At 43.1% G+C, this 57,671-nt stretch carries 54 protein-coding genes (1 of these 54 running past the window's edge); 17 read left to right on the top strand and 37 right to left on the bottom strand.

What is annotated here, in order from left to right; translation table 11 throughout:
* Positions 1–411: 411 nt before the first annotated feature.
* Both FKX85_RS02510 and FKX85_RS02515 read left to right on the top strand, forming a co-directional pair.
* Positions 412–3,651, top strand: a complete 3,240-nt coding sequence (locus tag FKX85_RS02510; RefSeq protein WP_141613230.1) for a SusC/RagA family TonB-linked outer membrane protein — start codon at positions 412–414, stop codon at positions 3,649–3,651.
* 19 nt (positions 3,652–3,670) lie between these two features.
* Positions 3,671–5,455, top strand: coding sequence for a RagB/SusD family nutrient uptake outer membrane protein (locus tag FKX85_RS02515; RefSeq protein ID WP_141613231.1), 1,785 nt, complete (start codon positions 3,671–3,673; stop codon positions 5,453–5,455).
* A 623-nt stretch (positions 5,456–6,078) separates the two neighbouring features.
* On the opposite strand, the gene FKX85_RS02520 is transcribed toward FKX85_RS02515, so the two are convergent.
* The 5 genes from FKX85_RS02520 to rpmB form a co-directional block, all read right to left on the bottom strand.
* Positions 6,079–7,224 (bottom strand): hypothetical protein, encoded by a 1,146-nt coding sequence (locus tag FKX85_RS02520; protein WP_141613232.1) that lies wholly within the window; start codon positions 7,222–7,224, stop codon positions 6,079–6,081.
* A 1,149-nt stretch (positions 7,225–8,373) separates the two neighbouring features.
* On the bottom strand, positions 8,374–9,333 hold the full coding sequence (gene ftsY, locus FKX85_RS02525) for a signal recognition particle-docking protein FtsY (protein WP_112783670.1): 960 nt from the start codon (positions 9,331–9,333) through the stop codon (positions 8,374–8,376).
* Positions 9,334–9,431: 98 nt separating this feature from the next.
* Positions 9,432–9,584, bottom strand: a complete 153-nt coding sequence (locus tag FKX85_RS02530) for a DUF4295 domain-containing protein (RefSeq protein WP_141613233.1) — start codon at positions 9,582–9,584, stop codon at positions 9,432–9,434.
* A gap of 52 nt (positions 9,585–9,636) precedes the next feature.
* Complete coding sequence (gene rpmG, locus FKX85_RS02535) at positions 9,637–9,819, bottom strand: 50S ribosomal protein L33 (RefSeq protein ID WP_141613234.1); 183 nt, start codon at positions 9,817–9,819, stop codon at positions 9,637–9,639.
* 31 nt (positions 9,820–9,850) lie between these two features.
* A complete protein-coding gene (gene rpmB, locus FKX85_RS02540) occupies positions 9,851–10,093 on the bottom strand; it encodes a 50S ribosomal protein L28 (RefSeq protein ID WP_141613235.1) in 243 nt (80 codons plus the stop codon).
* 263 nt (positions 10,094–10,356) lie between these two features.
* On the opposite strand from rpmB, the gene rocD reads away from it, so the two are divergent.
* The 5 genes from rocD to FKX85_RS02565 all read left to right on the top strand — a co-directional run bounded on the left by rocD (position 10,357) and on the right by FKX85_RS02565 (position 16,557).
* The gene (gene rocD, locus FKX85_RS02545; RefSeq protein WP_141613236.1) at positions 10,357–11,598 is read left to right on the top strand and encodes an ornithine--oxo-acid transaminase; all 1,242 of its coding nucleotides are present in this window, start codon (positions 10,357–10,359) and stop codon (positions 11,596–11,598) included.
* Positions 11,599–11,852: 254 nt separating this feature from the next.
* Positions 11,853–12,821, top strand: coding sequence for a porphobilinogen synthase (hemB, locus tag FKX85_RS02550; protein WP_141613237.1), 969 nt, complete (start codon positions 11,853–11,855; stop codon positions 12,819–12,821).
* 515 nt (positions 12,822–13,336) lie between these two features.
* On the top strand, positions 13,337–14,647 hold the full coding sequence (locus FKX85_RS02555; protein ID WP_141613238.1) for an ammonium transporter: 1,311 nt from the start codon (positions 13,337–13,339) through the stop codon (positions 14,645–14,647).
* 129 nt (positions 14,648–14,776) lie between these two features.
* Entirely contained in the window at positions 14,777–15,931 is a 1,155-nt protein-coding gene (locus tag FKX85_RS02560) for a porin (protein WP_141613239.1), read from the top strand.
* A 314-nt stretch (positions 15,932–16,245) separates the two neighbouring features.
* Entirely contained in the window at positions 16,246–16,557 is a 312-nt protein-coding gene (locus tag FKX85_RS02565; protein ID WP_141613240.1) for a hypothetical protein, read from the top strand.
* Between the two features lie 372 nt (positions 16,558–16,929).
* Here the strand turns inward: FKX85_RS02565 and FKX85_RS02570 are convergent, their stop codons facing one another.
* The 3 genes from FKX85_RS02570 to FKX85_RS02580 all read right to left on the bottom strand — a co-directional run bounded on the left by FKX85_RS02570 (position 16,930) and on the right by FKX85_RS02580 (position 20,692).
* Positions 16,930–17,664: an RluA family pseudouridine synthase gene (locus FKX85_RS02570; protein ID WP_141613241.1), complete on the bottom strand. Its 735-nt coding sequence runs from the start codon at positions 17,662–17,664 to the stop codon at positions 16,930–16,932.
* A gap of 96 nt (positions 17,665–17,760) precedes the next feature.
* The gene (locus FKX85_RS02575) at positions 17,761–19,341 is read right to left on the bottom strand and encodes a peptide chain release factor 3 (RefSeq protein ID WP_141616678.1); all 1,581 of its coding nucleotides are present in this window, start codon (positions 19,339–19,341) and stop codon (positions 17,761–17,763) included.
* A gap of 112 nt (positions 19,342–19,453) precedes the next feature.
* Entirely contained in the window at positions 19,454–20,692 is a 1,239-nt protein-coding gene (locus FKX85_RS02580; protein ID WP_141613242.1) for a sensor histidine kinase, read from the bottom strand.
* 158 nt (positions 20,693–20,850) lie between these two features.
* Between FKX85_RS02580 and FKX85_RS02585 the strand changes: the two genes are divergently transcribed.
* Positions 20,851–21,321 (top strand): Dps family protein, encoded by a 471-nt coding sequence (locus FKX85_RS02585; RefSeq protein ID WP_141613243.1) that lies wholly within the window; start codon positions 20,851–20,853, stop codon positions 21,319–21,321.
* Positions 21,322–21,419: 98 nt separating this feature from the next.
* On the opposite strand, the gene FKX85_RS02590 is transcribed toward FKX85_RS02585, so the two are convergent.
* The 9 genes from FKX85_RS02590 to FKX85_RS02630 form a co-directional block, all read right to left on the bottom strand.
* Positions 21,420–22,730, bottom strand: coding sequence for an ABC transporter permease (locus tag FKX85_RS02590; RefSeq protein ID WP_141613244.1), 1,311 nt, complete (start codon positions 22,728–22,730; stop codon positions 21,420–21,422).
* Positions 22,727–23,626, bottom strand: coding sequence for an ABC transporter ATP-binding protein (locus tag FKX85_RS02595; protein WP_141613245.1), 900 nt, complete (start codon positions 23,624–23,626; stop codon positions 22,727–22,729). Before FKX85_RS02595 ends, FKX85_RS02590 begins: the two co-directional genes overlap by 4 nt.
* A 75-nt stretch (positions 23,627–23,701) precedes the next feature.
* Entirely contained in the window at positions 23,702–24,556 is an 855-nt protein-coding gene (locus tag FKX85_RS02600; RefSeq protein ID WP_229239742.1) for a hypothetical protein, read from the bottom strand.
* A 132-nt stretch (positions 24,557–24,688) separates the two neighbouring features.
* On the bottom strand, positions 24,689–25,801 hold the full coding sequence (dnaJ, locus tag FKX85_RS02605; RefSeq protein WP_141613246.1) for a molecular chaperone DnaJ: 1,113 nt from the start codon (positions 25,799–25,801) through the stop codon (positions 24,689–24,691).
* A 6-nt stretch (positions 25,802–25,807) separates the two neighbouring features.
* Entirely contained in the window at positions 25,808–26,428 is a 621-nt protein-coding gene (locus FKX85_RS02610; RefSeq protein ID WP_141613247.1) for a nucleotide exchange factor GrpE, read from the bottom strand.
* Between the two features lie 75 nt (positions 26,429–26,503).
* Entirely contained in the window at positions 26,504–27,496 is a 993-nt protein-coding gene (gene obgE, locus FKX85_RS02615) for a GTPase ObgE (RefSeq protein WP_141613248.1), read from the bottom strand.
* Between the two features lie 91 nt (positions 27,497–27,587).
* On the bottom strand, positions 27,588–28,160 hold the full coding sequence (locus tag FKX85_RS02620) for an adenylate kinase (RefSeq protein WP_141613249.1): 573 nt from the start codon (positions 28,158–28,160) through the stop codon (positions 27,588–27,590).
* A gap of 42 nt (positions 28,161–28,202) precedes the next feature.
* On the bottom strand, positions 28,203–28,730 hold the full coding sequence (gene hpt / locus FKX85_RS02625; RefSeq protein ID WP_141613250.1) for a hypoxanthine phosphoribosyltransferase: 528 nt from the start codon (positions 28,728–28,730) through the stop codon (positions 28,203–28,205).
* 87 nt (positions 28,731–28,817) lie between these two features.
* Positions 28,818–29,735 carry a M20/M25/M40 family metallo-hydrolase gene (locus tag FKX85_RS02630; protein WP_141613251.1) on the bottom strand — a complete coding sequence of 306 codons (918 nt, stop codon included), beginning with the start codon at positions 29,733–29,735 and terminating at the stop codon, positions 28,818–28,820.
* Between the two features lie 171 nt (positions 29,736–29,906).
* On the opposite strand from FKX85_RS02630, the gene FKX85_RS02635 reads away from it, so the two are divergent.
* The 4 genes from FKX85_RS02635 to FKX85_RS02650 all read left to right on the top strand — a co-directional run bounded on the left by FKX85_RS02635 (position 29,907) and on the right by FKX85_RS02650 (position 33,295).
* A complete protein-coding gene (locus FKX85_RS02635) occupies positions 29,907–31,178 on the top strand; it encodes an OmpA family protein (protein ID WP_141613252.1) in 1,272 nt (423 codons plus the stop codon).
* Positions 31,179–31,247: 69 nt separating this feature from the next.
* Positions 31,248–31,895: a uracil phosphoribosyltransferase gene (gene upp / locus FKX85_RS02640; RefSeq protein WP_141613253.1), complete on the top strand. Its 648-nt coding sequence runs from the start codon at positions 31,248–31,250 to the stop codon at positions 31,893–31,895.
* A gap of 6 nt (positions 31,896–31,901) precedes the next feature.
* Complete coding sequence (locus FKX85_RS02645; protein WP_141613254.1) at positions 31,902–32,831, top strand: calcium/sodium antiporter; 930 nt, start codon at positions 31,902–31,904, stop codon at positions 32,829–32,831.
* 5 nt (positions 32,832–32,836) lie between these two features.
* Complete coding sequence (locus FKX85_RS02650) at positions 32,837–33,295, top strand: hypothetical protein (protein ID WP_141613255.1); 459 nt, start codon at positions 32,837–32,839, stop codon at positions 33,293–33,295.
* On the opposite strand, the gene sdaAA is transcribed toward FKX85_RS02650, so the two are convergent.
* From sdaAA to FKX85_RS02675, 5 genes are all read right to left on the bottom strand, one after another.
* Positions 33,284–34,192, bottom strand: coding sequence for an L-serine ammonia-lyase, iron-sulfur-dependent, subunit alpha (gene sdaAA / locus FKX85_RS02655; protein WP_141613256.1), 909 nt, complete (start codon positions 34,190–34,192; stop codon positions 33,284–33,286). The two genes, FKX85_RS02650 and sdaAA, sit on opposite strands and share 12 nt — an antisense overlap.
* Positions 34,193–34,659: 467 nt before the next feature.
* Positions 34,660–35,619 (bottom strand): FKBP-type peptidyl-prolyl cis-trans isomerase, encoded by a 960-nt coding sequence (locus tag FKX85_RS02660; RefSeq protein WP_141613257.1) that lies wholly within the window; start codon positions 35,617–35,619, stop codon positions 34,660–34,662.
* Between the two features lie 19 nt (positions 35,620–35,638).
* Complete coding sequence (locus tag FKX85_RS02665) at positions 35,639–37,024, bottom strand: porin family protein (RefSeq protein ID WP_141613258.1); 1,386 nt, start codon at positions 37,022–37,024, stop codon at positions 35,639–35,641.
* Positions 37,002–37,550, bottom strand: a complete 549-nt coding sequence (locus tag FKX85_RS02670; protein ID WP_141613259.1) for an RNA polymerase sigma factor — start codon at positions 37,548–37,550, stop codon at positions 37,002–37,004. Before FKX85_RS02670 ends, FKX85_RS02665 begins: the two co-directional genes overlap by 23 nt.
* 153 nt (positions 37,551–37,703) lie before the next feature.
* Complete coding sequence (locus FKX85_RS02675) at positions 37,704–38,108, bottom strand: OsmC family protein (protein ID WP_141613260.1); 405 nt, start codon at positions 38,106–38,108, stop codon at positions 37,704–37,706.
* 68 nt (positions 38,109–38,176) lie between these two features.
* Here FKX85_RS02675 and FKX85_RS02680 point away from each other — a divergent pair, with 68 nt between their 5' ends.
* On the top strand, positions 38,177–38,908 hold the full coding sequence (locus tag FKX85_RS02680) for a hypothetical protein (protein WP_141613261.1): 732 nt from the start codon (positions 38,177–38,179) through the stop codon (positions 38,906–38,908).
* A 59-nt stretch (positions 38,909–38,967) separates the two neighbouring features.
* A complete protein-coding gene (gene lipA / locus FKX85_RS02685; protein WP_141613262.1) occupies positions 38,968–39,846 on the top strand; it encodes a lipoyl synthase in 879 nt (292 codons plus the stop codon).
* A 101-nt stretch (positions 39,847–39,947) separates the two neighbouring features.
* Here lipA and FKX85_RS02690 read toward each other — a convergent pair whose 3' ends face one another.
* The 5 genes from FKX85_RS02690 to FKX85_RS02710 all read right to left on the bottom strand — a co-directional run bounded on the left by FKX85_RS02690 (position 39,948) and on the right by FKX85_RS02710 (position 44,899).
* Positions 39,948–41,960, bottom strand: a complete 2,013-nt coding sequence (locus FKX85_RS02690) for a transglutaminase-like domain-containing protein (protein WP_141613263.1) — start codon at positions 41,958–41,960, stop codon at positions 39,948–39,950.
* Between the two features lie 19 nt (positions 41,961–41,979).
* Positions 41,980–42,315 carry an SdpI family protein gene (locus tag FKX85_RS02695; protein ID WP_141613264.1) on the bottom strand — a complete coding sequence of 112 codons (336 nt, stop codon included), beginning with the start codon at positions 42,313–42,315 and terminating at the stop codon, positions 41,980–41,982.
* A gap of 384 nt (positions 42,316–42,699) precedes the next feature.
* Positions 42,700–43,623 (bottom strand): sporulation-delaying protein SdpB family protein, encoded by a 924-nt coding sequence (locus FKX85_RS02700; protein WP_168196204.1) that lies wholly within the window; start codon positions 43,621–43,623, stop codon positions 42,700–42,702.
* Positions 43,607–44,092, bottom strand: a complete 486-nt coding sequence (locus tag FKX85_RS21845; RefSeq protein WP_394345007.1) for an SdpA family antimicrobial peptide system protein — start codon at positions 44,090–44,092, stop codon at positions 43,607–43,609. The genes FKX85_RS02700 and FKX85_RS21845 overlap by 17 nt, the downstream gene beginning before the upstream one ends.
* A gap of 81 nt (positions 44,093–44,173) precedes the next feature.
* A complete protein-coding gene (locus FKX85_RS02710; protein ID WP_141613267.1) occupies positions 44,174–44,899 on the bottom strand; it encodes a hypothetical protein in 726 nt (241 codons plus the stop codon).
* A 728-nt stretch (positions 44,900–45,627) separates the two neighbouring features.
* On the opposite strand from FKX85_RS02710, the gene FKX85_RS02715 reads away from it, so the two are divergent.
* On the top strand, positions 45,628–46,920 hold the full coding sequence (locus FKX85_RS02715) for an O-antigen ligase family protein (protein WP_141613268.1): 1,293 nt from the start codon (positions 45,628–45,630) through the stop codon (positions 46,918–46,920).
* 451 nt (positions 46,921–47,371) lie between these two features.
* On the opposite strand, the gene atpG is transcribed toward FKX85_RS02715, so the two are convergent.
* From atpG to FKX85_RS02765, 10 genes are all read right to left on the bottom strand, one after another.
* Entirely contained in the window at positions 47,372–48,247 is an 876-nt protein-coding gene (atpG, locus tag FKX85_RS02720; protein WP_141613269.1) for an ATP synthase F1 subunit gamma, read from the bottom strand.
* Between the two features lie 51 nt (positions 48,248–48,298).
* Positions 48,299–49,876, bottom strand: coding sequence for a F0F1 ATP synthase subunit alpha (gene atpA, locus FKX85_RS02725; protein ID WP_141613270.1), 1,578 nt, complete (start codon positions 49,874–49,876; stop codon positions 48,299–48,301).
* Between the two features lie 35 nt (positions 49,877–49,911).
* Positions 49,912–50,472, bottom strand: a complete 561-nt coding sequence (atpH, locus tag FKX85_RS02730) for an ATP synthase F1 subunit delta (protein ID WP_141613271.1) — start codon at positions 50,470–50,472, stop codon at positions 49,912–49,914.
* Between the two features lie 9 nt (positions 50,473–50,481).
* Positions 50,482–50,976 carry a F0F1 ATP synthase subunit B gene (locus tag FKX85_RS02735; RefSeq protein ID WP_141613272.1) on the bottom strand — a complete coding sequence of 165 codons (495 nt, stop codon included), beginning with the start codon at positions 50,974–50,976 and terminating at the stop codon, positions 50,482–50,484.
* Positions 50,977–51,055: 79 nt separating this feature from the next.
* Entirely contained in the window at positions 51,056–51,313 is a 258-nt protein-coding gene (gene atpE / locus FKX85_RS02740; RefSeq protein WP_015264455.1) for an ATP synthase F0 subunit C, read from the bottom strand.
* 34 nt (positions 51,314–51,347) lie between these two features.
* A complete protein-coding gene (gene atpB, locus FKX85_RS02745; protein WP_141613273.1) occupies positions 51,348–52,376 on the bottom strand; it encodes a F0F1 ATP synthase subunit A in 1,029 nt (342 codons plus the stop codon).
* A 19-nt stretch (positions 52,377–52,395) separates the two neighbouring features.
* A complete protein-coding gene (locus FKX85_RS02750) occupies positions 52,396–52,782 on the bottom strand; it encodes a hypothetical protein (RefSeq protein ID WP_141613274.1) in 387 nt (128 codons plus the stop codon).
* A gap of 261 nt (positions 52,783–53,043) precedes the next feature.
* Positions 53,044–53,271 (bottom strand): AtpZ/AtpI family protein, encoded by a 228-nt coding sequence (locus FKX85_RS02755; protein WP_141613275.1) that lies wholly within the window; start codon positions 53,269–53,271, stop codon positions 53,044–53,046.
* A complete protein-coding gene (locus tag FKX85_RS02760) occupies positions 53,231–53,677 on the bottom strand; it encodes a bactofilin family protein (RefSeq protein ID WP_168196205.1) in 447 nt (148 codons plus the stop codon). The genes FKX85_RS02755 and FKX85_RS02760 overlap by 41 nt, the downstream gene beginning before the upstream one ends.
* Before the next feature lie 5 nt (positions 53,678–53,682).
* Positions 53,683–54,561 carry a M23 family metallopeptidase gene (locus FKX85_RS02765; protein ID WP_141613276.1) on the bottom strand — a complete coding sequence of 293 codons (879 nt, stop codon included), beginning with the start codon at positions 54,559–54,561 and terminating at the stop codon, positions 53,683–53,685.
* A gap of 120 nt (positions 54,562–54,681) precedes the next feature.
* On the opposite strand from FKX85_RS02765, the gene porW reads away from it, so the two are divergent.
* Positions 54,682–57,312 (top strand): type IX secretion system periplasmic lipoprotein PorW/SprE, encoded by a 2,631-nt coding sequence (porW, locus tag FKX85_RS02770; protein ID WP_141613277.1) that lies wholly within the window; start codon positions 54,682–54,684, stop codon positions 57,310–57,312.
* A gap of 7 nt (positions 57,313–57,319) precedes the next feature.
* Positions 57,320–57,671, top strand: partial view of a penicillin-binding protein 1A gene (locus FKX85_RS02775; RefSeq protein ID WP_141613278.1) — the 5' end (the start) only. The gene runs 1,961 nt beyond the window's last position; the window shows 352 of its 2,313 coding nt (coding positions 1–352); the start codon lies at positions 57,320–57,322; its stop codon lies off the right edge, out of view.

Raw genomic sequence — 57,671 nt, forward strand, 5'->3', positions numbered from 1 at the left:
TTTTATCAATAATATTGTATAATTTACCAAAATATGATACAATTTTAACCCTTAAAACTAAACCTATGCAACCCCTAAATAACCTAATCAGACCACCATTATTTTTGCATTCATTACCTTATAATTATACTCGAGCCATTTTTTTTGACAGAGCATAACTCATCAAGGCCTATCTGCCCTGATTCAAAACCATAATCCACCAAAATTAACTCACGAAGAAACTATTAGCGCTACCTGCATTGGCAGGACGGTAACGTGTGCGCAAAAATGCAAACGTTCTCATTTTGAGTATTTCTAGAGTAAACCTAAAAACCTATGCAAAATCAACTTTTATGAACAACTATAATGATTCAGGTTAACTGACCTCCCCCTTTCCAATAATTTTATTTATTCATAATTAACATTAAACCTATGTCTAAATTATTATCCAATTTTAAATTGGGGGTGATACTGCTATGCATTTTTGTAAGTACCATCGCCCCTTTATCATTTGCCTTTGGGCAGTCAACTCCAGTATCCGGAAAGGTTACTGATGCAGAGAATGGAGAATCCATTCCTGGCGTAAGTATCTCCCAAAAAGGGACCACAAAAGGCACCATTACCGATCTGGACGGGAACTACACCCTAGAGGTCAGCGAAGACGCTACGCTGGTATTTTCATTTATCGGATATGCCACCCAAGAAATCCCCCTAAACGGGCGGTCAACGATCAATGTATCCATGGAAACAGACATTACAGGACTGGAAGAAGTGGTGGTCGTGGGATATGGCACGCAGAAAAAGCAAGACCTTACGGGCGCCGTCTCTGTGGTAAAAATGGAGGAAATGACCCAGCAGCCCAGCCCCCAACTTACCAGCCAACTCCAAGGGCGTGTTTCCGGGGTGACCATCACTGGCTCAGGCCAACCGGGACAAGCACCCGAGATCAAGATTCGCGGCGTCAACACCTTTGGCAATAACACCCCGCTATTTATCGTGGATGGTGTACCTAGCCCAAACATCAACGACATTAACCCCAACGATGTCGAAACCATGCAAGTTCTTAAAGATGCCGGCGCTGCCTCCATCTATGGATCGCGGGCGGCCAACGGGGTAATCATCGTGACCACTAAAAAAGGACGTGGAGACGTCAAGGTCAATTACAACATGTACATTGGCTCTCAGCAGGTACAAGGAGGCAATCCCTGGGACATCCTCTCTTCCCAAGAGATGGCGGATTTAAAATTCATGGCCTTGAGAAACACCAACCCGGGCGGAACCATCAATGACGATCAATACGGCAGTGGCCCTGATCCAGTCCTCCCGAACTACATTGCTCCTGTCGGGGCACAAACCGTAGATGAAGCACTTTATAATGTCAATCCCTACTATACAGACCCACAGGCACTCGACAATTTCTACCGGATCGTGGAAGCCAACAAAACCGGCACCAACTGGTTTCAGGAAATATTTGACCCCGCAAGGATCCAAAGTCACAACCTTTCTGTAAACGGCGGGAGTGACAAGGGAAGCTATTTCTTCTCCATGAGCTATTTTGATCAGCAAGGCACCCTGGACAACACCTACCTGAAGCGCTACACCATTAGATCAAACACATCCTTTAATGTCACGGACAATATTCGGATTGGAGAAAACCTGACCTATTCAATTTCTGAAAACCCAACAATCGACAACCTGACAGAAGGAAGTGCGATTGGCATGGCTTTCAGGCAGCAGCCAATCATCCCGGTGTATGATATCATGGGGAATTTTGCAGGCTCGTTTGGTTCCGGATTGGGTAATGCCAAAAATCCCGTAGCCATTCAGGAACGGACCAAAAACAACCGAGGGGTAGCTTCTAGACTCTTTGGAAACGTATTTGCTGAAGTAGATTTCTTGGAGCATTTTACCGCAAGGACGAGTTTTGGTGGACAATATTACAGCAACTCCTATAACAGCTTCCAATTCCCCGAATATGAAAACGCTGAAAACCTCAACGTAAACCAGTATACCGAAGGATCAAATTTTAACTTCAACTATACATGGACAAATACCCTTACCTATAAAAGGGAATTTAACGAGCGCCATGACCTGACCGTCTTGCTCGGCACCGAGGCCTACAAAAACAACGGCAGGGACATGGAAGCCTTTACGCAGGGATACTTTTCCTTTGACCCGGACTATGTCACCCTGACCAACGGATCTGGCACCCAGCAGCACTCCAGCTCGGTTTATAGAGATGCGCTATTCTCCCTATTTGGCAGAGTGGACTATACCTATGATGACAAATACATCCTCAGTGCCACTGTCAGAAGAGATGGCTCTTCGCGGTTTCTTAATGAACAATATGGTGTATTCCCTGCTGTAAGTGCAGGATGGAGGATTTCGGAAGAAAGCTTTATGCCGGAGAATGGCTGGGTCGACGACCTCAAAATCCGTGGTGGATACGGCATTATGGGCAACCAGCTCAATGTAGCACCAGGCAATGCTTATTCCACTTATGAAGGCAATAGGAATGCTTCCTATTATCCTATTGACGCAAGCAACTCAACTATTTCGGAAGGATTTCAGGAACAACGAATCGGTAACCCCGATGCCAAATGGGAGCAAAACATCAACTCCAACATCGGGATAGACGCCAGCCTGTGGCAGGGCAAAGTTCAGCTGACCCTGGATTACTATAACAAAACTGTGGATGATCTGCTCTACAATCCGGAAGTCATCGGAACCAAAGGTGCTGCAGAACCTCCTTATATCAACATCGCCAAAATGACCAATAGAGGTTTTGACATGGATGCCAGCACTTACTTTAACTTGGCTACGGACCTGACATTTACGACCACACTATCGTTCACGACCTACAGTAATGAAATCGTAAAAATCGCAGACGGCGTACCGTATTTTGACCAAGAGGGAAGAAGGTTTAACGGAAGCAATATCATCCGAAACCAAGTAGGCCATCCAGTGAGTGAATTCTACGGCTACCAAGTGGTTGGGTTCTGGAATTCCCAAGAGGAAGTAAACAATGCCAACGCCTCGGCGGCAGAGATCACAGGAGACCCTGAAGCCCTCTACCAAGATGGCATTGGCTTGGGAAGGTTTAAATACCAAGACACTGACGGTGACGGCATCATCACACCCGATGACAGAACTGCCTTGGGTGATCCTAATCCAAAATTCACCTACGGCATCAACCTTGGGCTGGAATACCGCAATTGGGATTTCAGCATGTTCCTGTATGGTGTAAGCGGTAATGACATCTGGAACAATGTAAAATGGTGGACGGACTTCTACAGCTCCTTCCAAGGAGCCAAAAGCCACGCAGCCCTTTACGATTCCTGGACGCCTGAAAACATGAATGCGACAGCCCCTATTCAGGAGACCACTGGCTCATTTAGTACGGCGGGTGTACCCAACTCCTATTTTGTCGAAAACGGCAGCTACCTGAGGGCTCGTCAGACACAGATCGGCTACACCTTTGACCAAGCCTTCCTTGACCGATACCATATCGGAGGATTACGGCTATATGCCCAGGCCGCCAACCTGTTTACGATCACCAATTATTCGGGATTGGATCCTGAGATATCCGGTGGTACGACCAGTTTTGGAATCGATGAGGGGCAATACCCTAATCAACGTCAATTCATCTTTGGTCTCAACTTAACGTTCTAAACTTGAAATTCTATAAGTTATGAAATACGCAACTATTAAATATTTTATACTGGGCATTATACTCATCAGTTTTATGCCATCATGTTCGGATGAATTCCTGGATCAACCGGCCTTGGGAGCGTTGGGAGACGATGTACTGGCCACCCGTGACGGAGTAAACAAGCTTCTGATCGGAGCTTACGCTGCACTGGACGGACAAGGCGAGGGAGGCACGGACGCCCTGGGGGGCGGCAACGGCTGGGAAGCCGCTCCTGAAAACTGGATTTACGGAACCGTAGCTGGTGGAGAAGCTTCCAAGGGCAGCTTTGCCGGTGACCAACCAGCGATTGACCCGATTGTCAACTTCTACTCCAGTCCCTCCAATGGCTTCTTCAACACCAAATGGAAAGCCACTTTTGAGGGAATAAAAAGGGCAAACAATGTCCTGAAACTAATCCCCAATGTGGAAGAACTGACAGATAGTGAAAGGCAAAATATCGCAGGTCAAGCCAGGTTTCTACGTGGACACTTCTACTTTGAGCTTAAGAAGATGTTCAATATGGTACCTTGGATCGATGAAACCACTGAAGACCCCAACCAGCCCAACGACCAGGACATCTGGCCGATGATCGAAGCGGATTTTCAGTTTGCCTATGAAAACCTACCGCCTACACAGCCTGAGTTTGCCCGGGCCAATAAATGGGCGGCAGCGGCTTATCTGGGCAAGACTTACTTGTACCAGAAAAAATACCAAGAAGCCAATACCGTCTTTAAGGAGGTCATCGAAACCGGTGTCAATCCTGCCGGTACCAAATATGCTTTGCTGGACAAATTTGCCGACAACTTCGACGCAGCCAAGGAAAATAACGCAGAGACTATCTTTGATATCCAGATGGTGGCCAATTCAGGCACCGGCACCATCTCCAATTCTAACTCGGGAAACATGCTGAATTTCCCATATAACAGCCCGTTCAGGTGCTGCGGCTTTTACCAGCCCACTCAGAATTTGGTCAATTCATTCAAGACAGACGCTTCATCGGGTCTTCCCTTCTTGGATAGTTATAACCAAGACCCAGTAAAATCAGACATGGGAATCACCTCCGCCCAGGCTTTTGAACCGTATACCGGATCGCTTGACCCGAGGCTGGACTGGACAGTAGGCAGAAGGGGAGTGCCTTACCATGACTGGGGCCATCACCCCGGACAAAGCTGGGTCAGGGACCAAACCTATGGTGGCCCCTACGCGCCCAAAAAGACCATCTATTGGCAGGCCACCCAAGACCTTTATGCAGACCAAAGCTCTTGGGCTCCGGGCACGGCCATCAATGTCCATATCATCCGCTATGCTGATGTGATCCTGATGTGTGCCGAAACCGAGGCACAACTGGGCAATCTCACCGAAGCCATGAACCTGGTCAACCAAATCAGGACTAGGGCCATGAACCCGGATGGTTTTTTAAAGACCTATATCGATGAAAGCACCCCTATGGATGGATTTACCAATACCCCCGCTGCCAATTACACCATTGAGCCTTATACCGTTGCCCAGTTTGGCAGTCAAGAAGAGGCATTGAAGGCCATTTACTTTGAAAGAAAGCTGGAACTGGCCATGGAAGGCCATCGCTTCTTTGATTTGGTGAGATGGGGAATCGCCGAGCAAGAGCTGAATGCATACTTTAACTATCAGGGAAGCGTTACCCAAGATGTCAAAGACGGCAACTTCAGTGCTCCCAAAAACAATTATTACCCCATTCCTCAACGTCAAATCGACCTGAGCGTAAAAGACGGGGAGCCAGTGCTCAAGCAAAATCCAGGCTATAATTAAGCTAAAAACAGCTTTCGTTTGTTACAAAAAGGGAGTCCGGTTTGGACTCCCTTTTTATATTAATTAAATATTAATTGTAAAGATTTGATTTAAACTATTCATAACGACACATCTTTATGGACAGGTAAATAAATAACTACTTTTGGTATTCGTACAGCAAACGATAACTTTTTCAACTCCTTGCTTTACTTTTTCAAAAAGACGCTGATGTGAATCGGCGTCTTTTTATTTGCTGTATACTATCATGGAAGCACCTTGAACCCAGATTATTCATTAGAAATCATAGTGAGAGTTGAAAGTGCAAGAAAATCAGTTAGCCTGGAGGCGTGGGCGTAGCATCGCTACGGCTGCACCAAAAACTAAAGCTTAGCGACTGATTTTTAAGCAATTTTAGGTCGCAACACTTGTGCGCCGCGACGTAGATAGGCTAATGCATATTTCGGGTTGAATGAAAAAGATCGAGCAGAAAAATCAGGGAGGCAGTGGGCACTAATCAAAGTTGTTTTAGATGGAACGCAGGTAACGCTGATTGGGCAGATTTTCGCTGATTTAATTTTTAAAATTAGGAAGACAATCATAAAAAACAATTGGAATTTCACCTGTCCCCTAGAAATATTGCTTGATCACTCCTCCACCAATTCTATTAGATAAAGCGTTTGCCAATCCTCTTCTTGCCCAAAATACGCTTGGTCTTTGGTCGTCACCCACTGCCCTTTCTGATTGATAACATTCCCTAAAAGCATACCCTCAGGACAAGGTATATCTGCCAAAAGCTGTCCTTCAATATCAAAGACCTGCACAAATTTATCATCAGCCCTAAAAGCTGCCATTCTCCCTTCAAGGGTTTCAAAATCAAACAATGACGTCTCTTCCTCGTCCATTCCTTTCGAGTAAACCGCTAAAATCATTTCTCCAAAAAAAATCACTTCCTTTATCCCTCCACCCCTAATGGATCTGTTGACTTCCTCAAATCGATCTGCTTTATCAAAAGGAACGCCTCGAAGCCTGATGCCATCTGGAACATCCATTTCCACGGTCCGCTTTAGGTGCAGTTCACCATTTTTCTCTTCGTAAATATAAAACTGGTATTCACCATTGAAGTACAACAGCCAAACCTTCCCTTTCTTTATTACTGTGGGAAACATCCAGCCATAGTATTTTCCATCCCTATATTTGCTGGTAGCAGGAAAAGGCATCGTACTGCTGATTTCACCTGTTACAGAATCCTGCACTTCAAGAATGGGACGCTGATAAATCCCTCTCATCATCCCTCCACGATCATCATGACTTATTTCTCCCCGCTCAGGCCTGTAATATATCAGCTCATCTCCCAATTTAAAATAGGGCTTTCCTGCAAAACCGTTAAGGTAATAGTAATCACCAGGGATTTTGGTTCGGTCGACAATATCCCCTTCGTCTCCAAAAGCCAACAGCCCTTTTACAGGTTCGAGAAGACCCAATCGCCCATCTACAAAACCCACCGCCTGCGCCCAAGTAATGGCATCTGGACCATCCTTCTTGAGCGACACACTGTCCATCACATTTCCCTTTGTATCAAAAAACAAAAACTCCCAATCCCCATGTCCTCTTGCGAGGTATTCATTCCTTTCAGGAGAATAATCAACCAGAATAAAGTTACCCAAATAATCTATACGGATAGAATCTACTATTTCCAGCGCATAATCTTTATGGGAATTCGTCTTATCAGAAGTTTTATTACAAGCGATTAAAAACACAGTGACCAAAACCACAAAAAACAGTCTTATCATAGCAATACAGTTATCACCTTTCCCAACTTACACCATCATCCGCACATCTACCAATAAACCTTGTTAATTTAAGTCAAAACAAAAAAACCACCACTGATCAGAATTTGGGTTCTATATGATTTACTATGGGTAAACTGAGCGCTAGCGGGCTATGGAGATCGGATAATCATGTGGACGGATGAATTTGGGTGCCCATGCTCCTGATGCAGTCGATAATCATATATGTTTTCCTTGCCCATGGTCAGTACCTACGGCACTGTTAGGATACTGTATCCAATTTCTGTTACCAAGCTAATGCTCCTAACGGAGCATCCCTGCTTACACTTCTGTCGGCTAAAATAGTGAGAAGGGAGTCCTGGCCAATGCCGCCAAGCATTAAAGCTTGGTAAAATCAGGTTGCCTCCGGGGCACTTTGTGCCGTAGGAACAAAACTACTCCCCTGATCTATCCGCACAAGTGGGACAGTCCGTGGATAATTTACCCCCTGTATTCCATATAGAACCAAAACCCTTATCCCATTCATGCTGTCATGCGTCACAATATTACCTTTAGAGATACAAACCAAATTATCCGTTATCGTCATGAACGCCCCGGGATCGTCTCCTACTTTCGTCCAATCATATACTGGTTCACCTTCCTTTGTAAAACCAATATCCGTGGATGAGCGACATCACAAAAAAAATATTGATCAGGTACCGTTTGAAAGACCAGCTGTTTGGCAATAATATCTTCCACTTAAACAGAATCCACGATCTCCAAATGAAAGGCCTGCTTCTCTAAAGTCTCTTTGTTTTCACCATCCCCACCCGCACATCCAAAAAGCGAACACACAAGAAAAATCAACGGTTTGCTTTTCATCATCACAAAATAATGTTTCTAAAAAGCTACCTAATAATACAAGCAGTAGCCCAAAAATCAAAGCCTGCTATTCAGGACTGCGGCAATTGCATCCCGCAATGCTGTCTGGTCCATCATAAATAAAATGGTTGAACACAGGATTAAGGTTTGTAAAAAGGAGATAACTGTGCCCATCCCTTGGTTAGTTTCTCTCTTACCTTGATAGCATTGAGACATTCCACCGGGGTATTGACGTTGGCCTATGAGACAGCAGCCAAAAATTTATGCGTAATAATATGAATAATTCGTGGACTACAATTTCTTTTTGAACAACGAATCCACAAACTCCGTCCTGTTAAAAATCTGCAAATCGGTCATTTTTTCACCTACGCCGATATACTTCACTGGAATCTTAAACTGGTCCGAAATCCCGATCACCACACCGCCCTTTGCGGTACCATCGAGCTTAGTAATGGCCAGTGCATTGATTTCGGTTGCCTTGGTAAACTCCTTGGCTTGGATAAAGGCATTTTGGCCAGTGGATCCGTCCAATACCAGCAAAATTTCGTGTGGGGCATCATCGATAAACTTCTGCATCACCCGCTTGATCTTGCTCAGTTCATTCATCAGGTTGACCTTGGTATGCAGCCTTCCCGCCGTGTCCACGATCACGACATCCGCTCCCATGTCCACGCCTTTTTTCACTGTGTCAAATGCGACCGAGGCCGGATCTGCATTCATGCCATGGGATACCACCGGCACATCCACCCGCTCCCCCCAAAGGATCAGTTGGTCCACCGCAGCGGCACGGAAAGTATCTGCAGCACCAAGCACCACGGATTTCCCTGCATTTTTGAACTGATGGGCCAGTTTGCCGATGGTTGTGGTCTTACCGACGCCATTTACGCCCACGACCATGATGACATAGGGCTTTTTGTCCTTGGGCAATTCAAAATTGGAAAGGTCCTCTTCGTTGCTTTCTTCCAGGAGTCCGACGATCTCTTGGCGAAGGATCTTATCCAATTCGGCCGTATTGACGTATTTGTCACGGGCCACGCGCTCCTCGATGCGCTGGATCACCTTTATGGTGGTATCCACGCCGACATCAGAAGTGATCAAAATTTCTTCCAGCTCATCCAAGACTTCATCATCCACCTTGGACTTACCAATGACAGCCTTACCAAGCTTGGAGAAGAGGTTTTCGCTGGTTTTCTCAAGCCCTTTGTCGAGGCTTTCTTTTTTATCTTTAGAAAAAAATCCAAAAATTCCCATAATCATTCACATCTTTGACCCGAATATAATCATAAAATCCCTCCCGAAACCAATCGAGAGGGATTTATCCTTTTTGCATTACGATTTAAGCAAGGCAATTATTTTGCAAGGGTATCCTTCACCTCAGTGGTAGGTACCATTTCTTCTCTGAAAGTGTACGCACCGGTTTTATCAGACTTCACTGCCTTGATCACCTTAGCGTAAGTTACACCACCTTCTTTTTTCAGGGTTGCTACTACTTTCTTAGCCATATCTTTTAGGTTTTATGACAGCTTGACAAAGCAAACCGTCTGCTCCTTAAAATTATTTAATTTCTTTATGAACCGTTACTTTCTTAAGGATTGGGTTGTACTTTTTAAGCTCCAATCGCTCAGTAGTATTCTTACGGTTTTTGGTCGTGATATATCTTGAAGTGCCTGGAACACCACTGTTCTTGTGCTCTGTACATTCCAAAATCACTTGAACTCTGTTACCTTTCTTAGCCATCGCTCTATCTATTTATTGGATTCGGAAATGATTACTTAATGATAATGTGCCCTGCTGCTTGAGCCTCTTTCAAAACAGCGCTGATGCCCTTTTTGTTAATTGTCCTCAACGCTTTTGAAGAAACCTTCAACGTGATCCAAGCATCTTCCTCTGGCACGTAGAAACTCTTCTTGTGCAGGTTAGGATAAAACTTACGCTTGGTCTTGTTGTTCGCGTGCGATACATTATTACCTACTCGAGGTCTTTTACCGGTGATGTCACAAACTTTTGCCATGATATATGATCGTAATTTTTAAGACGTTTTTCTAATTGAGTTTGCAAATATCGGAAGTTTTCGGGAATTACCAAAAGAGCAGCCAAAAATAATTGGCTAAACAATTGGGATTCATCCACCTGACAATAATACCTTACAAACTTTTCCTTAAAACAGGCTTACCGGGCAACATATTTGCTGCACCTATGGTAAAGCTGGTGTTTTTTCTATCTTTGTTAAAGGTAAGAAAGCCCAAATATACGAAAATTTAAAATACTAAGCTCATGATGGAACCAATAACCTCAAGTCAGCAAGCCATTGAGCTGGAAAACAACTATGGCGCCCACAATTACCACCCACTGCCTGTTGTCCTATCCAGAGGAGAAGGCGTTTTTATGTGGGATGTGGAAGGTAAAAAATATTATGATTTTCTTTCATCTTATTCCGCAGTAAACCAAGGACACTGCCATCCACGGATTCTCCAGACCCTCATCGACCAGGCCGGCACCCTCACACTCACCTCAAGGGCATTCCACAATGACGTGTTGGGACCATTTGAAAAATTCCTCACCGAATATTTCGGCTTTGACAAGGTATTGCCCATGAATACGGGAGCAGAAGGTGTAGAGACAGCCATCAAGATCGCCAGAAAGTGGGGTTATGAAAAAAAAGGCATTCCCGAAAACAAAGGCACCATCATTGTGGCCAAAAATAATTTCCACGGTAGGACCACCACGGTCATCTCTTTTTCCAATGACGAAACAGCCCGAAAAAACTTCGGTCCCTACACCCCTGGTTTTATCACCATCCCTCATGATGACATCGACGCTCTTAAGGAAATACTGAATTCCTCCAAGAACATTATCGGCTACTTAGTGGAACCTATTCAGGGAGAAGCTGGCGTATATGTCCCTAAGGAAGGCTATCTTAAAGAAGTAGCTGCCACCTGTAAAGAACACGGGGTGCTATTCATCGCCGATGAGATCCAGACAGGCATTGCCAGGACAGGAAAACTGCTGGCCTGCGACCATGAAAACGTAAAACCCGACATGCTTATATTAGGGAAGGCCATTTCAGGCGGATTCTATCCTGTGTCAGCAGTATTGGCAGATGACCACATCATGGAAGTCATCCAACCGGGACAACACGGTTCCACTTTCGGGGGGAATCCACTAGGTGCCAAAGTAGCCATGACTGCTCTCAATGTGGTCAAGGATGAGAAATTAGCCGAAAACGCTGACAAGCTCGGTAAACTGTTCAGGGAGCGCATGCAGAAGCTGGTGGACAAATCCGACCTGGTCAAGCTAGTGCGCGGCAAGGGCTTATTGAACGCCGTCGTCATTAATGACACTGAAGACAGCGACACGGCCTGGAAGCTTTGCCTAGCACTCAAAGAAAATGGACTTTTGGCAAAACCGACCCATGGAAACATTATCCGTTTTGCTCCACCACTGGTCATCAACGAAGAACAACTTCACGATTGTTGCGACATTATCGAAAAGACCATATCAAATTTCCAAAAGTAAATACCAATAAGCCCGGCACTTCACCGGGCTTATTTTTTTAACTTTGTGTCAAGACCTATGTCCAAAAACGTTGCACCTTCGCGCCTTTATGGCTCTTTTATTTTAAGGTTATTCCAATTTGAGGTCTTTCTGCACGTTTCATAGTTTCGGTGAGGCATTATTCATACCACACCATTATATAAGGGCATTCCCGCCAAAAGAGCACCAAGGATTTTATTAACTTTGCACTGACCAAAAAGTAAAAGGACACACCTATGTATAAAAGACCCCGCAGAAACCGGAAATCTGCAGCAATCCGAAACATGGTGGAAGAAACCCGGCTTTCGCCAAAAGACTTTATCTTTCCACTATTCGTCATTGATGGCATCAATCAAAAGGAAGAAGTCGCTTCCATGCCCGGCATATACCGCCACTCTACCGACCTTCTACTTAAAGAGATAGAAGAATGCATGGAACTTGGCATCCAGTCCTTTGATATTTTCCCCGCTTATCCAGAGAGCAAAAAGGACAAAAAGGCTACAGAAAGTTACAATCCTGAGACCTTTTACCTGAAGGCCATCAGCAAGGTCAAGTCATCCTTTCCAGAAGCCTGCATCATGACTGATGTGGCCATGGACCCTTACAGCTCTGACGGACATGACGGCATCCTGAAAAACGGCAAGATCCTAAACGACGAAACACTGGAAGTACTGGCCAAGATGGCTGTAGCACAGGCACAGGCCGGAGCAGACATCATCGGCCCCTCCGATATGATGGACGGACGTGTAGGCTACCTTCGCGAGGCACTGGACAAGGCCGGGCATACAGAAGTATCCATCATGTCCTATACTGCCAAGTACGCCAGTGCATTCTACAATCCCTTCAGGGACGCCCTGGATTCCGCGCCAAAGGCAGGAGACAAAAAAACCTACCAAATGGACCCAGCCAATCTTCATGAAGCATTGATAGAAGCAGAACTGGATGAAGCAGAGGGAGCCGACTTCTTAATGGTTAAACCTGCATTGGCCTATCTTGACGTCATCAGGCTCCTTAAGGAAAACTCCAACCTACCTATTGCCGCCTATAACGTAAGCGGTGAATACTCCATGATCAAGGCTGCACATGAAAAAGGGTGGCTTGACGGAGAAAACGCCATGCTGGAGACCCTTTTAAGCATCAAAAGAGCAGGGGCCAATATCATCCTTAGTTATTTTGCCAAAGAATACGCGAAGCTTTACAAATAACAGCACTTCTACCCGAAGCACACAAAGGCCGCCCATAATTAGATGGGCGGCCTTTATTTTTTAACCCTACTCCTCCATAATTAACATCGATATTTTAAAAACAGGTGATTTTTCAAACCTCATCCGATAAAAATATAAAACCGAAACATATTCCGATAAACACTTTAACCTCGATATTTTCGATAAAACACACTTCACCATATTGAAAATAATCCACTTCATGGAATAATACGACAGCTTTATAAGCAAAATCATCACATTACCACTGCACCAATAATAATTTTAAGATAAAATTCTGAAAATATTCTTAGGTATAAAAAACACCTTTCATTTTCATTTTTCGCAAGTTTTTAAGGTTTTTAAGTTAAATTATAACCATTAAAACTAATTTTTTATGTTTATTTGTTAATTATTGGTTTGTTTTTTTACTGAAAAAATATCTACCTTTAGACCATTGAATAATCACTAACCCATAAAAAATTTCGAAAAATAAGTCTACTTAAACATTCTACTGTATGAAATGGAGTTTTAATGACCTAGCTCAAGTAAGTACCGATGCGCTCGCACAAGGCGCAGATTTGTCTGCTGACATCACCCAAAACTTACTCACCACTAACAACGTGTGGATGATGCTATCCACAGCACTCGTATTTATCATGCACCTGGGTTTTGCAGGTGTGGAAGCCGGTTTTGGACAAGCCAAAAACACGGTAAACATTCTTTTCAAAAACACAGTGACCCCCATTATCGGGATTGTCACTTACGCGATTTGCGGATTTTTCCTAATGTACCCAGGGTTTGACGTTCCAGGATGGTTCGGATTTGATGGTGCCGGCTGGAGCATGTTCTGGTTTGCCCCTGAAAACGCTGATGTTACCGCAGGCTATGCTGACGGAGGCTACACCTACTGGACAGACTTCCTGTTCCAGGCCATGTTTGCCGCTACTGCAGCCACGATCGTATCAGGAGCCATTGCCGAGAGGGTAAAACTTTGGGCTTACCTGCTCTTCACCGTGATCTATGTAGGGATCGTGTACCCTATCATCGGAAGCTGGAAATGGGGCGGAGGAATGCTCGACAGCTGGGGATTCTATGACTTTGCAGGCTCTACACTCGTCCACTCCGTGGGCGGATGGGGTGCTTTGGCAGGTGTCATCCTGGTAGGCCCACGAATTGGCAAGTATGTAAACGGGAAAACTGTTGACAAGCCCGGCGCCAGTGTACCATTGGCAGTAATCGGCGTATTCCTGCTTTGGTTAGGATGGTTCGGGTTTAACGGAGGATCCGTTCTTTCCGCTGATCCTGGCCTGGTATCCTTTGTATTGGTGACCACTTCCCTGGCAGCTTGTGCCGGAGGACTGGGGGGGTTCTTAGCTGGATACTTTGTATTCAAGAGACTGGACTTGGGAATGGTACTGAACGGCATTCTCGCCGGACTAGTAGGCATCACTGCCGGTGCTGATGTAATCAACCCCGGCCCAGCACTTATAATAGGATTTATTGCCGGCATCCTCGTGGTAATGTCCGCAGTCATTTTGGACAAAATGCACCTGGATGACGTAGTAGGTGCTGTATCAGTCCACCTTACTTGTGGGGTCTGGGGAACGCTTGCCGTCGGCATCTTCTCCACCAATCCTGACCATAGCTTCCTCACCCAGCTGACAGGTGTAGCTATCTGCGGCATCACCGCCTTCGCCTGCGCCTTTATCATCTTCTATCTATTGAAAGTAACCGTAGGCATTAGGGTATCCGAAGAGCACGAAAGGACTGGCTTGGATTCCCACGAACACGGCATCAGAGGCTACACTATCGTGTACGACGAATAAAAAAAACAACCAACCAAAACCACTATACAGCTATTTACCCTGCCCATTCATTTTCCGCCAATCAACCGCTTGGGCAGGGTATTTTATCCTCAATCCTAACAATTAACAGATAATTTAATTTCAAGTAAAATGAAAAAACTTCAACTACTAATTGTATTGCTATGTCTAGGTTCTCTTACCACAGTGATGGCACAGGACCTATCCAAAGTCAGCATCTCAGGATCAGTAGATGCCTATTACAGAGCAAACCTCAATGCTCCCAACAAAGGTGGATTTGCACAAGCACCTGGAACATCATTTGCCAACCAACCAGGTTTTGCACTGGGCATGGCGAATATCATCACAGCATACGAAGGTGAAAAAGTAGGCTTTGTAGCCGATTTGGTTTTCGGGCCAAGGGGCGCTGACGCCGTCTTTAACTCCACCGGAAGCGCTAATATCGTCAACCAGCTGTATATGTACTGGAATGTAAATGATGCGGTAACCTTTACTTTCGGTAACTTCAACACCTTCTTGGGCTACGAAGTAATCTCCCCTGCTGCCAACTTCAACTATTCCACTTCGTACATGTTCTCTTACGGTCCGTTCTCACACACCGGTCTGAAAGCCGACATTGCCTTGAACGACAATTGGTCACTGATGGCTGCCGTAATGAACCCTACCGACCTGACGGAATTCAACCCGACAGGCAGCTATTACGGAGGATTACAACTGGCCTATGAGAATGACATGGGCGGTACCTGGTTAAACCTACTATATGGTGACCAGGACGGAAAATTGGATGAAGATTTTCCCCTGGTCCCTGGCCAAATGTCCGGAGGAAGTACTTTCCAAATCGACCTGACCACAGGTTTTGACGTATCCGATGTGGTTTACCTTGGTCTTAACGCTACCTATAACACTACTGCTGCCGGCGAAATGTACGACGGAACCAGCATCAGTGACGCTGATGGCGATGGCGCTGGATTCTATGGTGTAGCCGGTTATGTACAGGCCTCCACTTCCGATAGATTTTCTATAGGCCTACGTGGTGAATATTTCAACATCTTCAATGACGGCCTTACTGGTGATGATGGATGGACTCCTGTCGGAGTGGATGAAAATGGCGACGGCAACGTATTTGCCGTAACTCTTTCAGGCAACTATAAAATCGTAGAAAACTTTACCCTTATTCCAGAAGTGAGACTGGACTCCATGTCAGAAGAAGATTACTTTGTAAACAATGAACTAACAGGCTCTAAAAGCTTGTCATCATTCTTACTAGCAGCCGTATTCTCTTTCTAATTTTTTTCTGACAAACTGAGATTTTTCAATAAAAACCACGCGCTTTGTAAAAAGCCGTGGTTTTTTCTGTTTTATACCGTAATATAATTTTTAGGTTATAGAAAAAACCTAAAACCCCTCAAAAAACACTTTTTTTAGGCAAACAGATTAACCTAAAGCCCAATATTAATAACAATATATCTATATACTCAATACATAATTTCATATTTAGTAAAAAAACTTAGACAAAAAACTGATCTATTCGCAACCTTTTTCCTTTAAATCCGAATAGTATAGTGTAAGGATTTAAACAACAACACATAAATAATACGACGATGGTTAAATTAGCTGTAATGGTTGCTGCCGGGTTCTTTGGATTTGAATCTATAGAAGCTTTTGGGCAGGAAAAAGAACGAAAGGAACTTAAGGGCCCAAAAGCCAAAAATTACAAACCATGGAAAGACCAAGCCAGAAAAGGTACACTAGTAGTGGACATCAATGGTGAACTGACCAAAGGCCCAAAGGCAAAAAACCAAAAGTTGTGGGAAAGAGATATGGAAAAAGTGGAAATCAACACAGATCTTCAGCCTATCTCAAGACCTAAGGGACCAAAAGCAAAAAATCAAAAGCCCTGGGAAAGAAACTAGAGGCTAATAGTTTGTCAGAAAATAAAAAGGCTACCCAAAATGGTAGCCTTTCTTGTTTTATTACCCGCTACACTATTAAAGTGGGTCAAGCGAAAAAGTCGGGGGAATCAGGGTTGGTTTCGATAGCACGCAGATGGCGCTGATGAATAAGATTTGCGCTGATTTTTTAGACAATGGTATCTGAGCGGGGCCGTTCTTATGCCAGTTAGAGCCTAAGACATTTTTAATGGAACGCTTATCACACTGATCCAGGCGGGACAGGCAGGGCTGATTTCCGCAGATTAATTCTGCCTTCAACTACCTCCAGAAATACTAAGCCCGCTTAAAACGTAGAAGAACAAGCATCTGCACCTCACCTCAAACCACAAAATTTTATCCACTAAAGGTATTCCCCAAGTGCTGATCCTGCGCTTTAACTTTTTCAAAATCCAAATATTGCTCCCAGAATGCTTCTTCCGGCAGTGCAGCTCTTAGATAGAGTTTTTCCTTTTTTACAGGATGGATGAAAATCAGGTGGAAGGCATGCAAGTTGATACTGGCATCCGGATTAGGCTTGGAGAAGCCATAGCGAAGGTCTCCGCGGATAGGGCAGCCCATCGACGCCAGCTGTACCCTGATCTGGTGTGGACGACCTGTCCTGGGGCGCACCTCCACTAGCCAGTGGTCATTGAGCTTACCTAATCGTTTATAGTCTAGTTCTGCCCGCTTAGCCCCCTCTATTTCTTTATCGTAGGCAGTGGTGACATTTCGATTCTCATCCTTTATCAAGTAATGGGTCAATTTTCCAATTTCCTCCTTTGGGCGTCTTTTGACGATGGCCCAGTACACCTTGTGCACCTCTCTCTTTTTGAAAAGCACCATCATACGCTCCAGGGCCTTGGAAGTACGGGCAAATACAACCAAGCCGCTCACCGGACGATCAATGCGATGAACAGGATGCAAAAATACCGCACCTGGCTTATCATATTTTGCTGAAATATATTCCTTGCAATAGTCAGTCAGCGTCTTGTCTCCCGTGTGGTCACCCTGCACGAGCACTCCGGAATGTTTATTCACCACCAAAAGGTGATTATCTTCATATACTACAGTAAATGGTTGCTTTGCCATAATTTTAGATGTTAGAGATTAGATTTGAGACAGTAGACTTCTACCAATCTACATAGAGCACCGGCACCTTATCCTTTCCCTCTAAGGGCTATTACCCTAAAATTCAGAGGTGAAATGGAATTCGATATCCGGATAATTGTCCTGCACCATTTGCAACCACGCCCTGGACTCGGCCATAAATACCAGTTTACCATCTTTATCGTAGGCGATATGGCGGTTCTTGGACCGTACAAATTCATCCAACTGCTTTTTGTCCTTGCTGCTGATCCAGCATGCCTTGTATAGGTTCATTGGTGCAAACTCTACCGTGGCATTATATTCATTTTTCAATCGGAACTGAATTACTTCAAACTGAAGTTGACCTACCGTCCCGATGACTTTTCTAGCCCCCATGTCAAAGGTAAACAGCTGTGCCACGCCTTCTTCCATCAGCTGCTTCAGTCCTTTTTCGAGCTGCTTGGTTTTCATGGCGTCCTTATTGATCACTTCCTTGAAAATCTCCGGAGAGAAACTTGGAATCCCTTTAAACGTCAACCTTTCTCCATCAGAAAGAGAATCACCAATCTTCAGGTTCCCTGTATCATATAAACCCACAATATCCCCTGGAAAGGCCTCTTCGATAATCTCTTTATCCTGCGCCATGAACGAGGTCACATTGGAAAAGCGCAGCGACTTAGTGGCTCGCATGCTCTTATAGGGCTTGTTTCGCTCAAACCGCCCGGAGCAGATCCTCAAAAAGGCAATTCTGTTACGGTGATTGGGATCCATATTAGCGTGGATCTTAAAGACAAAACCACTGAACTTATCCTCCTCTGGAATGACTTCGCGCTCTTCCGCATGCCTGCTCTTCGGAGATGGAGCAATATCAATAAAGGTATCGAGCATTTCCTGTACACCAAAGTTATTGACTGCCGAGCCAAAAAACACCGGAGCAATCTCCCCATTGAGGTAAGCATCCTTGTCAAATTCAGGATAAACACCTTCTATCAATTCCACATCTTCCCGAAGCTGATCGGCATTGTTTTCTCCCACCAAGTCTTCCAGCTTCGCATCCGACAAATCCTCAATGGCCATGATATCATCAGAAAGCTTACGCTGGGAAGGACGGAAAAGATTTAGCGATTTATTATAAAGGTTATAAACTCCTTTAAACGTTTTCCCCATGGAGATCGGCCATGAAAGTGGCCTTACCTTGATATTGAGTTTCTCCTCCACTTCATCCAGAAGATCATATGGATCACGGCCTTCACGATCAAGTTTATTGATAAAGCAGATCACCGGTGTTTTCCGCATCCGACAGACCTCCATGAGCTTTTCTGTTTGGATCTCCACGCCCTTGACACAGTCGATCACCATGATGACACTGTCCACGGCGGTCAACGTACGGTACGTATCTTCTGCAAAATCTTGGTGACCGGGTGTATCGAGAAGATTGATCTTGGTACCTTTGTATTCAAATCCCATCACGGAGGTGGCTACTGAAATACCCCGCTGCTTCTCAATCTCCATCCAGTCAGATTTGGCATGGGTATCGATCTTATTGGATTTTACCGCTCCGGCGGTTTTGATCGCACCACCAAAAAGCAGCAGCTTTTCTGTCAAAGTCGTCTTTCCTGCATCGGGGTGGGAAATGATTCCAAATGTTTTTCTTCTTTGAATCTCCTTGGTCAAACTCATCTTTCTTCTGGCTCCTTTATTTGCAAGATGCAAAGGTAGTTGATTATCTCGAAAGATGATAATTTAGTGAGCGCTCAGCACATTATCCTTTACCATCTGCAGGACAGACCAATCAGTCAATAAAAGGGTCACGATCCACTTTAAACTCTGAAGAGCTTTCATTGGCCCCCCTCAGGACTATTCGAAATGTGGCACCCTTTCCTGGCTCGGATTGATGGACAAAAATTCTTCCTCGGTGATAGCCTTCTATGATCCGCTTGGCGAGTGTCAGCCCCAAGCCCCAACCGCGTTGTCTGGTAGTGAAACCGGGATTAAAAACACGCTTAAACATACTCTTATCAATACCTTTACCCGTATCCGCTATATCCACATGGACAAACTGCTCACTTTCCTTTACGATATTGATTGCAATTTGCCCCTGGCCCTTCATGGCATCTACTGCATTCTTGCAGATATTTTCCACCACCCATTCAAAAAGTGACCTGTTCATCATCGCATCCACATCTTCGGCGTGACTACTCAGCTCAATGCTTACTTTACTGGATATCCTTGGCCTCAGGTAACTCACTGCCTCTTCGATTACGGAATAGACATTTTCCTGTTTGATTACCGGCGCACTGCCAATATTACTAAATCGTTCGGTAACCATTCGCAGCTTGGATACATCCTTATCCAGCTCTACGATCACTTCTTTGTTTTCATCCCAGACCGGAGAATTTTTCAAATAATCGATCCAAGCCATTAGGGAAGCTATTGGCGTTCCTAGTTGATGGGCAGTTTCTTTGGTCAGCCCTGCCCATACGCGGTTTTGCTCAGCAATTTTGGATTGGTTAAACACCGCAAAGGCCAGCACACCGAAAACCAAAATAACCGAAAGCTGCACATAAGGGTAGTACTTAAGCCGTGTCAATAACTCAGAATTGGTGTAATAAAGATATTGATTATCCAGAATCTGAATAGGCTCATAGTCCATCTTCATCCTTAGCACTTCTGCCCGGAGTTTCTCCTCGATATCAGCTTCTGTAGCATCCTTCTTAAAGGCAATATTCCTGTATTCACCTGATGGTTTACCAAAAGCATCCGCCACGATAACTGGGATGTTATGGTTTTCCTGGATAATCCCCTGATGGATAAAAGTAAGGTTATCGGAATTATTGGCTACATACTCCATGGCATTGGCATAGAGTGTTATTTGCTTTTTTTCCCGCTCCTTCAGCTCACTGACCAGCGTGTTGGTATAATAAATGGAACCTATGCTAATGACCAGAGAAGCTATAAAGATGATCCATTTTACCTTGCCCCTGTTTTGATATAAATCCAGCGTGGCCAGATCTTGAAATTTATTCCTCATTAATTTTTTTCACTGTTCCGATTAGTGGTAGTCCTTTTTATTATAACTGTCTAGGCTATATAGATATTATCTATTGCGAATAGTAATTATCAGTTTGACTACCATCCAAGATACCTGTAAATTCGAATAATTATTTAAATAAACAAAACATCTACACAATGGCAACTAACGAAATTGGATTAAAAGTAAAAGATAGCAAAGTACTATCTGCCAAACTCAATAAACTGCTGGCGAACTACGAAATCTATTACCAAAACCTAAGGAACTTTCACTGGAATGTCTCTGGCCCCAACTTCTTCGAACTACACGCCAAATTCGAAGAACTGTACAATGAAGCCAATGAAGCCATTGACGAAACAGCCGAAAGGATTCTTACGCTGGGCGAAAGGCCTTTGAGCTCATTTGCAGAGTACATCGAAGAAGCAGCCATCAAGGAAGCCAAAAAAGTAACCGATCCTAAAAGCATGGTGGAAAGTGTCAGGGACAACCTTAACACGCTGCTGACACTGGAACGAGAAACATTGGAAATTGCCAGTTCTCAAGGAGATGAGGGCACCGTCACCCTGATGAGCGATTATATCACATCAAAGGAAAAAGTGGTCTGGATGCTTTCCGCTTACCTCAGATAAAAAAAAGCTGCCGATTTCATGGCAGCTTTTTCTATTTTGTCAAATATAATCTTTGTTCTTTCTTCTTGACTCTTGACTTTAATCTTGATACTTATTATTCAGTTATTCTGCTTTATCCACTTCCAAAGCATCTTGTAATTCACTTTGGTACCATGTACCAAAATACCTATCCGATAGATCTTAGCAGCCACCCAAGTGGTGAACAAGAACCCTAGGATAAGCAGTACCATGGACACTGCCAAGTCAAAAAATGGAATCCCAAAACTTGCACGCCCCACCATCGAAATCGGAGATGTGAACGGAATCACAGACAACCAAAAGCTCACCTTGCTTTCCGGATCATCAAGCACAAATATAAACAACCCAAAATAACTCGCTATCAGCGGAATGGTCACAGGAAACATAAACTGCTGGGCATCACCAGGTGAGTCTACTGCCGCACCAATTGCTGCGAAAAAAGCCCCGTACAGCAAGTATCCCCCAAGAAAATAAAACAGAAATGTAAGCACCAGCTCCACAAAGTCTATTCCTTGGATCACCTGAAACACTTGAGCCATTTCACTGGACTGTATCATCGTTTGAGCAGCTCCAGGATTGGCCATTTCCAGTGCTTGCTGCTGGGGCATCTGCATCCCAAAATACCCCATCACCACCATAGACACCGTAGAGATCAGCACTATCCAAATCAGAAATTGGGTCAACCCTACTGCCCCTATCCCGATGATCTTCCCCAGCATCAGTTGAAAGGGTTTTATGGATGAGACAAGTATTTCGATAATCCTACTGGACTTCTCTTCTATGACCCCTTGCATGATCTGAGTCCCATAAACAAAGATGAAGGTATAAATCAAAATCCCCAGAAAAAATCCGAGACCGTAGTTCACTCCTGCATTGGCCACTTTCTCATTGCCTCCTTCCTCCAAGGTAATGGAACTGATAGAAACCGGTGTTTTGATGTTTCTGATCACATTAGGGTCGATACCAAGTTCATATAGCCTTATTTCACCTATCCTGTTGCTCAACTTCTCTTCCAAGTCTCCTACCAAACCGACACTGGGTGTTTTTTTGGAATAGAAGCGAATACCCGCCGGTGAATTCACATCTACCTTAGGGATATACAAAAAGCCAAAACGATCGCCATCTTGGACGAGCTGCTTGGCTTCTTCTTGCGGAAGCGATGAATAAGAAAAAGCGTATTCTCCATTACTTTCTATAAAAAATCGGTCGCTTTCATCAACCACCTCTATGATCTTTAAGGCATCTCCTCCTTCATCACTAAGTGAAATCCATAAAAACACCCCAAGTATCGCCGGGAAAATCAGCGGGGTTATTAGCGTAGCGAGTAAAAACGATTTCTTTCTGACTCTAGCCAAATATTCCCGTTTGATCACCAAAAAGACCTTACTCATTGCTCATTTTCCTTTACTTTTTGAATAAAAATTTCCTCAATCGTAGGAATCCGCTCCTCGAAGCCTACGACTTCTCCATACCCCATCATCTCCCTTAGCAGGTCGTTTGGTGAGGCACTTTCCAACTTGACATCAAATGACGTTATTCCGTATTCGATTTTACTGTTAAAGCACCTGTCTGGCAGATTGACGTCAATTCCCTGAAACTTCACCTTAAATACATTTGAACGGGATTGGTCTTTTATCTGTGAAAGAGGGCCATCCAACACTTTATGGGATTTATTGATCATGGCGATATGATCACATAACAGCTCTACGGACTCCATCCGGTGTGTACTCAGCATCACCGTGGTTCCCTTTTCCTTTAAGGTTAACATCTCGTTTTTGATGATTTCCGCATTGACCGGATCAAAACCAGAAAAAGGCTCATCCAAAATCAAAATCTCTGGATCATGGATTACGGTGGCGATGAACTGCACTTTTTGGGCCATACCTTTAGACAGGTCTTCTATCTTCTTTTCGGACCAAGCCTGAATGTCCAACTTCTTCAGCCAGCCACCTACTTTGGTTCTTGCCTCATGTCCACTCAGCCCTTTTAATCGGGCAAAATAAATGAGCTGGTCTCTCACTTTCATTCTTTTATATAGACCGCGTTCTTCTGGCAGATAACCGATGTTTTTGATATGCCTGGGACTTAATGGTTCCCCTTTTAGGTATACCGAACCACTGTCTCCATCGATAATTTGGTTAATAATGCGAATCAGGGTGGTCTTTCCGGCTCCATTTGGCCCCAAAAGGCCAAAAACACCTCCTTCAGGCACTACTAGATCCACATCGGTAAGTGCAGCATGGTCGCCATACCGCTTATTTAACCCATCTATTTTAAGAATTTCCAAACTTGCATGATTTAAACCCCAAGAAATTATTAACAACAAAAATAAGGGCTAATCCCTAATCCCCAAGGCATTCTGCTACTTTAAGACCAGAGACCCGACAGACACATCAATTTCAAAAGTAATCAGGTTTTTAGCATCTTCTTGGTAGCCCTTGCTGGCATATACTTTATCACTGAGCTCTTTGAGGTAGCTAGGGAGTTCTTTTCGGCACATGGCCGTAGAGTTTATTTTTACCAAATATGGGTATTGGGGGGCTGGGAGTAAAATGTATACGGCACCTGCTCCTACAGTAGTTGCAATATGGCAGGGCTTATCCCCTTCAAAATGCTCCTCAAAGTTAAGGTTGACCTTCCCATAGTTCACTTCAAAAATCATATTCCGGGCATTGGCATGAGTCATATTTACACCATCCACGGTACCCATGTTTACCTTTACCAACATGGTGTCCATTTCAGTCAGGTTTCCTGCTTCCTTCATATAATTAAGGGACACATCTGCCGTAGCGGTGGTGATTTTACACCGCTTGACCTTCAAATTACTCAGGTCGACATTGGCCTGGCCGATGCCAAAGTGCAGGTCAAGTAAATAAGCATATTTATCACTGAGCCCCACTTCCCAGGTATGATCAAAGTCCCCTTCACTCGTAGCAAAAAGTTTTGAAGAGAGGCTTTTCCCAAAACTCTCCTGCTCCACATCCGAATGGTTAAGGTCGGCAGTCAGTACTCGATCCTTGATAGTATAAGCAAAATCGGGAAGGATGTTCACCTTGGAAAGATGGGAATGGATCATGACAGGATCATTGATGTACATCTTATTGACATCTGCCACACCCTTATAGGACGAGAAATTTAGCTGCACCAAATCAAACCCGTTTTTCTCCTCCACCACAAATTCCTTTACGATTTGGGCCACCGCTACTTCCTGGAGCATTGACGTAAAGAAGATGATTAAGCACAATCTATTCAACATACGAATAACCTACGGAACGATGGTGAAAAGGTTGGCTTAGTCATAAAAAAAGCCGGATTTTTTTTCCGGCTTGTGGTATTGCTAAACTGTATTTTAAAAGAACTCTTTCATTTTATCAAAGAATGTCTTCTCATATTTCCCCGGTGCAGGGATAAAATTCTCTGATTCCCTCAATGATTCTAACTTTTCTTTTTCTTCTTTGGTCAGTTGCTGAGGCGTCCATACGTTTACGTGGATCAGTTCATCACCCCGGCCAAAGCCATTGAGGTCTTTGATGCCCTTACCTTTTAGGCGCAGGATCTTTCCACTTTGCGTACCGGGATCCAATTTGATCTTCACCTTGCTTTCGATGGTAGGTACTTCTATGTGTGCCCCCAATGCAGCATCCACAAAGTTCACATAAAGATCATACACCACATTATTGCCATCACGTTGGAGAATATCATGCTCTATTTCTTCGATCACGATAAGTAAATCTCCGGCTACTCCGCCAGGAATTTCATTTCCTTTACCGGACATGCTGAGCTGCATTCCATCGGCCACACCTGATGGAATATTGATCGGAATAACTTCCTCCTTCAGGATCAACCCTCTTGCATCGGCGTGATCTGGCTTCTTATCGATGATCTGACCAGTACCTCCACAATTGGGGCAAGCACTTGCCGACACCATTTGGCCCAGCATGGTATTGACTACCTTTTTGACCTGGCCAGCACCTTGACAGGTCGAGCAGGTCTTAAAAGACACGCCGTCCGCTACTATATGGCGCTTGACTTTGATCTTTTTCTCTACGCCATTGGCGACTTCTTTTAGATTGACTTTCAGCTTCACACGGAGGTTGGTACCTTTTCGCATACGACGACCGCCTCCACGACCTCCACCAAAGAAGGACTCAAAACCGCCGCCGCCGCCGAAGATGTCTCCAAACTGCGAGAAGATATCGTCCATGTTCATACCGCCGCCACCAAAGCCGGCATTACCACTTACGCCTTGATGGCCAAACTGGTCGTAACGCTGCTTTTTCTCGGGGTTACTGAGCACTTCGTAAGCTTCAGCTGCCTCTTTGAATTTTTCTTCGGCTTCTTCGTTTCCGGGGTTTTTGTCGGGATGATACTTCAAGGCCATCTTACGATAGGCCTTTTTGATTTCATCTGCACCGGCTCCTTTGGAAAGCCCTAATACTTCATAATAGTCTCTCTTTGCCATAATATCTTAAGATCCAATGACTACCTTGGCAAACCTTACTACTTTGTCACCAAGCTTATAGCCTTTTTCCACCACATCTATTACTTTACCCTTCATATCTTCTGAGGGGGCAGGAATCTGGGTAATGGCCTCTTGGGTATCAGCGTCAAATTCTTTACCGATCAAATCTTCCATGGCCGTCAACCCCTTTGCCTCCAACAGCTTCAGCAGCTTATTGTAGATCAATAAACTACCTTCCAGCGTCTTGCTATCTCCAGTTTCTTTTTCCTCAGCTTTTATCGCTCTTTCAAAATCATCCACCACAGGGATCAAATCTTTCAACACATCCTCAGAAGCTGTCTTGATCAATTCCAGACGCTCCTTGGAAGTCCGCCTCCTGTAATTTTCAAACTCTGAATAAAGCCTTAAATATTTTTCCTTCAATTCCTGACTTTCCGCTTTAAGTTGCTCTTCGACTGACAATTCTTCAGCAGGCTGTTCTTCTGCACCTTGCTCTGCAGGCTGTTCTTCACTCCTTGCAGTACCTTCTTCGTTTTTCACTTCTTGGTTTTGTGCGTCTACTTGCTCTTCTGCGGCTAATTTTTCCTTATTCATATCTCCTTTTGAATAACTATCTTGCTCTAACATATGATATAGATTTCACTCATACTCCTGATCGGTCATCAATTAGTTTGCCACTTTGCCTACCATGACAAACTGACATTATCCAACGATTGCTGCATAGACCGTGTCTTTCAGCTTGTCAAGGTTATATTGGCTTACAGATGAAATAAAGAGACTTGGAACTCCTTCAGGAAGGTCCGCTTTCATTTCTTCCATCAATTCCTCATCCAGCATATCTGCTTTGGAAACTGCCAAGATCCTTCTTTTGTCCAATAACTCTGGATTATATTCCTTCAGTTCATTAAGAAGAATAGTATATTGCTCTTTTATGCTATCTGCATCTGCGGGCACCAGGAATAACAAAATGGAATTTCGCTCTATATGCCTGAGAAATCTCAGCCCAAGCCCTCTGCCATCAGAGGCACCCTCAATTATCCCTGGGATGTCAGCCATCACAAAAGACCTGTCATCGCGGTAACTCACCACACCAAGATTTGGCACCAGGGTCGTAAAAGGATAATCTCCGATTTCCGGCTTGGCTGCAGATATGGTCGAAAGCAAGGTGGACTTACCGGCATTTGGAAATCCTACCAGCCCCACATCTGCCAACAGCTTAAGTTCAAGAATGATCCATTCTTCGATTCCCTCTTCCCCTGGCTGGGCGTAATGGGGAGCCTGGTTAGTGGAAGTTTTAAAGTGGTCGTTACCTAGACCACCCCTGCCGCCTTTTGTCAAAACCACCTCTTCCCCATCTGCAGTGATCTCAAACCGCACTTCTTGGGTTTCAGCATCCTTGGCCACCGTACCTAGCGGCACCTCTAACACGACATCTTCTCCGTCCTTTCCACTCCTTCGGCCACCTTCTCCGCCTTTGCCATTTTGGGCGATGATGTGCTTCCTATATTTAAGGTGCAACAAGGTCCAAAGCTGTGAATTTCCCCTGAGGATAATATGGCCTCCCCTGCCTCCATCACCTCCATCAGGGCCACCTTTGGGAACGTGCTTCTCTCTCCTGAAGTGGGCAGCACCAGCTCCTCCCGCCCCAGACCTGGAGCAAAACTTCACATAATCTATAAAATTCGAATCTGCCACTTTTCTATTGCTTATTCCTCTGAAATAAAAGAGGCTAAGAAAAACTCTTAGCCAATATTAAATTTTCACAAAGGTACGATTATTTTCGGTTTTAATACTGATCGATTACCGCACAGATCTTATCAAAAATTTCGTCGATCCCCCCAACACCATGAATGGTGGAAAGCTTCCCTTGCTTTTCATAATAGGAAGCTACTGGCAGAGTTTCTTCTTTATACACTTTTATCCTTGTATTGATCTTCTCCTCATCCTGATCATCTACCCTTCCTGAAGTTTTTCCCCTGTGACGGATTCGCTCTTTCAATTCCTCCTCCGGTACTTCCAGGGCAATCATACCAGCAATACTCAGGTCCTTTTCCTCAAGCAACTTATCCAATGCCTCTGCCTGGGCCACCGTACGGGGAAAACCATCCAAAATAAAACCTTTGGCTCCTACTGTAGTTTTAATTTTATCATCCACCATGCCAATCACCACTTCATCAGGTACTAACCGGCCCTCATCCATATATTTTCTGGCCAGCTTGCCCAACTCAGTCCCTTCACCTAGATGCTTTCTGAACAAATCCCCCGTAGAAATGTGCTCCAATTCATATTTTGCAATGAGCTTTTCACTTTGCGTCCCCTTACCGGCGCCCGGAGGGCCAAATAATACGATGTTTAGCATGATTTATAGTTTGGTTAATACAGTGTTTTAGGGAATCCCCCGTCACGTTAGTTGATATATTTCTCTTAGGTTACGGCCATAGCCATCGTAATCCAATCCATAGCCGACCACAAATTTATTTGGAATCTCAAACCCCACATAGTCCACTTCAACATCTGTCGCCAAAGCTTCTGGCTTCAGCAATAGACTAACGACAGATATACTAGCTGGTGACTTTTCCTTGAGCAGCTCAATCAGATACTCCATGCTTCTACCTGTATCCACGATATCCTCCACGATGATAATATGCCTATTACCCACCTCCTCCTTTAAGCCTACCAATTCCCGAACATTTCCGGTTGACTGCATGGCTTCATATGAAGCAATCTTTATAAAAGATACTTCCAGCGGAACCGACATCTCTTTCATGAGGTCTGACAGGAACATGAATGCGCCATTCAGAATGCCCAAAACGAGGGGGTGTTTACCATCATAATCCTCAGACAGAGCCCTTCCCAGTGCCTTCACTCTCACGTCCAGCTGTTCCTCTGACAGGTACGGCTCAAACTCCTTGTCTTTTACCTTTAGCATATTACAATAAAAAAGCCCCGACTCCAGGGCGCTACAAATATAGAAAATTTTCGTTTGTGCTTCCTAATTTGAAAGCCAAAGACTTACCTACAGGCGAGCCATCAGGTATTTGTACAATTGAATCATCGCTTCCAGGTCTTTTAGCGATACTTTTTCATACGGTGTATGGACATTATCCTCTGCAGCTCCAATAAAACACCAATCCACCAAAAAGGGGCTCATTTGAACCTCACGGCCATCACTTCCTCCGGCACCCTCTACTTCCAGTTGGTAGGGAATACCACTTTCTTCTGCCAAACGGACTATTTTGTCCGTAAATACTTTCCTTGGGATAAATTGATCCCTGAGCGATATGGCTACCCCCTCATGGTGGCGGACACCTTCGGTCACCCAGGTGATATCTGATATTAAGGCCTGCTTCACTCCCCACTGTTCATTCACATACTTCATCAGGAAAGGGACACTTCCCCCTCCATGCTCCTCATACGTGGAAAACACGACCACCCCATCTTCCAAATCCTCACACAAGCGTAGGGCATTATAGACCCCCAGTCGATTATCCAGATAAGCTGCCTGGATAAATCCATCCTCCATGGAGATATTTTGTTCATATGATAGATTAGTACCGGGGACTATTCCCCTTGGGAAATCATGGGTAACATCTCCATCTTGGATCTTCACTTTACAGGCAATAGGCCCCCTGGCATCCTCTCCTACCAGCGCGTCACCATCCTGCACATCTGGACCACCTATAGGCACTAATTGATTCTCATACCTGCTGGTAAAGCCGATTGTATCCATATGTGCAAAAACCACCGTACGTGGATTCCCAAATTTTAAGATAATGTTATCATGAAATCTTTCTCCAAAAAGAACCTCCGGCATAACCTTCCAGTCACTTCTCCGTTTATGTACATAATCAACTATAAAAGCAGAAAAGGCATGTTCATCTCCAGAAACTCCTCTTTTTTCGAGGATTTCAATCAGAAAATCAAGGTTTGGCATAGTTTATGAATGATTAGTTCTGCAAATTTGGGATAATTTCTCCTAAAACAAATAGTAAAAAATTTATAGTTATTGAATAAAAAATTTACATTTGCATTACAGTTATTAGTTACTAAGTTTGGATTTAAATTAATTAAACACTTAATTTTGAAAAAAAATTTTTTTTAAATCATGAAAAAATTATTACTATCAACATTAATGGCTGGCGCGTTAGCAGTTGGAGCTAACGCCCAAGATGACTTCAACAAGTGGTCAATCGATGTTAATGGTGGGTTCAATAAACCAATGGCACCAATGTCGCCAGGTTATTATTCTCCCTCCTTGAATCTCGGACATGCTGACGTAGGCGTTAGATACATGTTCAACGAGAAATTCGGTGCGAAAGTGGATTATGGTTTTGGTAAATACCAGAACGCAGATGAAACGCCATCTTTCGAAACAAATTATTACAGAGTTAACCTACAGGGTGTTGCTAACCTTGCTAGAGTTTTCAATTTCGAAACTTGGACAAACACAGTAGGTCTATTGACTCACTTCGGTGCCGGTTTCGGAAGAGTAACTCCTCAAGAAAACCAATGGGCTGACTTCAAAGACGACACTTACAACTTCATCTTTGGTTTCACTCCACAAGTTAGACTTGGCAACAGAGTATCCCTTAACGGTGACATCAGCATGCTGGTAGCGGGTCGTCAAAACGTAGCTTTTGATGGACACACTTCTATCACTCCTGCTGATCCTGGTTACTATGGTGCTAACGCTGTTTCTTGGACCGGTACGTTGGGACTTTCATTCTACCTAGGCGGTAACGATGTTCACGCTGACTGGTATGTGAGAGAATCTCAGTACGCCACCAAGGACGAGCTGGAAAGCCAAATCGGTGAAATTAAGGATATGCTGAAAGACTCTGATGGTGACGGTGTACCTGATTACCTGGACAAAGAGCCTAACACTCCTGCTGGTGCAAGAGTAGACTCTCACGGTAGAACACTTGATTCTGACGGTGACGGTATCCCTGATCACTCTGATGACTGCGCTTTCGTTCCAGGTCCTGCATCTAACAACGGATGCCCAGTAGAAGAAGTTGATGAAACTGACTTCTTCAAGAAAGCGATCAACGAAGGTTATGTAAACGTTTACTATGCATTCGACAGTGCTAAGCCACTAGGTTACTCTTCTTCTTCAGTTAATTATGTATCTAACTTCTTGAAGAGAAATCCAGGTGTAAATGTAGCTATCAAGGGTTATGCTGATGAAATCGGTCCTGATGACTACAACATGAAATTATCTGAGAAAAGAGCTAAAGCAGTTTACGACCTGCTAGTAGCTGCTGGTATTGACTCATCCAGAATCTCCTATAAAGGATATGGTGAAGACACTAGCGTAGATAAGCAGTCTGCAGATGCTCGTCAGCTTGCAAGAAGAGCTTCTTTCGAGGTTCAATAAAAAAAGCTTAAAGCAATATTTAAAACCGGCCTTTTCAGGTCGGTTTTTTTTTGTTTATTTTTGAGCCATATGTTTGTACTCACCGACCAAAACTCCATCGCCAACCATTATCTGGAAGGCCTAAGGGACATCTCCCAGCAGAGCGACCGCCTAAAATTCCGTAGAAACATGGAAAGATTGGGAGAAATATTAGCATACGAACTCTCTAAATCATTAGAATACAACACCCACACGATCACCACACCATTGGCAGACACGCCGTCCAATAGGCTCAAGGCTTCTCCTGTGATCATTGCCATCCTTAGAGCGGCTATCCCATTTTATAATGGCGTACTGAACTATTTTGACCAAGCAGACAGCGGCTTTATCGGTGCATTCAGAAAGGAAGAAACACCTGGTAGTGAAGTAGAAATAGACTTCAGCTATCTGGCGGCTCCAAAAATCGAAGGAAAAGAGATTATCTTAGTAGACCCCATGCTAGCGACAGGAAAATCGCTGGTCACCAGTGTCCAACAGCTTTTGAAAAATGGAACCCCAAAAAACATTCACATTGCAGCAGCCATTGCAGCACCTGAAGGCCTGGAATACCTGAAATCCCACCTCGGCATTCCCTATCAATTATGGTTAGGGGCCGTGGATGAAAAACTCAACGAAAAGGCCTACATTGTCCCTGGACTAGGAGACGCTGGTGATTTATCTTTTGGACCAAAACGCTAACGAATTTTGATTTACACATTGATTATTATTGGCTTCCTCATCCTATTGGCAGGAGGAAAAGCACTGGTAGACGGTGCCTCAGCGATAGCTGCTAAACTTGGTATGAGCCCTGGACTAATTGGCATGACGATAGTGGCATTTGGCACTTCTGCACCTGAATTGCTGGTCAGTGTCACGGCAGCATTGAAAGGCACAAGTGACATTGCAGTAGGCAACGTGGTAGGTTCTAACCTTTCTAATATCTCCTTGGTCCTTGGGATCTCGGCATTGATTTACCCTATACGACTCAATTTTCAAATACTTAAATTTGATTATTCCTTTACGTTATTTGCCACAATACTATTTTACTTATTGGCACTGAACAATTGGATATCCTTATGGGATGGCATTATACTTTTTGCTATATTAATTATTATCAATTGGTTTTACTTCAAAAAATCCAATCAAATCCCAGAGGAATTTTCGACGGAAGAAGCTGATAAGGCCAAAAGTGAACCGCTCGTAAAATCCATCGGTTATATCCTTGTAGGGATTTTGGGGCTGTATTTTGGAGCTGAATTACTGGTCAATAATGCCGTGACCCTGGCGCAGGAATACGGCATCAGCGAGCGTATCATTGGCGTGACCATCATCGCCGTTGGAACCAGTTTGCCGGAATTGGCAACTTCAGTAATCGCTGCACGAAAAAAAGAAACAGATATTGCCTTAGGAAATATATTGGGCAGCAATATGCAGAACATTCTTTCCATAATTGGTGTTACTGCTATTATAAAGCCGATTGAAGTAAGTGACCTATTTCTATCAACGGATTTTCTGTGGATGATTGGTTTTACGGTTTTACTGTTCCCTATCATGCGAACAGGCTATAAAATCAGCCGATTTGAAGGTGGTGTTTTACTGGCTGTTTACGGATTGTACTTAATATTCCTCCTGTGAGCCAAATGCTTGAATATATTCTCCAATTCCTGGCTATTTACGCCGTCTGCCTTTTCAAATTCATCGGAGGGCCTTTACTTGGCAATGCTGCCAACTACAGCATCTTGGAAATTATCTTGGTTACGGTATCTGGCATGATGACCAGTGTGGTCGTATTCACCTTTTTAGGAGAGTGGATCAAAACGAACTGGACGATCAAAATTCGAAAGAATAAAAAGAAATTCTCCCCGAAAACACGCAAGATCATTCAAGTTTGGCAAAAATTTGGAGCAGCAGGTGTAGCAGCCATTACCCCTTTAGTGCTGACTCCCATAGGAGGAACGATTCTTCTGACTTCCTTTGGAGTGCGGAGAAGGAAGATTTTCTCATACATGCTGCTAAGCGCGATCTGTTGGTCTTTTATCCTTGGAATGTCCATCAACCAACTCATGAAAATCCCCTTTTTAAAGCAATTAATCGGGTGATTCTTCATCAGGGAGCATTTCGATATCCTGAATCAGCACTTTCTTCGCAATTCCTTTGCCCGTCAGGGTAGCAGCCAATCCACCTAAAGCAGTCTCTTTATACTTGCTCTCCATGCTGGAACCTATCTCCCCCATGGCTTCTACACATTCATCCACTGGAATAACACCACTCACATCTGCCAGGGCGATTTGTGCAGAGCTATTGGCAATGGCCGCAGCACTGGCATTTCTCACCACACAAGGTATCTCCACAAGCCCGGCAACCGGATCACAAACCAATCCCAGCATACACTGGATCGTAATGGCCACTGCATTAAAAACCTGATCCGTATTACCGCCCAAACAATAGACCATCGCTCCGGATGCCATGGCAGCTGCAGAGCCTGTCTCCGCCTGACAACCTCCTACGGCCCCGGCCAAACTGGCGTTCTGCTCGATGATCAAAGCAACCCCGGCACCGATCAAAAGTCCCTCCAGGACCTTTTCATCGTCCAAGCCATGGATCTCCTGTAAGGTGTACAGCGTACCCGGTAAAATACCCGATGCACCCGCCGTAGGTGCTGCCACCACCCTTCCCATACAACTGTTCACTTCTTTGGCAGCCAATGCCCTCGAAATCAGCCGTTGGAATTCAGGGGACAATACCGATAGTGGATGATTGTATACTTTCTTTGCGCCGTTGTTGATCATACCTGACCGCGAAACCATTTCCTCCTTGAGGCCTGTTTCCACTGCATCCTTCATGACTTTATAGGCACTGAGCAGTCCATCCCATATTTCTTTCTCGGATTTCCCCCTCTGCTCCTTTTCATATTCCATTACTGGGGCGTAAAGCGGGACTTCTTTCTCTTCACAGTAAGCTTTCCAGCCACTAAAAGTCTCAAATAGGTAACTCATTTCCTCAGGGTTTATATTCTACTGTCAAATTTCCACATTGCTCTGTACAAAACAAATTCCAATGATTAATTCTTTCTGAACGCCTTACCAAATACGAAATTCTCCAATCATAACACCCTTTTTAATCCCAAAAGGATATCCATCGTGAGACGTGCCCCAAATAGCATTTATTTGACGATAAGCATCCCATAGCAATCAAATGGAACCAAGCAATATTTCTGGGAAACGAGAAATTTCTAGGTGGCTATGGTAAGCATATTTATCTTTGATTTAGCTATAGGAATGCGTGCTCCGGTATAAAAAAATCAGTGCAAACATTATTAATCTGCACCATCTGCGAGCTATCGAAACCAACCCTAATCCCCCAAACTTTTTCACTTGACCCATCAAATGTCAAATGAGCACAAAAAAAGCCTCCTACTTGAAGAAGCAGGAGGCCTAAATCCTATTTGGGTAATAAGCATCTATCAATTGATGCTTTTGATCTCTGCGGTGAACAATACTGGCGTAAAGGGTCTCAGAATGACAGAAAGAAAGCCTTTTTCATAATAGTCCTCCCGAATAGCATCAGGAAGCACCTGTGCGGTATTGCCAAATGCCGATGCCGATGGTGAAATGATCTCCACTTCTGCTCCTTTATGCAAATCCTTAAATCCTATGTTGAGAAATTGGTAGTTATCCTCGTCGCCTAGCTTGGTGGTCACGGTATTGTCTGTAACCTTTGAGAAAGGGTCCTCTTCGCCCAGCGCAAACATCTCGAACGTAAAGCCTAGAGTATTGCCATTTTTGCTGGCTTCGGAATTTTCATCTCCAGCATCTACCACTCTCACATATACACCATCTTCCACCTTCTCAAAACCTTCCAGGTTCTCTTGTGCGATATATTCCTGGATCATATTGTCTTCGATAGCAGCCACTTCTTGGGGCGCAAATATCTTCTCAAAGTGTACCGTAATTTTCATATGGGAATACTGTGGAAATAACTGACCATAACTGTAATCCGAATACGCCAGATAAGACGGCACATAAAGCACCAATGTCTCTCCTAGCTCTGCCAATGACACTGACGAGTTTACAGCTATAGGTGCCAAAGTTTGCTGTCCTACATCATACTTAAACTTAATAGGTGCACCATCCTCTTCGGTATGACTATCGATAAATGACCCATCCAAGGTTTCCATCTCATAGTAAATACCTATGATGTCGTCGTCATTAAATTTCTGTCCATCTTCCACATCCTCTTCCCTTGTATAATAATAACCTGCTGAAGACTGCTCGGCATCAATTCCATTTTGGCTAATATAGTTAGCCAACTCCTGATTTTCGCGCTTCACCTGCTTTTGGTACTCTGTTTCTTTGTCCTGAAGACAAGAGGACATCAGTGCCGCTAAGGACACTACGAATGCGGTTGTTAAAACTCTTTTCATGTGTTGGTTAGTTTAATTATTATTTTTTGAACTGAAAATTCATTCTCAAATTCACCCCTCCAATTGAAAACTGCTGATTGGTAAAAGTTAGGTTACCAAGGGGCAGTTTATAATACGGCTCTATGGAAAGGAAGGTGCCATTGCTAAGGTTATATTCATATCCAAAGGATAAATTCAGCATTTTCCCAAGATCCACATTTGACTGCTCACTATTAGGAGTGTATTCCTGTGAGTATTCTTGTATAGACTCACTAAATTGTAACGCCCCCGTAAAGTCCTCGGTAAACTTGGATGCCACAGCAAAGGTCTCCACTCCTTTTTGATCAAAATAAATCATGCTGGAGAGCCCTGTAATCAAGAACACATTGGCCTTGGATTTATCCATTACTTTGTATTTAATGTTTATGGGGATGTCCAGGCCATAATAGCTCATGGTATATTCAGACCCCAAATAATCATTGGTAACAGCATATGATGCTTCATTAGGCGCTGCACTGCTCACAGCACGCATTTGCATGGATTCAGGAAGCTTGTTCAATGTCTCCGGTTCAAACTGCTGATGGGCATAATTCACCCCTACATCCAGCTTTATCCTATCACTGATTGAAAACTCCGAAACTACCCCTGCCCCCAGTTGCATGCCGGATGTAGCATTAGAGGCCGTCTGTGGCCCCGCCTGTACACCCAATCTGACAAGGCTTTCATTACCTTGATCATTCTTGATAATCGTATTGGTATTTTTAGTGGTCTTCCCATTATTATCTCCTTCTTTCCACTCATCCACCCAGCTTTGCGCTACTTGCTCATCCATATAGGTACTTCTTGGCTGACCAGCCGGACGAGTATTGGCTACTGATTTATCAATTTTCGCCTGAGACTCCCTATCCAAACGTGATGCAGCCCCAGCTATCGGATCAGGAGAATGCATAAGGAGCGGATCATAGGTATCGAAATCAGGCTCACGCGACAGGGCAATTGGTGCAGAAGTCATCCTTTGGACACCTTTATTGATATCGCTTCTTTCTTCAGAATTCTCCAAAGATGTTTTAGGGACTGATGCCAGTGCCGGTTTCTTCATTTCTTCCACTTGTCCTTTAGTAGAGTCCTCGATGGGTTTCAGTATCTCATCCAGCTTCTTGCTCTTTTTGGCAATACTGCCTTTCAGATCAGTCACCCCTTTTTCGATCTCTTTTTCATATGGATAGAAGACAAACAGTAGTGTCATCGACGCAGCAATGGCAGACATAATAAATGGCCATAACACCAACTTTTTACGCTTGGTCGGTTTGTTGAAATAGACTTGGGAAAATTTTTCCCACTCTACCTGATCAAAGCTCTCTTCATGGTGGTCGAAGGAGTTCTTGATCTTCTCCACAAGCCGTTTATCGAACTGCTCCTTCATCATTTATTCGGTTTAACTCTGTTATTTTATCTCTTAATCGCTGCTTGGCACGTGCCAGGTATGTCCTGCTCGTACTGGCAGGTATATCCAAAGATTCTCCAATCTCATTGTGATTATATCCCTCAATTTCATACATGTTAAAGATGATTCGCATCACCTCTGGCAAATCCCGAAGGGCTCCGAGGATGTCCTCTTTTGATAGCTCATCGATTATGGAAGCATCGTAGGTTTTTGCCGACGCTTTTTCGATTTCCATCACCGCATAGTGCTTGACATTCTTTCGGTAATAGTCTATTGAAGTATTGATCACTATCCTTCGAAACCATGCCTTAAAAGAGCTGTTTTCCGAATACTGCTGTATCCGATCAAACGCTTTCATAAAGCTGTCGTTCACGATTTCACATGCTTCTTCCCGGCTATTGGAATACCTCAGCGAAATGCTCATAGCATACCCGTAAAAATGCTTATAAAGCATTTCCAGGGCTTTGGGCTTACCATCTTTGGCTTCTTGAATGAGGTATTGGTCCAATCGACTGGATTTTATATGCTATGTTTACTTACAAGACGACAGCTAATCAAAAAATGCTACAACCTTTAAAAAAATATTTTAACACTCATTTTTTACCACCGTTACAGATATACATTAAGGCGATTAAATATCTCCGCCGTAATACGTAAATTATTAAAAATTAAAGTTGACCGTTTGCTTCACCTCCTCAGAAAGGCTTAAAGCCACAGGACAGGTTTTTGCAGCATTTTTTAACTTCTGTAGAAGTTTCTGATCATCCAATGGATTCTCCCATGAAAAGTCAATAATGATTTCTTTGATTTTTCTGGGGTTGCTATCCATTACCTTGGTAACTTCCCAGGTCAAGCCCTCAAGATCTTCTCCTTCCCGCTGCGCCACAATCCCCATAATGGTCACCATACAGCTTCCCAGGGCAGATGCCACCAGGTCAGTAGGAGAAAATGCTTCCCCCTTACCATTGTTATCCACCGGAGCGTCAGTGATGATTTCCCTGCCAGATTGCAAATGCCGGGAGCTAGTTCGTAGATTTTCGAGGTAGGTGCTTTTAATAGTAGGCATAAACCTTTATTTTTATTTGAAGTTATCTAACATATAAAGCAAAATTAGCGTATAATTCCTTAGAACATATGACAAAAGGAACAAAATATCTTATCCTCCTACTGCTACTGGCCGCACCGCACTTTTTAATGGGCCAAGGTAGAGAAGCCGGAGACTATGATTATGACAAAGAAGTCTTATTCGGTATTAACAAAAACACCAATGGGGGGCTGATCGGAGGATTATACCTAAAAATAGGATCCAGGATTACCGAGAATAACTTTCAGTTTTTTTCCCTGGAAATGGCCAATGTAAAAAACCCAAAAGAAGCACGCTACAGCACCACCCTCGGTAATAGCTTTATTTATGGAAAATCAAACTACCTCTATAGCATCAGGCCCCAATATGGGCGCGAATTGATCCTCTTTAAAAAAGCCCCTCAAAAAGGGGTGCAAGTATCCGTACTCTCTGCCATCGGACCAAGTTTGGGCATCGTCGCACCCTATTACATTGAATATTATGTATCGAGCAACCAAACCGTTCGTGAGCAATACAACCCTGAAAGACACCCTTCACTTTCCTATTTCTTAGGACCGGGACACTTATTTGAAGGATTGGGAGAATCAGAGTTAGCGATCGGAGCAAATGTAAAAGCAGCCCTGTCCTTTGAATTTGGGGTTTTTAAATCTAATGTTACCGGATTGGAACTAGGATATGAACTGGAAGGTTTTACTAAAGAGATTCCCCTGATGCCCACTACAGAAAACCGGCAAATATTCCAGTCGGCTTACTTCACGCTCTTCTACGGCTTCAGGAAATAAACCATTAATTGGTTTTGCTGTAACAAAACCTTAATTTTGCGACAAGTTAAGATAGTGAGATGATAGAACTACCCGTAATATCCGAAGAATCCAAAAAGCGTAAAAAACCCAACTGGCTAAGAGTAAAGCTCCCAGTGGGAAAAGAATACGCAAAGGTCAGGAAATTAGTCGACGAACATAAACTCCATACGATATGTGAAAGTGGTAACTGCCCCAATATGGGCGAATGCTGGGGTGCCGGCACGGCCACTTTTATGATACTTGGCAATGTATGTACACGATCCTGCTCGTTCTGCGCAGTAGCCACCGGGAGACCGCCAGAGTATGACACCGATGAACCCAGACGCGTGGCAGAGGCCATTAAGCTCATGGGTGTCAAGCACGCCGTGCTTACTTCTGTAAACAGGGATGAGCTGAAAGACCGCGGCGCTGAAATATGGTACCAAACCGTCATAGAAACCAAAAAGCTTTCCCCAGAAACGACCATTGAAACGCTTATTCCAGATGTAAAGTCCAGCTGGGATGCCCTGTATCGCATGATTGATGGAGGTCAGGAAGTGGTTTCCCATAACATGGAAACAGTCGAAAGCCTTTACAGAAGAGTACGGCCACAAGCCAAATACTGGAGATCTCTTGAACAGATCAAGCTTACCAAGGAATATGGCAAAAGGACCAAAACCGGCATCATGCTCGGCCTTGGCGAAACCAAAGAGCAGGTATACAAAGCCATGGATGATCTTGCCGAACACGGATGTGACATCCTGACACTGGGCCAATACTTACAGCCCACCAAGATGCACATCGAAGTAGCAGAATTTATCCATCCGGATCTCTTCGACCACTACAGGGAAGAAGGACTGAAAAGAGGATTGAAATATGTAGAGTCAGGACCGTTGGTGAGATCGTCTTATCATGCGGAAAGGCATGTGAATGTGTAGGATATTGACTTACTTACTGGATAATTCAAATAAAAGGATTATTTGGAGCCGATCCATAAGGCTGGAAAACATGAACTGGGCAAGACCTCAACGCTAGTACACTACCACCAAACCTGCTTCCCGTTTTCATAAGTAAATATCCGCTCCTCCTTTCCCTCATCTAGGCAACGGAGCAGGTATATCCCTCCAGACACTGGAGAAGTATAGGTTAATTGGTTGGATTTCGCTTCCTGAACACCAAGGGATACCCACCTTTTATCCCAGTAAAACAACTCGTATTTCAGCCCGGACCAAACATCGTTCTTGTCCGTTCTTGGACAAAAAGACAGCTCGCTCAGCTTCTTTTTGCTTCTCATATCCAGCCCGTACCACTGTTTTTTGCCCCATATTGACAATTCAAAGGGTGTTAATACATCCCCATCAAATACATTTTTTACGGACTCTTCCCCTTCCAACAGATTATTGGTGATAATCTTTCCTGAAAGTCTTTGACCACATTCATCATACAGTCCCATTTCAGCCATTTGACCATTGATCCCGCCAAAAAACAAATACCTAACATACTGATACTCTTCTTCTATCCTCAATGGTATACGATGAGTCACTAAATTCACAGGATCATTAATTACATGAATATCTTTTGCATCACTAAAGTCTGCTTTATTGGCAACTTGAAACTTCCCATTTATCCCTGATAACCTTTTAAATATATTCGTCTTAAAATATTTTCTATGGAGAATCATTTCCTTCCCTTTATTTTCATGTATAACTTTCTTCACTTTTCCATCAGAATTTAAAATGAAAGGATCGTATGCCGCAAAAAACTGTCCCCTAGAAAAGTACATGGGCAGATAAACAATATTCACTCCCATATCTTTAAAGACAACTTTGCCATCTTCTATTAAAGAGATGGCCACAGGACGCCACCTACGATTGTCAAATACGCATAAATAAGCATAGTACTCCCTTTCGGGCACATCATACAAAACCAGCTTTACATCACTCACTGGAAGGTACTCTTTTGTAACATCACGGATCAACTGTCTAAAATAGGGATAAACGCTGTTGATATCGCGCTCCTTCTTTCCCAGGACGGTACCAGTATCGGCATATACATATCGATACACTTTGGGTATGTAATAGCCAATTTCTTCCTTAATATCCAACACACGCCCTACTGCTTCATGACCAAGATCCATAGAGGTAACACTACCGTCTTTCCCAATAACACCAATAAAATCGTGGCCTAAGCTCCGATTACCATAAAATGGCACTTGCTCATGAACAGCCGGCACTCCAAGTGCCCTCAAAACGGCCACTCCAAACTGAGTTTGTTGACGGCAATTTCCAATTCTGCCATCAAGCAGATTTTTAATAGTTGGGTCTATGGGCCAATCATCCAGCTTAACACTGTATATCCAATCTCTTCCTGCTTCCAAATTAATAATTTTTGCTACCTCTATCGGATCGGTAATCCCAATGGATTTTAAGGAATCGATCAATGGAGTGTAAGCTTCCCACAACCTCTTCCGCCAAGCTGTTGATCTTCCGTTGCCAATCCGGTATGGTAAAATATATTCACAAAATTCGCTAAAAGACTGCTTTCTGTGCCAAGGTAAGCAATAGGCCTTAAATGCATATTCAAGGTTATCAATCAAATACTCTGAAGTGATATGTTTGAGATCAGGCTTTCTGGATACCAACCCTGTTTTTCCTGACACTGCTTGGGATATAACTTTATCATATTCACATTCTACATTCGAAAGATTATCTGAATGATTCGTATTAGATTTAAAGCCCTCTGACTCCCGAAAAGCCCCTATTTCAGAGAAAAAAGTATCCCTCAGCGCTGAATCGGGGCTGTCCAAAGTATATTTACCGTGCATATTATCCAGTAAAAAGTTCAGTGCACGGAGCTTTAAGCTGTCTTTCGGTAATGCATAGTGCATAAGTGCTCGCTCCAGCTCAAGTCTATTATGACCAGCTTGTTCAAGAGCCCAGGATAGATTCTCCTCCTTCTTCGGTTTAAACCAAAGGTTTACGCTTAATAAGTGTAAAAATACAGGTATCGTCAATCCAATTCCCACCAATAAAACCGTAACCCATCTTCTCATATACTCACAAGCTTATACCTTATCCCCCCTCTCTTTTCAGTACTCTTTCAGTCTTATAAATACCCCAGAAAAGTACAACTATCCATAGTGCAAGGAATCCTGCAAGGGCGATATAGGGCCCAAAAACCATGTAAAGGACTACTTGTACCACTGGAAGTAACCGCGTATAATTAAAGACCAATCGCGAATAGTACCCATTGGCCAAAAGCCAGTTTTTCTCGGAGATCATGGATCGCCGGGTACGGTAGCCCATATTGCCGTTGATTTTCTTAGGGTAGTATTTTTTGTATAGATAGGACAAAAACATAACCGATATAGCTATGACAATGTTTACGATTATCGGTGCAATTTCCATGATGTTATTATTATAATGAGTTGACTCTTATTTTCGCAAACTTTTACGGATCCAAAAAGACCCTATGCTGCCATTTTATCTATTGTTCAACTTCTTTTCCGTCATATAAATCACCCCCAACAGCATCAACAACTATATTCCCAGCATACCTAAAAGTGCTTCCATCGATCCAAATACAAAATATAAAGCTACCTGTATCACCGGAAGCATCAATGAACCCTTAAACATCATTTCTGAAGAATACTTGTTGGCCAGAAGCCAGCTTTTTTTTTGCAGAAGCCATGGATTTTTTGGTTCGGTACCCTATAGCAGAGTTTATCTCTTTAGGGTAGCATCTTTTATAAAGATATGAAATGGAAATAAACAGGCTCACAAAAACTACATTCAAGACAGTCGGGACAATATCCATGTTTTTAGAGATTTATTTTCCAGAAATATATAAGCACTGCTATAGTTTGACAAATACAACACCAATGCGGCACACATCACTAAGTAAAAGGAAACCAATCCATGTACTAGTACAATAGCCAAATGAAAACCTATTCCAAGCACCAGAAATATTTTTCGCCGTGGGTCTTTTGGTGAAAGAAACAAACAGGCAAATAATAGAAATTCTAATACTATTGTTCCCCAACTAATTGTAGTTACAATATAAGGGAGGGATGTGGTCCTTACCACTATAGGCTTAAGCCATTCGGCTGCTCCGTGGTAGTGATGGGTAAACCAGTAGTAGACAGCCGTTCCATCCAACCATTCCTTCACCCCAGTCTTTCCCACAGCTGCATGGAGATAAATAATGGAAACTTGTACCCTAATAAGCATGACAAAGGACCAAGCAATCGTATTTTGTAAAATCGGCGGATTAGTCTCCTGTTTCGGAGACTTCCAATGCCACTTCCTATTGTCCAACAGCGTGAGTGGTACAATCATAAGTGTCAGGACGGAGTTGGCATGGTCTCCTCCATCAATCACCTTACATGCGGAGAAAAAACTGAACGCGACATACCAATGGAGTATTCCAGTATAACGGGGATAAATACCGATGATCACCGTGATAAGACTAATTATCGCCAATAGTTTAGCAATGACAAGGTGATCGACCAGAAGATTAAAAAGACTCATGCCTACCAATGGAGAAACAGGGGCTTCTACCACCTGAATGGTTTGAGGAAATAGTACATCCGGGCTGTTGGCCAAAAGAGTAATCAAGGTACTCGAAGCCAATAACGTCCTTCCAATCCCATACACGGTGTTGACTGGATTGATTTGGATAAGATTGTAAAAGGAAATTTCAATTCGTGGATTCACGTACTGGTTCAATATAAATTTTACAGATTTCAAAGGGCATTTTAATTTTATCATAGGATTTACTCCACGCCCATGGAACCGGAGCTTGCCTGATCAGTAAATACTCACCGGATAATCGCGGATGTTTGAACGAATCTGATACAAAAACCCTATCATCAGGGACACATTCCTTCCATGCTTTGGATGGACAGGAAACCCACATGGAGTCAGGAACCTGAAGATACAACGATCCCAATTCTATATTTTGCCTTCGTGTACTTCGTGAAAGCCCAAACAGGTACCGAGGTTCCGCACCACTATCATTGATAAGATTAAGCTTATCACCAGTCCTTTTATACAAAAGCGTATATGGTTCCCTAGGATCCCTGGTAAAAAAACCCCATCCCTGCGGAATAACTGTATAGACCAGTTTGGATTCTCTATAATCCAGTGTTAGCGGATTAAACCCAGTAGACGATAAAAAAGCCATGTAACTAATCACTCCAATGATCACGGGCGGAATCAGAAGTAAACCTCTTTTTTTGATATCACTCACCGACCATTATTTAGATTACTGATAAGCAAACTTTGTTGTGATCTCATCGATCATTAGTTCTTTCTGCAAATTATAGGCATTGCTTGCTAATATCCTTTCACCTTCCCCCGGTGTATAGGCAGTCGTCCAAAAAAATACTGCGGCATGGACTGCTACAACCGATTCCACCGCCGCATATACTGCTACGGCTGCACCATGAATCGCTGCTACATAAATCCAACATGCCACAAAAGCAGAGCAACACATCAGCCTGGATGAGGTTGACTCAACTTCATCTCCCATCATTTTAGATTTAACCAATTTATCCAATTGACTAAAATCTACTTTTCCATCTTTGCCTATTATTCCTTCTGTTTCCAATTCCTGAGCTATATCCAAGCTTTGCGTATAATATCCGGAGATACTTGAAGCCAATAATGCTCTATGAAGCATGCTGGTACTTTCGTTCAATATACTCTCCACCCGGAAATAATCTCCACTTTCAATCTCATCTTTAAAGCTTTTAAAAAAAGTAGAATCATCCTCTTTTATTATTGACACCACTTCATCCGCAACTGACGAAAGCTGCTCTATAGCTTCCTTATTTTCACCAAGCTGAACTTTTTGCCCTAATTTCCGAAATAGATCTATCCTTTCGCCAATCTCACCTTCCATAAAGAAGATACCGCGAAAGAGTCCCTCGCCTGAGTAATCCTTTTTTAAATTGGCTTCCTCCTCAAAGGTTGACTGGCACATTGTCATAAAAAAAAGCAGTAAAACGCTTAAAGGTATGGTTACATACCACTTGTGTAGATTTTTTTTTAATTGATAAAATACTCATAATACTAGCAATTTAAGTTTCCCCTATCATTACATAAATATATTAATACATATTTGTTTTTAGAATATTTTTTAGAATTTAAATCTTTAAAAATTAATAATTCAAAATTAAATATGGTAAAAATAACCAGAAATAGATTAATAGTAATTATCGCTTATTCTCTCCTGCTATCTAATTCGCTGATAGCTTCCATAGAGATAAAAAATGGGATATATATAGCAAAAACATTTCATTTTATTGGAATAAGCATATTTATGGCATGGGTATCCCATTATTTCTTAATCACTAAAACTAAGGTGCCCATCGGTATAAACAAAATGGACATACTGGTAATAATCACTTACTTGTACTATATCATAAATTCATTTGTACAGAAGTCGACAGATGATATTAGTATCCTACTTATTCCCGGTTTTTTGATCTTTTGGTACTTTTTCAGTAAATCCTTGACTCAAAATTTTCCAAGTACTTTTGTATTTAGTCTTTCTTTTTTAATTGTACTATCTTCCACCTTAAACTCTACACTCGGGATATTACAATGGGCCGGTATTATGAGGAGCTACCATACTCTTTTTAAGGTTACGGGACTCTTTACCAATCCGGCACTTTCGGCGGTTATCTAGCGGCCTGCTTACCTATTGTACTTTCCATGTACAGCCACTTATCTACAGACAACTATAAGTCAAGATTTTTCAAATATTTCCTTTTAACGACTTCTGTCTGCGTTTTTTTTAATATTTGCCTTACTGAAAGCAGGGCAGCTATATTAGCGGGGATTTTAGGATGCAGTATATTAGGATTTCCCCATATCCATCTTCAATTCGTGAAAAGAAAAATCCCTGCATTACTCTTTCTAGCATCTATAATAATTCTTGGTATGGCTGCCCTGTACTTATGGAAAACTGATTCTGTAATAGGACGATTATTTATTTGGAAGATATCTATTAGACTATTTATGGATTACCCACTTTTTGGTATTGGCCCTAATCATTATACTTATAATTTTGGGCACAATCAGGCCGACTACTTCCAGTCAGGAAGAAGCACAATCGGAGAAGAGAGAATAGCAGGACTGGGAGAGTTTACCTTCAATGAATACCTTGGGATAGCTGTAAATATGGGGATTGTAGGGCTGGGATTGGTGCTGTTGATCATATATTTTCTTGTTCGCGGGTCTCTTGACATTCTCGTATCACGGAATAATAAGAAAAACACATTTCTCATCGGTTGCATAGGATCGTTGGCAAGTATACTTCTTTTTGCTTTCTTTTCTTACCCTCTTTCCGTTTTACCTATTTGCATCCATCTTGTCCTCATCTGTGGCATACTTTCATCAAACCTACAGGACATAAGCAAGTCATCTATTAAAAAAAGGTTAATCCGGTGGTTTGTTTGTATTACTTTCCCTGTTACCGTAGCCCTACTATACCATTATTATAATTATGCCCAAAATTTAGTAAAATGGCAACAGGCCATTGAACTGGAAGCACAGGGAAAACTCTTGCGTGCCCAAGAACAAATGACAAAACTGTATAATAGATTCGATAATAATCCAAGTTATCTGGTAGATTACGGATCAATTTTGTTCAACAATAAAAAATACCTGCGTGCTGAAAAGCTATTATCTTTAGCGAGTCAAAAAACTACAAGTCCTTATTTATACGAAATGCTCGGCCAGTGCCAGCAAATAAACGGGAAGGTAACTGTGGCTGCTGAAAGCTTCATTTTTGCACATTATTTATTACCCTATCGCTTTAAACCAAAATATTTACTATGGAAATTGTACCTACAAGAGGGTCAAAAAGACAAAGCAAAATCAATAGCTAAAGAAATAGTAAGTATGCCGGTAAAAGTGGAAACCTACATGGTAACACGAATGCGAAGGGAAGCAGAAAGATTTTTGAAAGAAAGCTCGCCAACTCATTTAGCCCCAATCAAATAAAAAAGGTTCTATATGATTTACCGTGGGCAACTTTTTACTTTGCTTGCCAAATTCCAGTGTGGCTTTCGCCTCATCACCTTTGTTACTTTTTTCTACAGGTGAAAAAAGTAACCAAAACCTGTCCACCTGTGGAGGAAACCCCGCTACGATGAGCTATTTGACTAAAATCAAAGCCTGCACTTGCGTAGGAAAACTCCTCCATTTGAGCAGCCAATCAAATTTTTGGGCTAATCCACGTCAGTCAAGCCTGCACCTTTTCCATCCTACTTCTTTGATTTTTTAATCTCAAATACCTCAAGACAGAACAGAAAATTCTCCCTTGAAAGAATTATGCTTCAACTATAAAATAACTTGCCTCTTATCTTTATCCACTATAATCCATATAGAGCCATAAAAAAAGCTTTCCGCCAGGCGGAAAGCTTTTTTTATTTGATTTACTTTTTCCTCAATCTTAATTACCACCCAATGCTTCCGCACCGGCAACAATCTCAAGGATTTCGTTTGTAATAGCAGCCTGACGAGACCTATTGTACATCAAGCGTAAGTCTTTGAGCAATTCACCAGCATTCTCAGTGGCTTTGTCCATTGCTGTCATACGTGCACCATGCTCAGATGCATTACTTTCCAATACAGCTTTATAAAACTGGATTTTAAGGGAAGTAGGCACCAGCTCCTGAATGATATATTCCCTGGAAGGCTCCATGATATAATCCATAGTGGTAGCGGAAACCTCCTCTTCACTTTCGTCTATTTCCATCGGTAGAAACTGCTCATTTCTTACCACTTGAGTTGCTACATTTTTAAACTCGTTGTACACCAATACGACTTTGTCATAAGTGCCCTTTTCAAACTCGTCCATTGCATATTCTGCAGCCTCTCTCACTTTGTCGAAAGAAAGATCTGTGAACACTTGATAGAAATCATCCACCAACGTCACATCTCTCTTTTTGAAAATATCGTATGCCTTTTTACCTAAAGGAAGCACCGTAATGTTTTTACCGGCATACTCAGTATTGATAGCTGCTGATGCGGCTTTGATAATATTGGTATTAAAGGCTCCACATAGTCCTTTATCTGAAGTAACAGGAACGATCAACACATTATTGATGGCTCTTTTTTCAGCATATACCAAATCGCTGCCTCCTTCAATTCCTGCAGAAACGTTATTAAGAATGGCAGTTAATTTCTGAGAATAAGGACGCATTTGGATGATCTTATCCTGAGCCCTCCTTAGCTTCGCAGCAGCTACCATCTTCATTGCCTTGGTAATTTGCTGTGTCGAAACAACTGAGTTAATCCTTTCTTTTACTTCCTTTAAGTTAGCCATATCATCAAATAGAGAATAAGGGCTCCGCCCCAATAAGGGCGGAGCAATTAATTATTTTGCGTACTTAGGTGTAAGTTCTTTAGCTGCTTTTTCAAGTAATTTACCAGCAGTATCCAAGTCTCCTTTAGCCAGGGCGGTAATCGCCTCTTGGTACTGGGAAGTAAGCAACGTATAGAATTCCTTTTCGAATTCCCTTGCTCTTTCTACTGGCACGCTGTCCATCAATCCTTTGGTAGAAGCATAGATAATAGCTGCCTGTAGTTCTACTTTCACAGGAGAATACTGTGCTTGCTTAAGGATCTCCTGGTTTCTTCTACCCCTTTCAATGGTTCTCTTAGTGGTGGCATCCAAATCGGAACCAAACTTCGCAAACGCCTCCAGCTCACGGAACTGGGCCTGATCAAGCTTCAACGTACCGGAAACTTTCTTCATGGACTTGATCTGTGCGTTACCACCTACCCTTGACACGGAGATACCCACGTTGATCGCTGGACGAATACCGGCGTTAAAAAGGTTGGTCTCCAAGAAAATCTGACCATCTGTAATGGAGATCACATTGGTAGGAATATAAGCAGATACATCACCAGCCTGTGTTTCGATGATTGGAAGGGCAGTCAATGATCCACCACCTTTCACCAATGGCTTAAGGGATTCTGGAAGGTCATTCATCTCCCTGGCAATCTTATCGGATGAGTTGATCTTCGCAGCTCTTTCCAATAATCTTGAGTGAAGATAGAATACATCACCCGGATATGCCTCACGTCCCGGAGGTCTTCTTAGCAATAGGGAAACTTCACGATACGCTACTGCTTGCTTGGAAAGGTCATCATAGACCACCAAAGCAGGACGCCCGGTATCCCGGAAGAACTCACCAATGGCAGCACCCGTAAATGGCGCAAAGAACTGCATGGGCGCTGGCTCTGAAGCTGGTGCCGCTACTACTACCGTATAGGGAAGAGCACCGCCTTTTTCCAGGGCGGCTACCACACCTGCTACCGTAGAAGCCTTCTGACCGATGGCTACGTAGATACAGAAAACTGGCTCTCCTTTTTCGTAAAATTCCTTTTGATTAAGAATGGTGTCAATGGACACGGCAGTTTTACCTGTCTGACGGTCACCAATGATCAATTCCCGTTGACCTCTACCGATCGGAATCATCGCATCGATAGATTTGATACCTGTCTGAAGTGGTTCGTTTACTGGCTGACGGTAGATTACACCTGGTGCTTTACGCTCCAATGGCATATCGTAAAGTTCTCCTTCGATAGGGCCCTTTCCGTCAATTGGTTGGCCAAGGGTATCCACTACCCGGCCCAACATACCTTCACCCACTTTGATAGACGCAATTTGCTTGGTTCGTTTTACAGTGTCCCCTTCTTTTACTTCTTTGGAGTCACCGAAAAGTACCGCACCTACATTGTCCTCTTCTAGGTTAAGTACCATTGCTTTGAGTCCGTTTTCGAACTCCAGCAATTCACCAGATTGAGCTTGGGATAGTCCGTAGATACGGGCTACACCGTCACCAACTTGCAGGACTGTGCCTACTTCTTCCAGTTCAGCTTCCGTTTTAGCGCCTGAGAGCTGCTCTCTCAAGATCGCCGAAACTTCATCAGGTCTTACTTCTGCCATTCTTGAATATAGTTATATAGTTTTTCCTGTATTTATTAAATCTGCTTCTCGTAATGATCATGCGAGAATTCTAATTTCAATGCTTTCAGCTTGCTGTTCATCGACTCATCCAGCTGACGGTCGTTCACTTTCAAGACGAAACCACCTATAATGTCTTTATCCACCTTCTCTACCAACTCCACCTTCTGTTTCCCAGAAATATCCTTTACCGTATCAGCAAATACCTTCCGAAGCGCTTCGTTCATAGGAAAAGTAGTAGTTACTTCAGCTATTTGGATGCCCTGGTGCAGGTTATAAAGCTCCAGAAATGCTTTGGCAATATCAGCTATAATATCTTCCCGATGCTTCCGGGAAATAATATCATAGAAGGACAAGGTAAGTTCCTGAGCTGTTCCGGAAAATATCTTATTGATAACGTTGGCTTTTACATCAGGCTTTACGATAGGGCTCTTTAGCATCAAGGCAAAATCCCTATTGGAACCCGCCACCTTTAGCAATGACTCCATATCCTGATGTACTTCATTCAGTATACCTCTTTCATCTGCCAATTCCAATAAAGACTTGGCATACCTCGAAGCGACTCTTTTAACTGACATTTGCTACGATTAATTTAACTTAAGATCTTTAACAAACTCCTCTACCAACTCTTTTTGCGCCTTGTCACTTTCAAGGTTCTTGCGCAACAATTTCTCTGTTACTTCCAGCGCAAGTGTAGCCACTTGGTTTTTAACTTCTGACAATGCAGCTTTTTTCTCTGTTTCAATTACCGCTTTGGCATCTTCAATCATTTTGGCGCCAGCCTTGGAAGCCTCAGTCTTGGCCTCTTCAATCATCTTTGCAGAAGTCTCGTTGGCTGTTTTTAAAATCTGATCACGCTCTAGTCTAGCTTCTTGAAGCAGTTTTTCATTCTCTGCCTTAAGGTTTGCCATTTCATTTCTTGCATTTTCTGCAGCTTTCAGCGCACCCTCAATAGCCGTCTCACGCTCATCAAGCGCGGAGAGAATAGGTTTCCAAGCAAACTTGCCCAGGATAATCAATAAAATCCCAAAACCGATAATTTGCCAAATGATTAGTCCAGAACCAGGAATTATAAGATCCATCTATATAAAGTTTTAAACTGTTTTGTTCAAATAATAAAGTAGGGACGGGCCTAACGCCCATCCCCATTCTTTGCACTTCTTAGAAAGTGATGTTCTCGTTAAGGGCAATAAGTAGACACACTACCACTGCAAACAGAGATACCACTTCAATAAGGGCTGCAATAATCAACATAGCAGTTTGGATTTTACCAGCTGCTTCAGGTTGTCTTGCAATACCTTCCATAGCCTGACCACCGATTCTACCGATACCAAGTCCTGCGCCTATCGCTACAATACCAGCACCGATCCCTGCACCCAAAAGTGCCAGGCCGGCAGACAACAATAATGAAGTTAACATACGTGTTATAATTTATAAATTGAACAAAGAAATTCTAGTGATGATCGTGTTCTGCTACTGCCTGTCCGATATACATCGCAGAGAACAACGTAAATACATAAGCCTGAATGGCCGCTACCAACAACTCTATCAAGTTGATGAATACTACCATTACCGTACTGGCTACCCCTACAGCATATGATTCGAAAACGAAGATCAAGCCAATGAAGCTAAGGATTACAATGTGGCCTGCCGTGATTGCGACAAAAAGTCGCACCATCAGGGCAAATGGCTTGGTAAACAAGCCGATAATTTCTACTGGGACAATAACAATAAGCAGCGGTAAAGGTACGCCTGGTGTAGCGACCACGTGCTTCCAGTAGTCCTTGTTGCCGTTAAGGTTAGTGACAAACCATGTGAATACCGCAAGTGTCATGGTAACAGCTATATTACCAGTCAGGTTAGCAGCACCGGGAACTAGTCCCATTAGGTTGCCGACCAAGATGAAGAAAAATATTGTCAATAAATACGGTGTGAATTTTCGGTATTTCGGGCCGATATTTGGCTTGGCCACTTCATCCCGCACAAACAACACCAGCGGCTCGATAATCGAGGCAATGCCTTTTGGTGCTCCATGGGGATTTCTTTTATAGTTTCTCGCAGCAGAAAGTACTGCCCAAAAGATCATAAACACAACAATGATCAGCATGGCCACGTTTTTAGTGATGGACAGGTCTACAAATGACCTGTTTTCATCCACCGCATGCAGCTTGTCATGTTCATTGATATAATAACCATTGTGCTCCGCACCAAAAGCGTGGGTTTCATGATCTTGGAAATCGCTGGACATATAAAGCTCCAATCCCCGATCACCAGAATAGATAATCACTGGCAATGGAAGCGTTACATGGGTATGCCCAAACGTAGCGAAATGCCACTCATGCGAATCCTTTATGTGGTGCATGATGAATCCCGTCTTGCTTTCACTTTCACCTTCAGCATCAGATGAAGCAAAAACTGTAGTCGAGAGCGCCAGCAAAAACACTGACATCAAGGTGCTTAAGCACAGAATCTTACGAAGCATCAACTCAATTATTATAGACCTACTTAGAATGAGGGCGCAAGTTAGCTATTAAGCTGTATATATCAAACAACAAGTACAACAAATAGATGATAAAAAAATCCGCAAAAAACAAAATCTTATTGTCTATTTCGGTAAATAAACAAATAGCAATAAAAATAAGGCTTGCTAAAAACCTTATGATTGTTGCGCCCATCAGTATCGCTACGGAATTTTCTTTCGATTGTTTTAACAAAAATTGAATAAGCTGTCCGCTTACCAACATTAAACCAAAGTAAAAAATGATGATCTGCCAAACACTGGAATGAACCCACTCCGGTTTGAGGAATTGCACCCCTAACGTCAGCAATGCCACAAAAACGGTGAGCAATATCAATGAACCAATGTGTGATTTAATAAACTCTATCATGTCTCCGGTGAAAATGAGCTGCAAAACTACGCATAAATTCTCATTTTAGAACGAACCTCTTCATTACTTCAATCCGCATTATACACTGGGACTTCGTTATAACCTGTCCTCCTGAAATCATTCGGGGAATGTCGGGAAGAACTAAAAGTGCTTCAATCGGTTTCTGGTCGCAGCACATAGGCTATTGCATTTTCGGGTTAACTAGCTGTCACATTAGTACTTAAAAAAACAACCTACATGGTCATACCCAGCAGCAGGTAATCACTTCTTTAGCGACATAAATAAGCTATAAAAGGCCACGACTATGGACACAAAGCAACATAAAAGCAGCCACACCGGAAATTTCATCTGGCTGCTTTCTTGGATTACCCATCCCAGCCATGTACCCAAGCCGATAATGGCACACATCTGAAAAGCCAGCCCAATGTACTTTACATATTCAGGGTATTCACCCTGCGGCGACTTCTTTTTCTGATTTTGATTTTTCATTCTTTAGAGAAACCGTATTCATTTCACTCTTTTCTTGCTTCACCGAATTATTGGTCATCCTGCATTCGCCGTTAAATACAGCGCCATTTTCGATAACCAGCTTTTTTGCGAAAATATTACCGTTTATGACAGCAGTCTTTTTGAGAAAAAGGATTTCTGAACACCTCACCTCTCCTTCCACATTGCCGGCTATCTCGGCCTCTTTGGTGTCTATATTACCGATCAACCGCGCTGATTCACCAATGACAATTTTAGTTTTGGAACATAGTGTCCCGTCTACTTTGCCCTCTATCCTGATATTTCCCTGTGTGACAATATCTCCTTTGATAGAAGTTTCCTTTGCAATTACATTACTGGAGTTTACCATCTCCGCTACTGATTTTTTTTCTTCTCCCTTATTAAACATAATTTTTAATCGAAGGTTATAAATTCTTGTGGGTTTAGAGGATTCCCCTTATACCATAATTCAAAGTGAAGATGCTGACCGGTCGTTTGTTCACCAGTATTCCCTACGACAGAAATGACTTCTCCACCCGTCACTGGTTCCCCAATAGATTTCAATAATACAGAATTATGTTTATAAATAGAAATCAGTTCATTGGAGTGCTGTACGGCTATGACATATCCCGTCTCCAGCGTCCAGCTAGCCAAGATCACCGTCCCATCGGCCACAGATTTGACAGGTTCGTTTTCTTCAGACACCAAGTCCACGCCCAAATGATCCTTGGACAGATCAAATCGTGCAGAAACCACCCCTTTGATCGGTGAAAAGAAAAAGGTCTCTGTAAACGAACTGCTATTGAGTTGCTGAAAACTACCTTCATCTGGTGGCATAGCCTCAAACTCATCAATAATCTCCTGAGTAGCTGCCCCTTTTTTATAAAGATCCTCACTGGTCGGAACACGTATAGGATCGGCCCTTTCGACGACACTGTCCCGCTGTGTCAAGGAATCGCCAGCGGTTTCCCCTGATATGATCTGCTGGATATTGTGCAGATAGCGATCTTTTGCTTCCACCTCTACCAATAAGCTGTCAACCGTCTGGGAAAGGGAATAAATTTTCTTCATGTTTTCCGATTCCTGGTATGCAGGATCAAACCAACTGGCCAAAAGCGTCCTTGATAATATGAGCGAAATCATGAAAAAGACCAATAAAGTAAACACCAATACAAGGCCTACTTTTATCTTATTGATACTTAAAGAAGTAATGACTGAAAAGTCTTCCTCCCTCCTGATGACGAAAAGGTATTTGTTTTCGATCCAGTTTTTTATCTTTTGTTGTAATCCCAAAATATGTCAAGTTTACCTGATCGCCCAATATTACAAAATTACAAGATTAAACGTAAGCGTTTACATTATTGATTCAAAAACACTAATTTGGGAACTTGAAATTGATTTAAGCATCGTAACGTGAGAAAGACTTCAAATTTTCTTATTTTTCTATTTTTCCTTTTGCTAGGGTGTTCTTCAGAAAGAAACACTTTTACCAATAGACTGTACCATAATGTAACTGCCCGGTTCAATGCCTATTTTCTTGCAAAAGAAAAAATCGAGGAAGCCGAAGCAAGTTTCAGGGATGCCTATCAAGAGGATTATACCCAAGTACTTCCCGTATATTTCCCTATTGATAGTGCCTCTGTGGATGCCAATGAAGAAAAGCTGAATGAAGCCCGTGAGCTGGCGGGAAAGGCCATTGACTGGCACCGCATCAGCCGATGGGTAGACGACAGCTACTTCCTGCTTGGGCTTATCGATTATTATGAAGCCAATACCGATGATGCCATCAACACGTATAAATACCTTAATGTAAACAGTAAGGACAAGGAAGTGCGGCATCAGGCCCTTATCCAATTGCTCAGGATTTTTGTGGAACAGCGGAAGTTTGACGATGCTTCTTATGTAATTGATTTTCTCTCCAAGGAAACTGATATTTCAAAAGACAACAAACAAAAACTTTATAAAACACTGGCCTACTATTATGAAGTGCGACATGAACAAGAAGGAGTCATCGCCGCACTGGCCAAATGCATTGAGGTGACCACAGATAAGTACGAAAAGTCCCGGCTAAACTTTATCCTGGCCCAACTTTACCAACGTGCGGGTTTTGATGCACGGGCCTATGATTACTACAATGACGCCTCAGAAGGCAACCCTCCTTATGAACTGGCCTTCTTCAGCCAACTGTACGCCCAACAGGTGGCTGAACTCGAAAAAAGCAAGGACCTTAAAAAGGTACGGGATTATTACGACAACCTGTATAAAGACCGCAAAAACGTCGACCTCAGGGACGTAGTGCTCTATGAAAAGGCACTTTTCGAACTCAAACAAAACGAGACCGAAGTAGCAATCACACTTCTTCACCAGGCAGCCCTAGAGCCTGGGAAACTCGAAAAACAAAAAGGCTACATCTACCAAAAACTGGCAGAGATTTTCTTTGATGAAAAAGAGGATTACAGGGCTTCCAAGTACTATCTCGACAGTGCCCTCCAACACTTCAAGCCTACCGACTCCAACTACGAGATTCTTTCATCCAAAAAAGACGTTCTGGACAGGTACACGGCCAATTATGAATTATTAACTGAAAATGACAGCTTGCTGAGGCTAAGCCAAATGAGTCCTGAAGAGCAGGAAAAAATCGCCGAAAACTATATTAGAACCGAAGAGGAACGCTTACTGGCTGAAGCAGAAGAGAAAAGCGCCCAAAAGAATGCTGGCATTTTTGATAATTTCTTGGCCTTTGGAGGCAATGCTTCTGCCTCCTCCTTCTATTTTGACAATCCCACCGTCATGCAAAAAGGAGAAATCGAATTTTTTAGAAATTGGGGAAATAGGGCACTGGAAGACAATTGGCGTCGTACGTCCAGCAGTTTCGGGAACACGGTTTCTTCACTTCCCTCTGCAAAGGACACCACCTCAGCCAGTCCAATCAGCCAAGAGGACAGCATTCGGGGTATACTTCCTGATAAAGCAAGCTTGCTGGCCAATATTCCCAGGGATCCAGAACAAATCTCCCAGCTGAACGACCAAATGGAAGAAGCCCGGCTGGAACTGGGAAAAGTATTGTTTTTCGATCTAAAACGTTCGGACATGGCCAGGGAATACCTCACAGACCTACTGCAATTTCATCCTGATTCTGAGAAAAAATCAGAAGCCTACTATACGCTTTACCTGATAGAAAAAGAAACCGGTGGCAGCACGGCTTATTATGTCAGCAAGCTGAACAAGGAATTCCCTGATTCGCCATTTACAAAATCGGTCAACAACCCCGTCAATGAAACATCCAGCACAGCGGCCAACAAAACTGCTGAGGCCAATTATAAAAAAGCCTATACTGCTTTTAAAGCTAATGACTATACCACGGCCAAAACCCTCACCCAGAGTACGCTTAACAGCTATCCACTTACTGAGGTGACCGACAAGCTTTTGCTCCTTGATATCATGCTAACAGGAAAACTGGAACCCAATGAACGCTATCAAGAGCGGCTTGAAGATTATATTGAAAACACCGAAAATACCGCTCTGGTAAAAATGGCAAGAAATATGCTAGTAGCATTGACTGGAGAAAAAGAAGAACAGCAGATCGTTGCGGCAGACTCTACCAATATAAGTGATTCACTGCGTGTAAATAACGCAGAAAAACAGCTTGCCTTAGATAGCTTGGGAGCTGAAAAGCAGGTTTATAAACTAAACAGAGAACAAACCCATATATTTATTTTGGTCATTGATCCTGAAGCGATCACCCAAACCAAAAATTTAAGTGCAGAGTTAGAGAATTTTCATGAAAAGAATTTTCAAGATTCAAGGCTCAGAACAGGGAATCTGTCTTTCACCCGCAATCAATCAATTTTGCTGGTCAGCCCCTTTTCTAATGCAGACAAAGCCATGGACTACAGAAGGAAGTTCTTAACAGAATTTAAGTACCAGGGATTACCTGAGGAATTAAAAAAGCGTAGTTTTGTAATTTCAATCCAAAACTTCCAGCAGCTGAACAAAAGGAAAGACATTGCTGAATACGAGGTCTTCTTTAAGTCCTCCTATTGATACGAACATGAGTAATAAAAAAAACACCACTAAAACCCGATCATTAGCGGGAAAGATCATCAAGGGCCTATGGATCGCCCTTTTTGCAGGCCTTTTTGGCTTCGCCATCTTTGTTTGGTCCGTAAGTGTGGACTTTCTAGGCCTATATGGGGACCTTCCCGACTTTAAGGCCTTGGAGAATCCAGAAAATGAATTGGCCTCAGAACTCTATTCTGCCGATGGCGTGCTACTGGGAAAATATTACCGCGAAAACCGATCGCCAGTAACGTACAATGAACTCTCCAAAAACCTGATCAATGCCCTTGTCGCTACGGAGGATATCCGTTTTGAAGACCATTCGGGGATAGACCCAAAGGGCT

Origin of the sequence: Echinicola soli (assembly GCF_006575665.1) — a bacterium.
In the GTDB taxonomy this organism is placed as follows: Bacteria; Bacteroidota; Bacteroidia; order Cytophagales; family Cyclobacteriaceae; genus Echinicola; species Echinicola soli.

Coding starts and splice junctions, on each gene's coding strand:
- FKX85_RS02565 (WP_141613240.1), top strand. CDS start 16,246: ATGGTTAAATTAGCTGTAATGGTTGCTGCCGGGTTCTTTGGATTTGAA.
- FKX85_RS02530 (WP_141613233.1), bottom strand. CDS start 9,584: ATGGCTAAGAAAGTAGTAGCAACCCTGAAAAAAGAAGGTGGTGTAACT.
- FKX85_RS02585 (WP_141613243.1), top strand. CDS start 20,851: ATGGCAACTAACGAAATTGGATTAAAAGTAAAAGATAGCAAAGTACTA.
- FKX85_RS21845 (WP_394345007.1), bottom strand. CDS start 44,092: ATGGCTTTTTTATCGTCTACTGGGTTTAATCCGCTAACACTGGATTAT.
- FKX85_RS02570 (WP_141613241.1), bottom strand. CDS start 17,664: ATGGCAAAGCAACCATTTACTGTAGTATATGAAGATAATCACCTTTTG.
- atpA (WP_141613270.1), bottom strand. CDS start 49,876: ATGGCAGAAGTAAGACCTGATGAAGTTTCGGCGATCTTGAGAGAGCAG.
- atpE (WP_015264455.1), bottom strand. CDS start 51,313: ATGTTAACTTCATTATTGTTGTCTGCCGGCCTGGCACTTTTGGGTGCA.
- rpmG (WP_141613234.1), bottom strand. CDS start 9,819: ATGGCTAAGAAAGGTAACAGAGTTCAAGTGATTTTGGAATGTACAGAG.
- lipA (WP_141613262.1), top strand. CDS start 38,968: ATGATAGAACTACCCGTAATATCCGAAGAATCCAAAAAGCGTAAAAAA.
- FKX85_RS02600 (WP_229239742.1), bottom strand. CDS start 24,556: ATGCTCCAGGAAGTAGCGGTGGCCCAAATCGTAAAGGAATTTGTGGTG.
- FKX85_RS02590 (WP_141613244.1), bottom strand. CDS start 22,730: ATGAGTAAGGTCTTTTTGGTGATCAAACGGGAATATTTGGCTAGAGTC.
- hemB (WP_141613237.1), top strand. CDS start 11,853: ATGTATAAAAGACCCCGCAGAAACCGGAAATCTGCAGCAATCCGAAAC.
- FKX85_RS02635 (WP_141613252.1), top strand. CDS start 29,907: ATGAAAAAATTATTACTATCAACATTAATGGCTGGCGCGTTAGCAGTT.
- FKX85_RS02695 (WP_141613264.1), bottom strand. CDS start 42,315: ATGGAAATTGCACCGATAATCGTAAACATTGTCATAGCTATATCGGTT.
- FKX85_RS02560 (WP_141613239.1), top strand. CDS start 14,777: ATGAAAAAACTTCAACTACTAATTGTATTGCTATGTCTAGGTTCTCTT.
- FKX85_RS02665 (WP_141613258.1), bottom strand. CDS start 37,024: ATGATGAAGGAGCAGTTCGATAAACGGCTTGTGGAGAAGATCAAGAAC.
- ftsY (WP_112783670.1), bottom strand. CDS start 9,333: ATGGGAATTTTTGGATTTTTTTCTAAAGATAAAAAAGAAAGCCTCGAC.
- sdaAA (WP_141613256.1), bottom strand. CDS start 34,192: ATGAGTTACCTATTTGAGACTTTTAGTGGCTGGAAAGCTTACTGTGAA.
- FKX85_RS02675 (WP_141613260.1), bottom strand. CDS start 38,108: ATGCCTACTATTAAAAGCACCTACCTCGAAAATCTACGAACTAGCTCC.
- FKX85_RS02680 (WP_141613261.1), top strand. CDS start 38,177: ATGACAAAAGGAACAAAATATCTTATCCTCCTACTGCTACTGGCCGCA.
- FKX85_RS02520 (WP_141613232.1), bottom strand. CDS start 7,224: ATGATAAGACTGTTTTTTGTGGTTTTGGTCACTGTGTTTTTAATCGCT.
- upp (WP_141613253.1), top strand. CDS start 31,248: ATGTTTGTACTCACCGACCAAAACTCCATCGCCAACCATTATCTGGAA.
- rpmB (WP_141613235.1), bottom strand. CDS start 10,093: ATGGCAAAAGTTTGTGACATCACCGGTAAAAGACCTCGAGTAGGTAAT.
- FKX85_RS02660 (WP_141613257.1), bottom strand. CDS start 35,619: ATGAAAAGAGTTTTAACAACCGCATTCGTAGTGTCCTTAGCGGCACTG.
- FKX85_RS02575 (WP_141616678.1), bottom strand. CDS start 19,341: ATGAGTTTGACCAAGGAGATTCAAAGAAGAAAAACATTTGGAATCATT.
- atpB (WP_141613273.1), bottom strand. CDS start 52,376: ATGCTTCGTAAGATTCTGTGCTTAAGCACCTTGATGTCAGTGTTTTTG.
- FKX85_RS02735 (WP_141613272.1), bottom strand. CDS start 50,976: ATGGATCTTATAATTCCTGGTTCTGGACTAATCATTTGGCAAATTATC.
- hpt (WP_141613250.1), bottom strand. CDS start 28,730: ATGCTAAAGGTAAAAGACAAGGAGTTTGAGCCGTACCTGTCAGAGGAA.
- FKX85_RS02715 (WP_141613268.1), top strand. CDS start 45,628: ATGTACAGCCACTTATCTACAGACAACTATAAGTCAAGATTTTTCAAA.
- FKX85_RS02650 (WP_141613255.1), top strand. CDS start 32,837: ATGCTTGAATATATTCTCCAATTCCTGGCTATTTACGCCGTCTGCCTT.
- FKX85_RS02515 (WP_141613231.1), top strand. CDS start 3,671: ATGAAATACGCAACTATTAAATATTTTATACTGGGCATTATACTCATC.
- FKX85_RS02580 (WP_141613242.1), bottom strand. CDS start 20,692: ATGAGGAATAAATTTCAAGATCTGGCCACGCTGGATTTATATCAAAAC.
- FKX85_RS02610 (WP_141613247.1), bottom strand. CDS start 26,428: ATGTTAGAGCAAGATAGTTATTCAAAAGGAGATATGAATAAGGAAAAA.
- FKX85_RS02755 (WP_141613275.1), bottom strand. CDS start 53,271: ATGAAAAATCAAAATCAGAAAAAGAAGTCGCCGCAGGGTGAATACCCT.
- FKX85_RS02710 (WP_141613267.1), bottom strand. CDS start 44,899: ATGACAATGTGCCAGTCAACCTTTGAGGAGGAAGCCAATTTAAAAAAG.
- atpH (WP_141613271.1), bottom strand. CDS start 50,472: ATGTCAGTTAAAAGAGTCGCTTCGAGGTATGCCAAGTCTTTATTGGAA.
- FKX85_RS02690 (WP_141613263.1), bottom strand. CDS start 41,960: ATGAGAAGATGGGTTACGGTTTTATTGGTGGGAATTGGATTGACGATA.
- atpG (WP_141613269.1), bottom strand. CDS start 48,247: ATGGCTAACTTAAAGGAAGTAAAAGAAAGGATTAACTCAGTTGTTTCG.
- FKX85_RS02510 (WP_141613230.1), top strand. CDS start 412: ATGTCTAAATTATTATCCAATTTTAAATTGGGGGTGATACTGCTATGC.
- FKX85_RS02630 (WP_141613251.1), bottom strand. CDS start 29,735: ATGCCAAACCTTGATTTTCTGATTGAAATCCTCGAAAAAAGAGGAGTT.
- rocD (WP_141613236.1), top strand. CDS start 10,357: ATGATGGAACCAATAACCTCAAGTCAGCAAGCCATTGAGCTGGAAAAC.
- FKX85_RS02750 (WP_141613274.1), bottom strand. CDS start 52,782: ATGATAGAGTTTATTAAATCACACATTGGTTCATTGATATTGCTCACC.
- FKX85_RS02555 (WP_141613238.1), top strand. CDS start 13,337: ATGAAATGGAGTTTTAATGACCTAGCTCAAGTAAGTACCGATGCGCTC.
- FKX85_RS02620 (WP_141613249.1), bottom strand. CDS start 28,160: ATGCTAAACATCGTATTATTTGGCCCTCCGGGCGCCGGTAAGGGGACG.
- dnaJ (WP_141613246.1), bottom strand. CDS start 25,801: ATGGCAAAGAGAGACTATTATGAAGTATTAGGGCTTTCCAAAGGAGCC.
- FKX85_RS02760 (WP_168196205.1), bottom strand. CDS start 53,677: ATGTTTAATAAGGGAGAAGAAAAAAAATCAGTAGCGGAGATGGTAAAC.